Source organism: Roseibium sp. (assembly GCF_039982295.1).
Taxonomy (GTDB): domain Bacteria; phylum Pseudomonadota; class Alphaproteobacteria; order Rhizobiales; family Stappiaceae; genus Roseibium.
On record NZ_JBDWYP010000020.1, the window covers coordinates 54,845 to 109,545 of the forward strand.

Annotated in this window: 61 protein-coding genes and 1 tRNA gene (2 of these 62 running past the window's edge); 35 read left to right on the forward strand and 27 right to left on the reverse strand. The window is 58.0% G+C overall.

Going from position 1 to position 54,701, the window contains the following annotated elements:
• A protein-coding gene (locus ABJZ52_RS03615; RefSeq protein ID WP_153768528.1) for a DUF3126 family protein crosses the window boundary here: on the reverse strand, nt 1-208 show its 5' portion. It extends 11 nt beyond the left edge of the window; only the first 208 of its 219 coding nucleotides appear in the window; it begins with the start codon at nt 206-208; its stop codon lies beyond the left edge, outside the window.
• Between the two features lie 79 nt (nt 209-287).
• Nucleotides 288-1,154, reverse strand: a complete 867-nt coding sequence (gene cysE / locus ABJZ52_RS03620; protein WP_348189320.1) for a serine O-acetyltransferase — start codon at nt 1,152-1,154, stop codon at nt 288-290.
• Nucleotides 1,155-1,308: 154 nt separating this feature from the next.
• Here cysE and ABJZ52_RS03625 point away from each other — a divergent pair, with 154 nt between their 5' ends.
• Nucleotides 1,309-2,115 (forward strand): enoyl-CoA hydratase, encoded by an 807-nt coding sequence (locus ABJZ52_RS03625; RefSeq protein ID WP_348189322.1) that lies wholly within the window; start codon nt 1,309-1,311, stop codon nt 2,113-2,115.
• A 130-nt stretch (nt 2,116-2,245) separates the two neighbouring features.
• Here ABJZ52_RS03625 and ABJZ52_RS03630 read toward each other — a convergent pair whose 3' ends face one another.
• Together ABJZ52_RS03630 and ABJZ52_RS03635 are read right to left on the reverse strand one after the other, a co-directional pair.
• Nucleotides 2,246-3,127, reverse strand: a complete 882-nt coding sequence (locus ABJZ52_RS03630; protein WP_348189324.1) for an alpha/beta hydrolase — start codon at nt 3,125-3,127, stop codon at nt 2,246-2,248.
• Nucleotides 3,124-3,879, reverse strand: a complete 756-nt coding sequence (locus ABJZ52_RS03635) for an alpha/beta hydrolase (protein WP_348189326.1) — start codon at nt 3,877-3,879, stop codon at nt 3,124-3,126. Before ABJZ52_RS03635 ends, ABJZ52_RS03630 begins: the two co-directional genes overlap by 4 nt.
• A gap of 253 nt (nt 3,880-4,132) precedes the next feature.
• Between ABJZ52_RS03635 and ABJZ52_RS03640 the strand changes: the two genes are divergently transcribed.
• The 5 genes from ABJZ52_RS03640 to ABJZ52_RS03660 all read left to right on the forward strand — a co-directional run bounded on the left by ABJZ52_RS03640 (nt 4,133) and on the right by ABJZ52_RS03660 (nt 7,912).
• On the forward strand, nt 4,133-4,378 hold the full coding sequence (locus tag ABJZ52_RS03640; protein WP_192109014.1) for a zinc-finger domain-containing protein: 246 nt from the start codon (nt 4,133-4,135) through the stop codon (nt 4,376-4,378).
• A 61-nt stretch (nt 4,379-4,439) separates the two neighbouring features.
• Nucleotides 4,440-5,627 carry an FAD-dependent monooxygenase gene (locus ABJZ52_RS03645; RefSeq protein WP_348189328.1) on the forward strand — a complete coding sequence of 396 codons (1,188 nt, stop codon included), beginning with the start codon at nt 4,440-4,442 and terminating at the stop codon, nt 5,625-5,627.
• A gap of 104 nt (nt 5,628-5,731) precedes the next feature.
• A complete protein-coding gene (locus tag ABJZ52_RS03650; RefSeq protein ID WP_348189330.1) occupies nt 5,732-6,475 on the forward strand; it encodes a competence/damage-inducible protein A in 744 nt (247 codons plus the stop codon).
• A gap of 36 nt (nt 6,476-6,511) precedes the next feature.
• Entirely contained in the window at nt 6,512-7,021 is a 510-nt protein-coding gene (gpt, locus tag ABJZ52_RS03655) for a xanthine phosphoribosyltransferase (protein WP_153768520.1), read from the forward strand.
• A gap of 219 nt (nt 7,022-7,240) precedes the next feature.
• Nucleotides 7,241-7,912, forward strand: a complete 672-nt coding sequence (locus ABJZ52_RS03660; RefSeq protein ID WP_348189332.1) for a L,D-transpeptidase — start codon at nt 7,241-7,243, stop codon at nt 7,910-7,912.
• A 30-nt stretch (nt 7,913-7,942) separates the two neighbouring features.
• On the opposite strand, the gene sfsA is transcribed toward ABJZ52_RS03660, so the two are convergent.
• The 3 genes from sfsA to ABJZ52_RS03675 form a co-directional block, all read right to left on the reverse strand.
• A complete protein-coding gene (sfsA, locus tag ABJZ52_RS03665) occupies nt 7,943-8,647 on the reverse strand; it encodes a DNA/RNA nuclease SfsA (RefSeq protein WP_348189334.1) in 705 nt (234 codons plus the stop codon).
• Nucleotides 8,648-8,692: 45 nt separating this feature from the next.
• Nucleotides 8,693-10,138: a TrkH family potassium uptake protein gene (locus ABJZ52_RS03670; RefSeq protein WP_348189336.1), complete on the reverse strand. Its 1,446-nt coding sequence runs from the start codon at nt 10,136-10,138 to the stop codon at nt 8,693-8,695.
• Between the two features lie 154 nt (nt 10,139-10,292).
• Nucleotides 10,293-10,378, reverse strand: a tRNA-Leu gene (locus ABJZ52_RS03675).
• A 214-nt stretch (nt 10,379-10,592) separates the two neighbouring features.
• Here ABJZ52_RS03675 and map point away from each other — a divergent pair.
• From map to ABJZ52_RS03690, 3 genes are all read left to right on the forward strand, one after another.
• Entirely contained in the window at nt 10,593-11,423 is an 831-nt protein-coding gene (map, locus tag ABJZ52_RS03680; RefSeq protein WP_348189338.1) for a type I methionyl aminopeptidase, read from the forward strand.
• Between the two features lie 42 nt (nt 11,424-11,465).
• On the forward strand, nt 11,466-12,194 hold the full coding sequence (gene radC, locus ABJZ52_RS03685; protein WP_348189340.1) for a DNA repair protein RadC: 729 nt from the start codon (nt 11,466-11,468) through the stop codon (nt 12,192-12,194).
• 164 nt (nt 12,195-12,358) lie between these two features.
• Nucleotides 12,359-14,650 carry a bifunctional diguanylate cyclase/phosphodiesterase gene (locus tag ABJZ52_RS03690; protein WP_348189342.1) on the forward strand — a complete coding sequence of 764 codons (2,292 nt, stop codon included), beginning with the start codon at nt 12,359-12,361 and terminating at the stop codon, nt 14,648-14,650.
• Between the two features lie 15 nt (nt 14,651-14,665).
• Here ABJZ52_RS03690 and meaB read toward each other — a convergent pair whose 3' ends face one another.
• Together meaB and ppdK are read right to left on the reverse strand one after the other, a co-directional pair.
• Entirely contained in the window at nt 14,666-15,631 is a 966-nt protein-coding gene (gene meaB, locus ABJZ52_RS03695; protein WP_348189344.1) for a methylmalonyl Co-A mutase-associated GTPase MeaB, read from the reverse strand.
• A 49-nt stretch (nt 15,632-15,680) separates the two neighbouring features.
• Nucleotides 15,681-18,347, reverse strand: coding sequence for a pyruvate, phosphate dikinase (gene ppdK / locus ABJZ52_RS03700; RefSeq protein WP_348189346.1), 2,667 nt, complete (start codon nt 18,345-18,347; stop codon nt 15,681-15,683).
• A 292-nt stretch (nt 18,348-18,639) separates the two neighbouring features.
• On the opposite strand from ppdK, the gene ABJZ52_RS03705 reads away from it, so the two are divergent.
• Together ABJZ52_RS03705 and ABJZ52_RS03710 are read left to right on the forward strand one after the other, a co-directional pair.
• Nucleotides 18,640-20,457 carry a tetratricopeptide repeat protein gene (locus ABJZ52_RS03705; protein ID WP_348189348.1) on the forward strand — a complete coding sequence of 606 codons (1,818 nt, stop codon included), beginning with the start codon at nt 18,640-18,642 and terminating at the stop codon, nt 20,455-20,457.
• Nucleotides 20,458-20,481: 24 nt separating this feature from the next.
• Nucleotides 20,482-21,348, forward strand: a complete 867-nt coding sequence (locus ABJZ52_RS03710) for a 4-(cytidine 5'-diphospho)-2-C-methyl-D-erythritol kinase (protein ID WP_348189350.1) — start codon at nt 20,482-20,484, stop codon at nt 21,346-21,348.
• Nucleotides 21,349-21,358: 10 nt separating this feature from the next.
• Here the strand turns inward: ABJZ52_RS03710 and ABJZ52_RS03715 are convergent, their stop codons facing one another.
• Nucleotides 21,359-22,294 carry a polyprenyl synthetase family protein gene (locus ABJZ52_RS03715; protein WP_348189356.1) on the reverse strand — a complete coding sequence of 312 codons (936 nt, stop codon included), beginning with the start codon at nt 22,292-22,294 and terminating at the stop codon, nt 21,359-21,361.
• 244 nt (nt 22,295-22,538) lie between these two features.
• On the opposite strand from ABJZ52_RS03715, the gene ABJZ52_RS03720 reads away from it, so the two are divergent.
• Both ABJZ52_RS03720 and ABJZ52_RS03725 read left to right on the forward strand, forming a co-directional pair.
• A complete protein-coding gene (locus tag ABJZ52_RS03720; protein ID WP_348187737.1) occupies nt 22,539-22,778 on the forward strand; it encodes a DUF2007 domain-containing protein in 240 nt (79 codons plus the stop codon).
• Complete coding sequence (locus ABJZ52_RS03725; protein WP_348187739.1) at nt 22,778-23,599, forward strand: methyltransferase; 822 nt, start codon at nt 22,778-22,780, stop codon at nt 23,597-23,599. The genes ABJZ52_RS03720 and ABJZ52_RS03725 overlap by 1 nt, the downstream gene beginning before the upstream one ends.
• A gap of 15 nt (nt 23,600-23,614) precedes the next feature.
• Here ABJZ52_RS03725 and ABJZ52_RS03730 read toward each other — a convergent pair whose 3' ends face one another.
• The 3 genes from ABJZ52_RS03730 to ABJZ52_RS03740 all read right to left on the reverse strand — a co-directional run bounded on the left by ABJZ52_RS03730 (nt 23,615) and on the right by ABJZ52_RS03740 (nt 24,881).
• Nucleotides 23,615-23,887 carry a Usg family protein gene (locus tag ABJZ52_RS03730; protein WP_348186236.1) on the reverse strand — a complete coding sequence of 91 codons (273 nt, stop codon included), beginning with the start codon at nt 23,885-23,887 and terminating at the stop codon, nt 23,615-23,617.
• 126 nt (nt 23,888-24,013) lie between these two features.
• Entirely contained in the window at nt 24,014-24,268 is a 255-nt protein-coding gene (locus ABJZ52_RS03735; protein ID WP_348186238.1) for a cytochrome c, read from the reverse strand.
• 199 nt (nt 24,269-24,467) lie between these two features.
• Nucleotides 24,468-24,881, reverse strand: coding sequence for a rhodanese-like domain-containing protein (locus tag ABJZ52_RS03740; protein ID WP_348186240.1), 414 nt, complete (start codon nt 24,879-24,881; stop codon nt 24,468-24,470).
• Between the two features lie 75 nt (nt 24,882-24,956).
• Between ABJZ52_RS03740 and ftrA the strand changes: the two genes are divergently transcribed.
• The 3 genes from ftrA to ABJZ52_RS03755 all read left to right on the forward strand — a co-directional run bounded on the left by ftrA (nt 24,957) and on the right by ABJZ52_RS03755 (nt 28,346).
• Entirely contained in the window at nt 24,957-25,961 is a 1,005-nt protein-coding gene (gene ftrA / locus ABJZ52_RS03745) for a transcriptional regulator FtrA (protein ID WP_348186242.1), read from the forward strand.
• A gap of 116 nt (nt 25,962-26,077) precedes the next feature.
• Nucleotides 26,078-27,034: a MoxR family ATPase gene (locus ABJZ52_RS03750; RefSeq protein WP_348186244.1), complete on the forward strand. Its 957-nt coding sequence runs from the start codon at nt 26,078-26,080 to the stop codon at nt 27,032-27,034.
• An 82-nt stretch (nt 27,035-27,116) separates the two neighbouring features.
• Nucleotides 27,117-28,346, forward strand: a complete 1,230-nt coding sequence (locus tag ABJZ52_RS03755) for a VWA domain-containing protein (RefSeq protein WP_348186246.1) — start codon at nt 27,117-27,119, stop codon at nt 28,344-28,346.
• Here the strand turns inward: ABJZ52_RS03755 and ABJZ52_RS03760 are convergent.
• From ABJZ52_RS03760 to ABJZ52_RS03785, 6 genes are all read right to left on the reverse strand, one after another.
• Nucleotides 28,343-29,062, reverse strand: a complete 720-nt coding sequence (locus ABJZ52_RS03760) for an LrgB family protein (RefSeq protein ID WP_348186565.1) — start codon at nt 29,060-29,062, stop codon at nt 28,343-28,345. The genes ABJZ52_RS03755 and ABJZ52_RS03760 overlap by 4 nt on opposite strands.
• The gene (locus tag ABJZ52_RS03765) at nt 29,055-29,423 is read right to left on the reverse strand and encodes a CidA/LrgA family protein (protein ID WP_348186248.1); all 369 of its coding nucleotides are present in this window, start codon (nt 29,421-29,423) and stop codon (nt 29,055-29,057) included. Before ABJZ52_RS03765 ends, ABJZ52_RS03760 begins: the two co-directional genes overlap by 8 nt.
• A 197-nt stretch (nt 29,424-29,620) precedes the next feature.
• On the reverse strand, nt 29,621-30,244 hold the full coding sequence (locus ABJZ52_RS03770) for a YeeE/YedE thiosulfate transporter family protein (RefSeq protein WP_348186250.1): 624 nt from the start codon (nt 30,242-30,244) through the stop codon (nt 29,621-29,623).
• A gap of 12 nt (nt 30,245-30,256) precedes the next feature.
• Nucleotides 30,257-30,772, reverse strand: a complete 516-nt coding sequence (locus ABJZ52_RS03775; RefSeq protein ID WP_348186252.1) for a YeeE/YedE thiosulfate transporter family protein — start codon at nt 30,770-30,772, stop codon at nt 30,257-30,259.
• 154 nt (nt 30,773-30,926) lie between these two features.
• Nucleotides 30,927-31,433, reverse strand: a complete 507-nt coding sequence (locus ABJZ52_RS03780) for a L,D-transpeptidase (RefSeq protein ID WP_348186254.1) — start codon at nt 31,431-31,433, stop codon at nt 30,927-30,929.
• Between the two features lie 148 nt (nt 31,434-31,581).
• Entirely contained in the window at nt 31,582-32,697 is a 1,116-nt protein-coding gene (locus tag ABJZ52_RS03785; protein WP_348186256.1) for a branched-chain amino acid ABC transporter substrate-binding protein, read from the reverse strand.
• 251 nt (nt 32,698-32,948) lie between these two features.
• Here ABJZ52_RS03785 and ABJZ52_RS03790 point away from each other — a divergent pair, with 251 nt between their 5' ends.
• Together ABJZ52_RS03790 and ABJZ52_RS03795 are read left to right on the forward strand one after the other, a co-directional pair.
• Nucleotides 32,949-33,485, forward strand: coding sequence for a flavin reductase family protein (locus ABJZ52_RS03790; RefSeq protein ID WP_348186258.1), 537 nt, complete (start codon nt 32,949-32,951; stop codon nt 33,483-33,485).
• A gap of 110 nt (nt 33,486-33,595) precedes the next feature.
• Nucleotides 33,596-34,600 (forward strand): P1 family peptidase, encoded by a 1,005-nt coding sequence (locus ABJZ52_RS03795; RefSeq protein ID WP_348186260.1) that lies wholly within the window; start codon nt 33,596-33,598, stop codon nt 34,598-34,600.
• A gap of 65 nt (nt 34,601-34,665) precedes the next feature.
• Here ABJZ52_RS03795 and ABJZ52_RS03800 read toward each other — a convergent pair whose 3' ends face one another.
• Nucleotides 34,666-38,172: an indolepyruvate ferredoxin oxidoreductase family protein gene (locus tag ABJZ52_RS03800; RefSeq protein ID WP_348186262.1), complete on the reverse strand. Its 3,507-nt coding sequence runs from the start codon at nt 38,170-38,172 to the stop codon at nt 34,666-34,668.
• Between the two features lie 146 nt (nt 38,173-38,318).
• Between ABJZ52_RS03800 and ABJZ52_RS03805 the strand changes: the two genes are divergently transcribed.
• Complete coding sequence (locus ABJZ52_RS03805; protein WP_348186264.1) at nt 38,319-38,798, forward strand: Lrp/AsnC family transcriptional regulator; 480 nt, start codon at nt 38,319-38,321, stop codon at nt 38,796-38,798.
• A gap of 30 nt (nt 38,799-38,828) precedes the next feature.
• Here the strand turns inward: ABJZ52_RS03805 and ABJZ52_RS03810 are convergent, their stop codons facing one another.
• The gene (locus ABJZ52_RS03810; RefSeq protein WP_348186266.1) at nt 38,829-40,076 is read right to left on the reverse strand and encodes an FAD-binding oxidoreductase; all 1,248 of its coding nucleotides are present in this window, start codon (nt 40,074-40,076) and stop codon (nt 38,829-38,831) included.
• Between the two features lie 128 nt (nt 40,077-40,204).
• Here ABJZ52_RS03810 and ABJZ52_RS03815 point away from each other — a divergent pair, with 128 nt between their 5' ends.
• The 4 genes from ABJZ52_RS03815 (at nt 40,205) to ABJZ52_RS03830 (ending at nt 43,488) form a co-directional block, all read left to right on the forward strand.
• Entirely contained in the window at nt 40,205-41,179 is a 975-nt protein-coding gene (locus tag ABJZ52_RS03815) for a sodium:proton symporter (RefSeq protein WP_348186268.1), read from the forward strand.
• An 86-nt stretch (nt 41,180-41,265) separates the two neighbouring features.
• Nucleotides 41,266-42,009, forward strand: a complete 744-nt coding sequence (locus tag ABJZ52_RS03820; protein WP_348186270.1) for a DUF2259 domain-containing protein — start codon at nt 41,266-41,268, stop codon at nt 42,007-42,009.
• A gap of 90 nt (nt 42,010-42,099) precedes the next feature.
• Nucleotides 42,100-42,771, forward strand: coding sequence for a ribulose-phosphate 3-epimerase (gene rpe, locus ABJZ52_RS03825; RefSeq protein WP_348186272.1), 672 nt, complete (start codon nt 42,100-42,102; stop codon nt 42,769-42,771).
• A gap of 93 nt (nt 42,772-42,864) precedes the next feature.
• Complete coding sequence (locus ABJZ52_RS03830) at nt 42,865-43,488, forward strand: YitT family protein (protein WP_348186274.1); 624 nt, start codon at nt 42,865-42,867, stop codon at nt 43,486-43,488.
• 8 nt (nt 43,489-43,496) lie between these two features.
• On the opposite strand, the gene ABJZ52_RS03835 is transcribed toward ABJZ52_RS03830, so the two are convergent.
• Nucleotides 43,497-43,835, reverse strand: coding sequence for a hypothetical protein (locus ABJZ52_RS03835; protein ID WP_348186276.1), 339 nt, complete (start codon nt 43,833-43,835; stop codon nt 43,497-43,499).
• 97 nt (nt 43,836-43,932) lie between these two features.
• Between ABJZ52_RS03835 and ABJZ52_RS03840 the strand changes: the two genes are divergently transcribed.
• Nucleotides 43,933-44,523, forward strand: coding sequence for a hypothetical protein (locus tag ABJZ52_RS03840; protein WP_348186278.1), 591 nt, complete (start codon nt 43,933-43,935; stop codon nt 44,521-44,523).
• Here ABJZ52_RS03840 and ABJZ52_RS03845 read toward each other — a convergent pair.
• Complete coding sequence (locus ABJZ52_RS03845; RefSeq protein WP_348186567.1) at nt 44,507-44,959, reverse strand: NUDIX domain-containing protein; 453 nt, start codon at nt 44,957-44,959, stop codon at nt 44,507-44,509. The two genes, ABJZ52_RS03840 and ABJZ52_RS03845, sit on opposite strands and share 17 nt — an antisense overlap.
• Before the next feature lie 229 nt (nt 44,960-45,188).
• Between ABJZ52_RS03845 and purB the strand changes: the two genes are divergently transcribed.
• The 5 genes from purB (at nt 45,189) to ABJZ52_RS03870 (ending at nt 49,505) form a co-directional block, all read left to right on the forward strand.
• Entirely contained in the window at nt 45,189-46,496 is a 1,308-nt protein-coding gene (gene purB / locus ABJZ52_RS03850) for an adenylosuccinate lyase (protein WP_348186280.1), read from the forward strand.
• Nucleotides 46,497-46,640: 144 nt separating this feature from the next.
• Nucleotides 46,641-47,384, forward strand: a complete 744-nt coding sequence (locus ABJZ52_RS03855; RefSeq protein WP_348186282.1) for a metallophosphoesterase family protein — start codon at nt 46,641-46,643, stop codon at nt 47,382-47,384.
• Between the two features lie 539 nt (nt 47,385-47,923).
• The gene (locus ABJZ52_RS03860; RefSeq protein WP_348186569.1) at nt 47,924-48,043 is read left to right on the forward strand and encodes a BA14K family protein; all 120 of its coding nucleotides are present in this window, start codon (nt 47,924-47,926) and stop codon (nt 48,041-48,043) included.
• 285 nt (nt 48,044-48,328) lie between these two features.
• Entirely contained in the window at nt 48,329-48,799 is a 471-nt protein-coding gene (locus ABJZ52_RS03865; RefSeq protein WP_348186284.1) for a BA14K family protein, read from the forward strand.
• A gap of 148 nt (nt 48,800-48,947) precedes the next feature.
• Nucleotides 48,948-49,505, forward strand: coding sequence for an alpha/beta hydrolase (locus ABJZ52_RS03870; RefSeq protein ID WP_348186286.1), 558 nt, complete (start codon nt 48,948-48,950; stop codon nt 49,503-49,505).
• Nucleotides 49,506-49,586: 81 nt separating this feature from the next.
• On the opposite strand, the gene ABJZ52_RS03875 is transcribed toward ABJZ52_RS03870, so the two are convergent.
• Entirely contained in the window at nt 49,587-49,907 is a 321-nt protein-coding gene (locus ABJZ52_RS03875) for a DUF1476 domain-containing protein (protein ID WP_348186288.1), read from the reverse strand.
• Nucleotides 49,908-50,206: 299 nt separating this feature from the next.
• Here ABJZ52_RS03875 and purC point away from each other — a divergent pair, with 299 nt between their 5' ends.
• From purC to ABJZ52_RS03900, 5 genes are all read left to right on the forward strand, one after another.
• Entirely contained in the window at nt 50,207-51,004 is a 798-nt protein-coding gene (gene purC / locus ABJZ52_RS03880; protein WP_192108969.1) for a phosphoribosylaminoimidazolesuccinocarboxamide synthase, read from the forward strand.
• A 161-nt stretch (nt 51,005-51,165) separates the two neighbouring features.
• Entirely contained in the window at nt 51,166-51,405 is a 240-nt protein-coding gene (gene purS, locus ABJZ52_RS03885) for a phosphoribosylformylglycinamidine synthase subunit PurS (RefSeq protein WP_348186290.1), read from the forward strand.
• Between the two features lie 25 nt (nt 51,406-51,430).
• The gene (locus ABJZ52_RS03890; protein WP_192108967.1) at nt 51,431-51,538 is read left to right on the forward strand and encodes a phosphoribosylformylglycinamidine synthase-associated small membrane protein; all 108 of its coding nucleotides are present in this window, start codon (nt 51,431-51,433) and stop codon (nt 51,536-51,538) included.
• A 20-nt stretch (nt 51,539-51,558) separates the two neighbouring features.
• Entirely contained in the window at nt 51,559-52,227 is a 669-nt protein-coding gene (gene purQ, locus ABJZ52_RS03895; protein ID WP_348186293.1) for a phosphoribosylformylglycinamidine synthase subunit PurQ, read from the forward strand.
• Nucleotides 52,228-52,266: 39 nt separating this feature from the next.
• The gene (locus tag ABJZ52_RS03900) at nt 52,267-52,521 is read left to right on the forward strand and encodes a DUF2164 domain-containing protein (RefSeq protein WP_348186295.1); all 255 of its coding nucleotides are present in this window, start codon (nt 52,267-52,269) and stop codon (nt 52,519-52,521) included.
• Between the two features lie 21 nt (nt 52,522-52,542).
• Here the strand turns inward: ABJZ52_RS03900 and ABJZ52_RS03905 are convergent, their stop codons facing one another.
• The gene (locus ABJZ52_RS03905; RefSeq protein WP_348186297.1) at nt 52,543-53,346 is read right to left on the reverse strand and encodes a helix-turn-helix domain-containing protein; all 804 of its coding nucleotides are present in this window, start codon (nt 53,344-53,346) and stop codon (nt 52,543-52,545) included.
• Nucleotides 53,347-53,445: 99 nt separating this feature from the next.
• Here ABJZ52_RS03905 and ABJZ52_RS03910 point away from each other — a divergent pair, with 99 nt between their 5' ends.
• A complete protein-coding gene (locus ABJZ52_RS03910; RefSeq protein ID WP_289035845.1) occupies nt 53,446-53,982 on the forward strand; it encodes a peroxiredoxin-like family protein in 537 nt (178 codons plus the stop codon).
• Between the two features lie 153 nt (nt 53,983-54,135).
• On the opposite strand, the gene ABJZ52_RS03915 is transcribed toward ABJZ52_RS03910, so the two are convergent.
• Nucleotides 54,136-54,531 carry a hypothetical protein gene (locus ABJZ52_RS03915; RefSeq protein WP_348186299.1) on the reverse strand — a complete coding sequence of 132 codons (396 nt, stop codon included), beginning with the start codon at nt 54,529-54,531 and terminating at the stop codon, nt 54,136-54,138.
• Between the two features lie 165 nt (nt 54,532-54,696).
• A protein-coding gene (locus tag ABJZ52_RS03920; protein WP_348186301.1) for a DUF1127 domain-containing protein crosses the window boundary here: on the reverse strand, nt 54,697-54,701 show its final stretch. Its footprint extends 226 nt past the window's final position; the window shows 5 of its 231 coding nt (coding positions 227-231); its start codon lies beyond the right edge, outside the window — the gene reads right to left on this strand; its stop codon occupies nt 54,697-54,699.

Genomic DNA, 54,701 nt, shown 5'->3' on the forward strand with positions numbered 1-54,701 from the left:
CGAGGTCAAACTCGAGAATGGCCATCTGAAAGTTCCAGCTCAGGTCGTCGTCATCCTCATCGTCGCGATAGATAACGCCGATGAATTCGTCGCCGATGTAGACCTCCGCACTGTCGTCCTTGCGGGGACGCGCCTTCACCTGAATGTTCTCCAATTCGAACTTCTTGCGAAGGTAGGCTTCGAGCTTGCGGATTTCATCTGGTTTCACGTTTTCACTCCTGTTCGGCCGTGAAGAAATTATCGAGCGCGGACCCTACAGCAATGCCGGAGCATGCCAACAGCCCAATTCAGCTATCCCCGTGTTCCTCACCCTCGTGATCGACACGCATGACATTGTCAGCCGCCAGGAGCTGGTTCATCGTTCGTGCAGGCTCTGAGCAGCCTGCCTTGCCAACGTTTCTTGCAGGAACACCAGCGACGGTGGTGTTTGGCGGGACTTCATTGAGAACCACCGAACCGGCTGCGATCCGTGAGCAGTGGCCGATCTGAAGGTTGCCAAGGATCTTGGCTCCCGCACCGATAAGCACACCATTTCCGATCTTTGGATGCCGATCACCGCATTCCTTGCCGGTCCCGCCCAGGGTGACGCCCTGCAGGATGGAAACGTCATCGCCGATGGAGGCGGTTCCGCCAACAACAAGACCAGTTCCATGATCGATGAAGATGCCGCGACCGACCGGTACAGCGGGATGAATATCCACCTGAAAAACCTCAGAAGCTCGGCTTTGCAGATAAAGCGCAAAGTCCTTGCGTCCCTGCCGCCAGAGCCAATTGGCCAGCCGGTGCGTTTGCAGGGCATGAAATCCCTTGAAGTAGAGCACAGGCTCAAGCAAACGGTCGCAGACGGGATCACGGTCGTAGACAGCCACGATGTCAACGCGGAAGATCTCCGCCAGCTCGGGCTCGGAAGACAAGGCTTCCAGATAAGTCTGCCGGATCAGGGAGGCTGAGACCACATCTCGGCCAAGACGGTCACCGAGGCGATGAACAACCGCCTCCTCAAGGGTTTGATGGTTCAGGACTGTCTCGTAGACAAACGAAGACAAGGCCGGCTCAGCCGTAACCATCGCTTCCGCCTCATCCCTGAGCTGACGCCAAACCGGGTCATGCAAAGCCAGATGCGCAGCATTCTGCCGAGGTGTCAGGTTCGTCATGGCTTGTCTCCTTTTCAAGCCGTCCGTTCTTTCCCCTAAGATAGGGGTGTTCAGTCTAATTCCAAAGTCAAACTTGCCCGAGCATGTCCAAGCTGGTTTGTTTTGCCTTAAGACCCCGCCCTGGCCAATCAGCCAAATTCTGGAGAACACAATCGTGAACACGCCCCTTGCGAGCGATCAAGGCACCATTTCCACCCGGCGTGACGGGTCTGTTGGCTGGCTGGTAGTCGACAATACCGCCAAACGCAACGCCCTGTCGCTCGCCATGTGGAAACAAGTCCCGTCGGCTATCGACAGACTTGTGGCTGATCCAAACGTTCGCGTGATCGTCATCAGAGGCGCAGGTGAAACAAGCTTCGTCTCTGGCGCGGATATCTCGGAATTTGCACAAACGCGCTCGACCGCGGTTGCGGCAAAGGCTTATGACGCCATCAATGTTGCAGCTTTCAAGGCGCTGAAGCACGCGGCAAAACCGACCATCGCAATGATCAGAGGCCACTGCCTCGGTGGAGGCCTTGGCCTTGCACTGGCCTGCGATCTCAGGATTGCGTCGACTGGAAGCGTGTTCGGCATCCCGGCTGCACGCCTTGGCATCGCTTATCCGCTTGACGCAATGAGCGACATTGTCCAGGCCATCGGACCGTCAGCCGCCAAACGTCTCTTGTTCACTGCCGAGAGAATTGGCACAGAAGAAGCTCTGCGCATTCAGCTAATCGGCGAAGCCGTACCTGAACCAGATCTCGACGCTCGAATTGCCGCACTCTGCGCAGGTCTGGCAAACAACGCGCCCCTCACCCAATCTGCAGCAAAGCTGGCGATCAACGCCATAGCCGCAGGTTGCCAGAATGAAGCAATGACCCTTGCGGCGAAAGCTGCCGAAATCTGTTTTGCAAGCCAGGACTTCGAGGAAGGCAGAGACGCTTTCCTCGAGAAACGTCAGCCAAACTTTTCCGGCAATTGAATCAGGCTCAGAACATAACCACACAAGCCATTGGCGCGACTCACGTTTAACCAGCAAGGCAAATGAAACACAAGAAAGGCGACAGTTTGCAGGAACGACCGTAGGATACTGAAATATAATAGAAAATCAGTCAGATGCTAACTGTCTCTGACAAGCGGAGCAAAAACGCCTCAACCGCGTCTGCGAAGACATCGTTCTTGTCTCCTGCAACCATATGGCCTGCGCCCTGAATATCCACAAACTCAGAGTGAGGCACCATCTCCTTGAACTCGGCGGCATGAGCTTCCGAGACAAGCTCGGAATTGCGCCCTCGCACCAACAGAACAGGCGAAGTGAGCTTTTCCGCAGCCGCAACGAGATCAGCTTCGACCAGAGCAGACTTCGCTCCACCGGATGCATCCTTGGCGGCAATGAACCTCGGATCCCAATGCCAGCGGTAACGGCCATCCTCGTGAAGGCGAAGGTTCTTGGACAGGCCGGAAAGGTCGCTCGGCCGCGACCGGTTTGGCAGATAGGCTTCTATGGCGTCAGCGGCGTCTTCAACGCTCGAAAATCCGTCTTCGAGACGTTCGCCCATGAAACCCAGGATCTTTGAAACGCCATTTAGATCAAGCCGCGGCGTGACATCAACGAGAACAAGGGCGGAGAGAGATCCAGGTGCAATCGCTCCTTCCACCAGAATGCCGGCCAGACCACCAAGGGAAGCCCCGACCAGAACAGGTCGCTCGCCGGTCTGAGCAGTGACCTCATTGCAGACGGCACCAAGATCGCGCGCAAAGTCAACAAAGGCATAGTTCCCGGAGGACACCCAGACGCTTTCACCATGACCGCGCTGGTCGATGCAATAGACCACGTGCCCGAGGCTGGAAATCCGCTGGGCCGCGGCATCCCAGGAGTGGCGGGTCTGCCCGCCCCCATGGAGCATGACCACGGGGCGCCCGTGGTCACCGTAGCGGTCACCAACCAGCGCATTCCTCTCAGCGCCGGTGAAGGTGACGCGCTGCGAAATCATTCCATTTCACCATGAAGAAATTCGAGCACGCCCTTCTTGTAGACCTTGTCACCGACCGCAACCATGTGGTCCCGCCCCGGGATATCAAGCACCCTTGCATCCAGCATCAGGTCTGCAAGACGTTGAGGCGACCCGGCAATGTCGTCATTGGTTCCAACCGCGACGAGCACAGGACGCGTGATCCGAGAGATATCGTCCTCGGAAATCTTCTGACGTGATGAACGCATACAGGCGGCCAGAGACAATCGATCTGACTTTGTCTGCTCGGCAAAGGCCCTGAAGGCACGCCCGGTGCGGTCGGTCACATCTTGCAGCCGCTCGGCTTCGAGCGCCGAAGCGATCGGCTCGGGATCCCCAACGCCGCTAATCATTCCATAGCCAAGTCCGCCAAAGATCACCCTGTTCACCCGATCAGCATGATTGAGTGTGAGGAAAGCGGAAATGCGCGCACCCATGGAATATCCCATGACGTCGACTGACTGCAGATCCAGATGGTTCAACAGACGAAAAGCGTCTTCTGCCATCACCGGCGCCCCATAGGCCTCGGGATCATAGAACTTCGAGCTTTCTCCATGCCCCCGGTTGTCCAGAGCAATCACGCGGCGGCCGTCCTTGACCAGCAGATCCACCCAGCCGGGATATTCCCAGTTGATGGACTTGTTGGACGCAAATCCATGTATGAGCAGGATCGGGTCGCCTTCCCCCTCATCCAGAAATGAGATTTCGACCCCGTCTTTTTCAAATTTCGGCATTCCCAAACCTTACTCTTACGTAAAGGGCAATAATATTTCCATCAACATTAGGTCGAATTGAGCGCCGGGGAAACCCGCTTTGATTGGCCGGGAGAGATTTCACCTGATCCATACCGCCCCCCTCAATGGAAGGCTGGCGGCTCTCTTGCTGCCCTATCAGCGATGGGGACCGCGGCGTCTTGCCTCTACACAAGTGCCGCGCAAATGAGTATGGTCACACGCAAGACAAACCTTGATGGAATGGAATGGACTCATGGCGGACCACATCGTCCCGCATTTCCAGAACGCAAGCGGCCACGACTCCGTCGCGATCGGCGCTCGTGAATTCATGTGCATTGGCGCAAATCCGCCGTTCGACCATCCCCATGTTTTCCTCGATCTGGGAGAGGAAAACGAGATCGTCTGCCCTTATTGCTCGACGCTCTACAAGTTCGACGCGACCTTGAAGCCGACAGAATCGTCGCCCGCCGACTGCGTCTGGACACCCAAAGCGGCCTGACGTCAGACATCACCAGTATCCTTGGCGTTGAGATTGGCTTGCCGATGAGCATGCGAAACAGATGAACGCACCGCTCGTGATCGCTGGCGCCGGCATCGGAGGCCTGGCCGCCGCCGTGGCGCTCGCGCAGGCTGGCCATCGAGTTGTCGTGTTTGAACGCGCAAACGCCCTGTCGGAAGTCGGCGCAGGGCTTCAGCTTTCACCAAACGCCTGCAAGTGCCTGGACCAGCTCGGCGTTCTGGAAGCGATACGCAAGACCGCTTCAGCACCAGAGTCGATCCGCATCCGATCCGCCCGAAGCGGCAAGGCACTTGCGCGCATCCCATTGGGATCGGCGGCATCAGCCCGGTATGGCGCACCTTACCTGCTGTCCCACCGCGCTGATCTGCAAAGAGCGCTTTACGACAAAGCCTGCTCGTTGCCATCGGTTGAAGTTCGCTTTGGACACAGCTTCATCGGCAGTCATGTCGACGACGCTGGCAATCTTCGCGTGACCTTCCAGGCAGACTATGGCCGCAACCTCACTCTGCAGGCCAAAGCCCTTGTCGGCGCCGACGGCGTCTGGTCGAGAGTGCGCGAAACCTTGCATGGGCATGCAACAGCCCAATTCAGTGGCCGCACGGCCTATCGCGCCACATTGCGCGCCGATCAGGTCGATCCGAGTCTTCTTCGAGACACGGGCCTTTGGCTCGGCAAGAACGCCCACCTCGTCCACTATCCCATCCGCCAGAAAAACGCATTCAACATCGTTGCGCTCGTTGCCGAAGACTGGAATGAACAAGATTGGTCCGCACCAGCAGATCGAATTTCGCTTCTCAATCGCTTTGCGCAGTGGGCGCCAGATGCACGACGACTTCTGGAAACGCCGGACAGCTGGTTGAAATGGGCTCTTTGCGGCGTGTCAGCAACATACCCTTGGACACAAGGCAAGACAGTTCTGATTGGTGATGCCGCCCACGCCATGCTGCCCTTTGCCGCGCAAGGCGCAGCAATGGCCATTGAGGACGCACTGGTGCTGGCAAACGTGCTCACGCCTGAAAACACAGAAACTGCAGATGCGCTGCGTGAATTTGAACGGCAACGACGCGAACGGGTGCTCAAAGTCCAAAAGACAGCCGAGGAAAACGGACGCATCTATCACATGAGTGGGCTGCTGGCTTTGGGGCGCGACACAGTCCTGCGCATGTACTCTCCAGAAAGTCTCTCAGCCCGCATGGACTGGATCTATGGCTGGACGCCGCCGTCCTGAACGGCTGCCATTTTGCCCTTTCGCCGTGAAACAACGCCTCAAACCTTGAGCCTGCGCCGCGCTTGGGCTAAAGGCATCGTCCAATCACTCCCGGGAGACAGGCCATGACGACAGCTGAGGCAGATCAAGAGGTAAGCGCAGCGTTCCTCGTCATTGGCGACGAGATTCTCTCAGGCCGCACCAAAGACAAGAACATCGGCTTTCTCGCCGATTATCTGACCACGATCGGTATTGACCTGCGCGAAGTTCGCATTGTCCCTGACGTCACCGAAAAAATCGTCGATGCGGTCAATGAGCTGCGCGCCCGGTACACCTATGTTTTCACATCCGGCGGCATTGGCCCGACACACGACGACATCACGGCTGACAGCATTGCAGCGGCCTTCGGCGTCCCGATTGATGTTGATCCCCGCGCCAGGGCGATCCTTGAGGCCCACTATCCTCCAGGCCAGCTGACACCCGCCCGTCTGCGTATGGCCCGAATCCCTGAAGGCGCCGATCTGATCGACAACCCGGTTTCCAAGGCACCCGGCTTCCGGATCGAGAACGTCCATGTCATGGCCGGCGTCCCGTCGATCATGCAGGCCATGGTCGATGCAATTGCGCCGACGCTGAAAACCGGGCGGAAGATGCTGTCACGCTATGTCGACGCAGATGTTCCGGAAAGCCGGCTTGCGGATCAGGTCGGCGAGATTCAGACCCGTTTCCCCGAGACGCTGATCGGTTCCTATCCACGGACGAACGATGGCCGTTTCACTACTCAGATCGTCATCCGCTCAAGGGATGAAGACACACTCGAAGAGGCCACAGCCGCTGTGCGCGAAGCCGTTGCAGGCGCACTGGCGTAAGACGCCTCAAAAGGGAAGAATACAAAAGGACCCCACATGGAAAACCCAGCACAGAACAAAGCTTTTCCCGTTTCCTGGGACATGTTTCACCGGGACTCGCGCGCACTGGCTTGGCGGCTTTCGAGCGAAGGTGAATGGAAAGCGATTGTCTGCGTGACCCGCGGCGGCCTGGTGCCTGCCGGGATCGTTGCCCGCGAACTCGGGATTCGCACGATCGAGACCGTTTGCATCGCCTCCTATCACGACTATGAGAATCAGGGACAATTGAAAGTCATCAAGCCCGTGGATCCCAAGGTGATTGATCTTGAAGACGGTCAGGGCAGTGGCGTACTGGTGATTGACGATCTTGTAGACACAGGCAAGACGCTAAAGGTTGTTCGTGAAATGCTGCCCAAGGCACATTATGCGACGGTCTATGCAAAGCCGGTTGGCGTGCCGATGGTCGACACTTTCATCACCGAGGTCTCCCAGGACACATGGATCTATTTCCCATGGGATATGGGCTGGCAGTTCCAGCCACCGCTTTCAAAAGACACGGCTGGCTGACTTTTCTGCGGCACCGAAAATCAAAACAAATCAAAAAAGGCTTCAATCCTGCGTGAGCATGCAAGGGATTGAGGCCTTTGCCACCTTCTTGGCTTATTTTTCCTGATACGCAACGCATCAAACGCATGGAACAGCTTCGCTCCAGCCGCGTTACCCATCTTGAGAGTGTGCTAAATCGCGCACCCGCCACCACGCCCGTCGTATCACCAAGGCCACCGAATGTCCCTGACACGCAGAACCTTTTGTCTGACCGCCTCCGCTGCCGCCCTCGCAGGCTGTTCCAGTTACACCCGCCAGTCGCCACGCCTGCCGGAAGCGCAGCCACCTGCACGCCGTCGGATCGCACCCGAATATCTGCAAATGTACAGGGCCATGCCGGAAGAGCGCTTCCCGATACCCGCTGTTGATCTGACGAAGGTCGATCCGCTCTATTACCGTCAATACGTCGACTACCGCTCCGAGTACCCCGCCGGCACGATCATCGTCGATACGCCAAACCGCTTTCTTTATCTCACCATGGAGAACAACAAGGCGATGCGTTATGGCGTCGGCATTGGCCGGGCCGGATTTGCCTGGGGCGGCAAGGCCCGTATCGCCTACAAGCGCGAGTGGCCAACCTGGACACCTCCGGCGGAAATGATCGAACGCGAGCCGGAGCTGGAGAAATACCGCAAAGGCATGGCTCCGGCGCTGGACAATCCTCTGGGCGCACGCGCGCTTTACATCTTTGAGGGCAATCGCGACACGCTGTACCGGCTGCACGGCACGTCCGAGGCCTATTCGATCGGCAAGGCCGTATCTTCAGGCTGTGTTCGCCTCATGCATCAGGATGTGATCGATCTCTACAATCGCGTCCCGAACGGCACCAACATCGTGGTCCTGCAGGGCTGAGTTCAACCAGCAGACGATGACGGTACCCATTCAAGCCGTGAGTTCGACGACCTTGTCGACCTCGATGCCGTCGAGCCTGACATCACAGCCGACGGCATAGGCTTCGACCCCGGCAGACCGCGCAGCTGCAAAAGCAGCCGCGTAGTTGGGGTCAATATCCCCTGCCAGAGACAGTCTGGCGCAGTCGGGCCGCTGCACGAGAAAAACCATTGCGGCCCGATGGCCCTCGGCGACCATGTCAGACATCTCGGCGAGATGCTTGGCCCCACGCGCGGTGACCGAATCGGGAAATTCCGCCAGTCCGGCCTCACGCATCAGATGCACGTTCTTGACCTCCACATAGGTCTTCGCGCCATCCTGCCCTTCCAGAAGAATGTCGATCCTGGAATTCTTGCCGTATTTCACTTCGCGTCTAAGGCTGGAAAAGCCCGACAGTTCGGACACCTTGCCCGCCCGGAGCGCTTCTTCGACAAGACCATTGGGGTGGGCGGTGTTGATACCAACAAGAGCACCGTCTGCCTCCATCACCTCCCATGAGTATTTCAACTTGCGCTTGGGATTGTCCGATATCGACAGCCAAACTCGTGAGCCCGGCTCCTTCAGGCCAAGCATCGAACCTGGATTGGCGCAGTGAGCCGTCACCTCGGAACCATCCCCGTCGAGGATGACGTCAGCCAGAAAACGCTTGTACCGCTTGATGAGGCGGCCACTGATAAGGGGAGTTGGAAATTTCATGGCCCTTGTCTAGCTTGAGAACAAAAGAGAAACAAGAACCTTCAATCAGCGCGACCAGAAATCCGGGTCGAGCAACACCAACACCGTGAAGAGCTCGAGACGCCCCATGAGCATTGCAAAGGACAGAAGCCATTTTGCCCCATCCGGCAACGGTGCGAAATTCCCCGCCGGACCGATGATCGGACCAAGTCCTGGACCAACGTTGCCGACCGACGTGGCCGCAGCAGACACAGCGGTTACAAGATCGAGATCAAAAAAGGACAGCGCCAGCGTGATCACGCCAACAGAGCCGAGATAGACCACGAGGAACGCCAGAACCGAGAAGGACAATTCCTGCGTCAGGCGTGTACCGCCATATTCTTCCGACATAACCCGGTTCGGACGCACCATGCGCCGCAAATGCGCGCGCACCGTACCGAAAAACACCAGAAATCGGAAAACCTTGATGCCGCCGGTTGTTGAGCCGGTGCAGCCACCAACGAATTTCAGTAGCAGCGCCAACCCAATAACCGGCGGGCCCCACTCGGTGTAGTCGCCAAGCGCATACCCTGTCCCCGTAACGATGGAGATCACGTTGAAGGTCGCGCGCAGCAACGCCTCATCGAAGGGAAAGCGCATCTTTACCCCGAGGTACACGGTCAGCAGCAGCGAGACGATGGCGAGAAACCCGACCAGGGACCGAACCTGCGGGTCACGCCAGAGCACCAACGGCTGACCACGCAGCGCCTGGATCAGAAGCACGAACGGCATCGCGCCGATCAACATGAAGGCAACCGCAACCCAACCAGACGCCGGATTTTTAAAATAGCCAAAGGACTGGTCGTGCGTGGAATAGCCACCCGTCGAGATCGTGGTCAGCGCATGGTTGAACGCGTCGAACAGATCAAAGCCTGTGGCCAGATAGGCGACAATGCAAAGCACCGTCAGGAAAAGATAGGCCAGTCCAAGCAGCCGGATCAATTCGACCGATCGGCTGACGATCTTCTCGGAACGATCGGAGTTTTCACTTTGAAACAGCTGCATTCCGCCAATCCGAAGGAACGGCAGCAGAACAATCGCCATAACGATGATCCCGACGCCGCCCATCCACTGCATGATCGACCGCCAGACAAGCAAACCCGGAGGTAAGTTATCGAGGCCGCTCAAGACAGTGGAGCCGGTGGTCGTGAATCCGGAAACAGCCTCAAACACCGCATCCGCATAACCGATGCCAAGCCATAGAAACGGCAATGCCCCAAAAGCAGGAAGGCTCGCCCAGGCAAGCGTCGTCAAAATGAAGGTCTGGCGCGTATCGAGCCCCTTCGACAGCGATCCCCCGACCGCAATCGACAGAAGCATGCCCACGAGCCCCGTCAGAAGCGACGAAAATACGAAGGCCTGCCAATCCGCATTCTTGGCGGCGACATCGACGATCGCAGGAATCAGCATGGCGGTGGCAAGCCCGACATACAGAAATCCCAGGACATTGAGGACTGGACGGAGTGAAATCAAAAAGATGCTTCCCGGCGGCTGCGCTGTTCCGGCGGGGCGTCTTGGGCCCCGCATCTTGAAATTTACAAATCGTCAGCGTTGCCGTTTGCGGAACGCTCGAGGCTCTTCCCTACACTGAAGAGCTGCATTTGCCAATCTCCGGCTCTCGAAAGCCTGGTGCGGGCGACGGGACTCGAACCCGTACAGCCTAAGGCCGAGGGATTTTAAGTCCCTTGCGTCTACCAATTTCGCCACGCCCGCATTCAACATCTGGGTACCCTTTGGCCCAGAAAACCGCAAGTCGCCTCACCACGTTTTTAAAAGCCTTTTACCGCACCTCTAGCATTCCGCATCACAAGGCGATATTTGGGAAGGTAACAATCTTGCAAAGGCCCATTTCAAGGCCGGACGCTTTGACGGCGGATTATCTATCCTGTCGCGTCCTCAGGCCCACGACAAAGAGCAACGAAAGTTCATGGTCACCTATATCGACGCCGCTGAAGCCCCATTGAAAAACACCGGTCAGGTCCGCATTTACGATCAGGACGATTTTGTCGGAATGAAAAAGGCCGGCCAGTTGACCGCCACCTGCCTTGATGAACTTGCACAGATGGTGAAACCCGGCGTGACCACCCAGGAGATCGACGACTTCGTCTTCGCCTATGGAGAATCACACGGTGCTCTTCCAGCGACGCTGAACTACCGCGGCTACACCAAGTCCTCCTGCACATCGATCAACCATGTCGTCTGTCACGGCATCCCGAATGAAAAGCCGTTGCGCGAGGGCGACATCGTCAACATCGACGTCACATTCATTCTTGATGGATGGCATGGCGATTCCAGCCGCATGTATCCGGTTGGCCAGATCAACCGTAAAGCTGAACGGCTGCTCGAGGTTACGTATGAATCGCTGATGCTGGGGATCGAAGCGGCCAAGCCAGGCAACACCACCGGCGACATTGGCGCAGCGATCCAGACCTTTGTAGAAAGCCACCGCTACTCTGTCGTACGTGACTTTTGCGGCCATGGCGTTGGCAAGCTTTTCCACGACACACCGAACATCCTTCACTACGGACGTCCGGGCGAAGGCGTTGAACTGAAGCCTGGCATGATTTTCACCATTGAGCCGATGGTCAACACCGGACGTCCTCAGGTCAAAGTCCTTGGCGATGGATGGACCGCAGTCACACGGGATCGTTCTCTTTCAGCACAATACGAACATTCCATCGGCATTACCCAAGATGGCTGCGAGATCTTCACCCTCTCCCCTTCCGGCCTCCACACGCCTGGTCTTTCGAAAGAATAAGGCCAGGCCGCTGGAGTACTAAAACGCAGGAGACCAATGCCGATGGCGGCAACGCCGGACGGTTTTGAAGAAAAGGCCATAAAGCCCGACAAATCGAAGAAGTCGGACGACGAGGGCCATAGAGAAAGATTACGCCAGCGCTTCCGCGATCATGGCCCGAACGGCTTTGCCGATTATGAATTACTCGAGCTTCTCCTGTTCTCAGCCATCCCACGCCGGGACACCAAACCCATTGCCAAGGCGCTCATTGGCAAGTTCGGGTCCTTCTCCGGCGTTCTGGCGGCTCCGCGCAAGAGACTGAAGGAAGTCGAGGGTGTCGGGGAAAAAGTCATTGATACCCTCAAGCTCGCGCAAGCCACGGCACTGCGCTTTGCACGTGGTGAAGTCGACACCCGTGCACCGCTTTCATCCTGGTCCAAGGTGATTGACTATATTCGCACTGCAATGGCGTTTTCTGAGGTCGAGGAATTTCGAATACTCTTCCTCGACAAACGCAATGGCCTCCTGGCAGACGAGGTGCAGCAGACTGGAACGGTGGACCATACGCCTGTCTATCCACGCGAAGTCATTCGCCGCGCCCTCGAACTCTCTGCCACCGCCATCATTCTCGTTCACAATCATCCATCGGGCGACCCAACGCCCTCACGCGCCGATATCCAGATGACAAAGCAGATCATCGAGATCGCAAAACCTCTTGGCGTCGAAGTTCACGATCACATTATCGTGGGCAGAGAAGGCCAGGTGAGCTTTCGCGGGCTGCAATTGATCTAGAACCACAAAGACTTGAACATAACTCAACGAAAACGCGAGATATCAAGCGCTGACAACCTTTTTTCTGGATAAATTTCTCTCTGTCATTCTCTGTTAACCAGACTTCTCCGGCATTCATTAACAGCTCTTGTGGATACTGCCGCAAAGTGAGCTGGGAGCGTTGAATGAAAGTGGTGGCGGAAGGGTCCGGTGGCAAAATTGCGAATGCGATCATCATTCCGATGATCGCGGTCGTTGTTCTCGCCGTTGCCTGTGTCTGCGGACTGATGATCTGGTCCTCGCAGATTTCCGATGAAAGTGCCGAGAACAGTCAGCGAAAGCTGCTCAACGGTGCATTGAAGCTCAAGTTCGACCAGATGGCACGGCAACAGGTTGGCACCGTGGTCTGGGACCAAGCCTACTTCAACACCGTGGGTGATGAACTCGACCACGCCTGGCTATATAGCAACATCGGACACTGGCTAAAATCCACCTACGGTTTTTCCCGTGCATTGATCGTCGATAGGGCCCTCGAACCGGTTTTCACCTATGACGAGAAACTGAACCGCGACTGGATGACGCCAGGGATCCTGAATCAGATTTCGACCGCAATCGCCAGAACGCGTGCCCACTACATTACATCGTTTCAACGCACGCCGTCCGGCCTTTATCGCTTCACGCAGGACCAGACCAATGACGGCCGTGTCCTTGCGGAAACGGGTCTGGTGCGCATGGGCGCTCACGTTTACTTTTTCAGTGCAGCCGCGATCACACAGGAAGTGCATACGATCACAGCGGTGCGCAGACCTCCGGCCGTGCTTGTCAGCTTCGACAGGCTCGATAGCGAGGCCCTTGCCAAGATCGCGAAGATTTCCGGTCTTGCCGACTTGAGATTTACGGAACACGCTGGACTGCTCCCGCGACTCGCCACTGCCGAGCTGCGCTCGCCCAAAGGCGTTGTCATCGGCAATCTGCAATGGCGGCCAAACAAGCCAGGAACAGACATGCTTGGCCGTGTCGCTCCGGTGCTGCTGATCCTCGCTCTGGCCATCGTCGGGCTGACGATCGGCGTCATCGACTTTACCCGGCAGACGACGCGCCGGCTGGCAAGCAGTCAGGCCCAAGCCGTGCATACTGCCAGCCACGATTCCCTCTCGGGCCTGCCGAACCGCGAGCAGTTTTCGGCGTTGCTCAGCGAGGCTCTCAGGAAAACGCAAGACGAAGCGATCGGTTCCGCCGTCGTCTATATCGACCTTGATCGCTTCAAGGACATCAATGATACGCTCGGTCACGCCGCCGGAGACGAAGTCATTTGTGCCGTCGCCGGCCGATTGAAGGCCATTGCCCCCAAAAGTGGAGTGATCGCACGCATCAGCGGCGACGAATTTGCCATGCTATTGGCCGATTGCGACAATCAGCAGTCAGTCGAACAAATCCTGGCGCGCATTCAGGATCAGATGGTCCGACCGATACGCATAGACAACAACGAATTGTTCGTAAGCCTTTCCATGGGGGCAGCGCTTGCGCCCCGTGATGGCACCGATCCCGGTGAGCTGCTGCGCAAGGCCGACATCGCACTTTATGACGCCAAGGAGAACGGCCGCGGCCGTTGGTCATTCTTTGACAACTCCATGCAGGAGAGCGTTCAGACCAAGGACAAGATGTCCAGGGAACTGCGCAGGGCCATTGACAATGACTCTCTGGACATCGCCTACCAGCCCCAATGCGATGCCGACGCGAACGAAGTGATTGCTGTCGAGGCACTCGCAAGATGGACACACTCTGAGATGGGAACGATTTCTCCCTCCAGTTTCATTCCGCTCGCCGAGGAAACCGGCCTGATAAACGATCTTGGCCAATGGATCTTGCGCCGGGCTTGCCGAGATGCTCATCGGTGGCCTGACCTTCTGGTGTCGGTGAACGTGTCTCCCACCCAGTTCAAGCATCCACGGTTCGTCGAGATGATTCTGGAAACGCTGGATGATTTCAACCTCGCGCCGAACAGGTTGGAAATCGAGGTCACTGAAAGTGTCTTTGCCGGCCAACACATGACCATTCTAAACTCCATGAAGCGCCTGCAGGATCGCGGAGTTAAGATTGCGCTCGACGATTTCGGATCTGGCTACTCAAGCCTCAGCTATCTGCGGAAATTCCCGTTCGACACCCTGAAAATTGATCGCGACTTCATCTCGGACATGGATGACAGCCTCGAGGCCGAAGCCATTTTGACATCGATCATCCAGCTGGGTCAGGCTCTTGGAATGACCATTGTCGCCGAGGGCATTGAGGCCGGGCATCAGATCGGCTTCCTTGCGGACAACGGCTGCCACAGGATGCAGGGCTATTACATCTCACGGCCTCTCGCCGACGAGGCCCTGGCCGAATTCCTGGACGACCGTGCAATGAAGCGGGCCATGGCTGCGGCGGCAAACGAAGAGCAGCAGCCAAATTTGCCGCTGAAGCTCGCCAAGGCTTAGGACAATCTGGGTGCACTATCTTGAAGGCTCATCAACCAACCGCTGTTCGATCGACCTTGCAAATCCACAATAGCTCGAGAACGGCGCGCCGGAGGCGTCCGCCAGAAATCGACTGCTGGGATCTGAATTCACAATTTCAAGCCCGGCAGTACCATAGCGGGTTCGAACCATATCCTTGAACCAATGCTCATGCTGAACCGTCCGTCTCCGCAAGAGTCTGCCGCTCTGGTTCAAAAAAAGCTTGTGTTGCTCGATCGCCCGTATGAGATCGTCAATTCCCGTTCCGGATCGTGCTGAAATTTCACACACCGGAACATTCCATTGATCGCTCTCGGGCTGCGCCAGTGACAAAGCGCCAACGACATCCGAAGCCGCTCTCCGTGCAGCTGGCCCCATATCGGCTTTGGTTACTGTCACCACGTCCGGAAGTTCCATGATCCCGGCCTTCATGAACTGAAGACTGTCGCCGGACCCTGGCTGAATGCAAAGGACCAACGTGTCACAGGCATGGACAAGATCACCCTCGGACTGACCAATTCCGACTGATTCCACGATCACCAGATCAAAGGCAGATCGCAGCATTGCGATTGCGGCGATCGCGTGATCTGAAAGGCCGCCCAAGCGATCACGAGCCGCCATCGAGCGCACAAAGACCTCTTGGTCGTCTGGATCGGTTTGAAGGCGCGTCCGGTCCCCCAGCAGCGCTCCTCCAGTCCGTTGAGAGGACGGATCGACCGCCAAAACGGCAACCCGCTTCCCCGCTTCGCGAGACTGGCGGACAAGCGCATCCGTCAATGTGGATTTGCCAACGCCGGGAGGGCCGGTAAGGCCAAGGACCATTCCGGCCTCACAGCGGCAGGCCTCATCCAGGAAGGCCGCAACCTCAGGATCGGACGACGAGGTTTCGATACGTGTCAGAAGCCGTGACAGCGCTCGTTTTCCAGCTTGCCTGAGTTCAACCAGACTGGGGAGAGGCAGCATTTCACCGCCTCCCCGTATCCATCCGTCTCAGGTCACCGGTCTGCAAGGCTCACCCCTTGGCGTTCAAGGCGGACTGAGCCGCTGCAAGGCGCGCAATTGGAACACGGAACGGTGAGCAGGACACGTAGTCCAAACCAACGCTCTCACAGAACTGGATAGACGCCGGATCGCCGCCATGTTCACCACAGATCCCGAGCTTGATATCGCTGCGCGTCGAGCGGCCTCGTTCTGCGCCGATCTTCACCAGCTCGCCAACACCGTCCTGATCGAGAGACACAAAGGGATCCTGCTCGATCAATCCTTTAGCCTGATAAGTTCCCAGGAAAGACGCCGCATCATCTCTCGAGATGCCGAAAGTGGTCTGTGTCAGATCATTGGTGCCGAAAGAGAAGAACTCTGCTGACTTGGCGATTTCCGCGCCCTGGAGCGCCGCTCGCGGCAGCTCAACCATTGTGCCGATCTGATAGGTCAGTTCGACGCCGGCTTCCTTCTGAACTGCTTCGGCGGTCTGCTCAATGCTTGCACGCACAAGGTCGAGCTCTCCCTTGAGGCCGACCAGCGGCACCATGATTTCCGGAACCACGTGGTCACCGGTCACCTTGCCGGCTTCCACCGCAGCCTCAAAAATCGCACGGGCCTGCATTTCTGCAATCTCAGGATAGGAGACGAGAAGGCGGCAGCCCCGATGCCCCAGCATCGGATTGAATTCGTGAAGAGACAGCGCTCTCTCACGCAGCTTGGTCGGGTCGACGCCCATTGCCTTCGCCACGTCAGCAAGATCGGAATCGTTATGGGGCAGGAACTCGTGAAGCGGCGGATCGAGCAGACGAATGGTGACAGGCAAGCCCTTCATGATTTCGAACAGCTTTGTAAAGTCCTGTCTCTGCATCGGCAGAAGTTTGGCCAGCGCAGCACGGCGCCCCTCTTCCGTCTCGGAGAGGATCATTTCACGCACGGCAACAATACGCTCGCCTTCGAAGAACATGTGCTCGGTCCGGCAAAGGCCGATCCCCTCCGCGCCAAACTCGCGCGCAACCTTTGCATCCGCCGGTGTTTCGGCGTTCGTGCGAACCTTCATGCGGCGAACCTTGTCGGCCCAGCCCATCAAGGTCCCGAAGTCCCCCGAGAGCGCAGGCTGAAGCATGTCGACTTCACCAAAGAGCACCTGACCGGTCGCGCCATCGACCGTGATCACATCGCCTTTGTTCAAGATACGACTACCTGCCGCGATAGTGCCGGTACGATAGTCGATCCGGAGCATTCCTGCTCCCGACACACAGGGCTTGCCCATGCCACGCGCCACGACGGCCGCGTGAGAGGTCATGCCGCCACGGCTTGTCAAAATGCCCTCAGCCGCATGCATGCCGTGAATGTCTTCCGGGCTGGTCTCCACGCGAACGAGGATTACCTTGCGCCCAGCGGTCTTTGCTTCTTCCGCTTCATCGGACGTGAAAACAATGGCACCGCAGGCAGCACCAGGCGAAGCGGGTAGACCTGTCGCAACAATATCGCGCTTTGCCTTCGGATCGATCGTTGGATGCAGCAATTGGTCAAGCGCCGCCGGTTCAACGCGCAGAACCGCTTCCTCTTCTGTGAGAAGATCCTCTGCAGCCATGTCGACCGCAATTTTCAGAGCCGCTTTCGCCGTCCGTTTGCCGGCACGGGTCTGCAGCATCCAGAGCTTGCCCTTCTCGATGGTAAATTCGAGATCCTGCATGTCGCGGTAGTGACCTTCCAAGCGATCACAGATCGCCTGAAACTCGTTAAAGCACTCCGGCATGAGGTTTTCGAGAGACGGTTTGGTTGACCCGGCCTCAAGACGCGCCTTCTCGGTGATATCCTGTGGCGTCCGGATCCCGGCGACCACATCCTCACCCTGCGCATTCACCAGAAACTCGCCATAAAGCGCCTTCTCTCCGGTAGAGGGATTGCGCGTGAAGGCGACCCCGGTTGCAGAGGTCTCACCCATATTGCCAAAGACCATCGCCTGCACGTTGACGGCAGTGCCCCAGGTTGCGGGGATGTCGTGCAAACGGCGATAGGTCTTCGCCCGCGGCACCATCCAGGAGGAAAACACAGCGCCGATCGCGCCCCAAAGCTGAACCTGAGGATCCTGCGGGAACGGCGTCTCAAGTTCTGTTTCAACGAGCGTCTTGAACTTCTCGATGATACCAACCCAGTCGTCTGCAGTGATCTCGGTGTCGAGCATCAGGTCGTTGAGGGATTTGTGTTCTTCGAGGATCTCTTCGAACTCGTGGTGATCAACACCTAGGACCACGTCGGAGTACATCTGAATGAACCGCCGGTAGCTGTCGTAGGCAAAGCGCATGTCGCCCGCCTCTTCACCAATGGCTTTCACCGTCACGTCGTTGAGACCGAGATTGAGAACCGTGTCCATCATGCCGGGCATCGACACCCTGGCGCCCGAGCGCACCGAAAGAAGAAGGGGAGCCTTCTCATCGCCAAAGCGGCGGCCCGTAATGCTTCCGACCTGTTCCAGCGCTGCCTCGACCTGGGCACGAAGATCGTCCGGATAGGAATTGTCGTGATCGTAATACCAGGTGCAGACTTCGGTAGTGATCGTAAATCCAGGAGGAACCGGCAAGCCGAGGTTGCTCATCTCCGCAAGGTTTGCCCCCTTGCCGCCAAGCAAGTTTCGTTTGTCGGCTGCGCCATCTGCTTTGCCATCACCGAAATTAAAGACCCATTTGGTCATCTGGTCGTCTCCACCTGTATTCAGTTTTGCTGCGCCCAGCCGCTGCACCTAGCCTTGTGCGCTGCACATACCTGCTATGGCAGTTCAAAGGACTCAAGTTATTTTTTAGGCGGAGACCCTAGGGGAAGCTGGGCAAAATTGATGGAATCAAGGAACAGCAGCAATCAAATGGATTTAAATGAGCCAACAGATCTTTGATCCCCTTTCACTTGCCGCACGGCCTTAAAGACGCCATTGTCGAACGCAAACAATAACCGCGTCGTTATAGAGCGACGGACGGATGCGAGGTGCCATGACCAAACTGACCAGCGCAAGCAACAAGGCTGCCCTGAGGGCAAAGCCGGACCAGTCCCGGTTAAAGCGCCTAGCGCTGACGACAGCTATTGCGCTTTTCACGGCGCAACTCCCGCTTTCACTGAACGCACTGGCCGACACTCACGGCGACCAAACGCCGCATTACGGCACACCACTGGATCTGCCGATCACACTCTCTGGCAGCTACCTGGCGGGACGGCTCGCTGGGCTTGAGAACGATTTCTCCTTCGCAGCGGCATTTTTCCAGGAAACTCTTGTCGCCGACCCCGACAATGAAATGCTTCTGGAACGGACCTTTATCCTGAAGCTCGCCAATGGCGACATTGTCGAAGCGGTCAATTATGCAACCGAGCTGGAACGGCTCGGCGTTCAGAACTTTCTCGCCAGGCTCGCTCGCGGCGCAGACGCTGTCGCACGCGCCCAATATGGCGAAGCGATCACACTCCTCGCCCCAACCCGCGCAGGCCCCCTTGCACAGCTTTCCATGGATATTTCAAGAGCCTGGGCGCTCCAGGGCGCGGGACAAACCGACGATGCTCTTAAGGCCATCGATGCGTTGAAGGGCCCCGAATGGTTCGAGGTCTTCAAGGCCACCCATCAGGCCCTGATTTCCTATGCCGCCGGTCGTAACGAACAGGCACTCGAGCAGATTGAGGAAGCCTACAAGCAGGACCGCGGCGCGATCCGCGTGATTGATGCCTATGCGCGCATTCTCGTTGCCAACGACCGCAAGGACGATGCGCTTGAAATCCTTGCGGAATACGACCGACTTCTGCGCGGGCATCCCCTGCTTGACCATACCAAGGCTGAAATTGAAGCCGATAGGCCGCTTGAGCCGCTCGTCGCGACACCTGCAGCTGGTATGTCGGAAATTCTTTATGGTCTCGGATCTGCAATTGGTCGCGATGGCGCGGAGGAGCTCTCCACCGCGTATCTGCAGATGGCGTTGCATCTTGATCCGAACGCCGAATTTGCAGCCGTCGCCCTTGGCGGTCTTTTCGAGCGCATGGGCCAACCGGAACGCGCGATTGCCGTTCTCAAGCAGGTACCGGTTGACTCGCCTCTCAAGCGTGACGCGGAAATCCAGATTGGACTGAATTACAACGCCCTTGAACAGATTGACGAGGCCCGGGACCATCTTGGCGCCCTTATCGCTGCAGACCCTTCCGAGCTGGAAGCCATCATTTCGCTCGGCAATGTCCTGCGAACACACAAGATGTTCGAGGAAGCCGAGGAAATTTACACCAAAGGCCTCGCCACGATTCCCGAGGTTGGTCAGGAGCATTGGCTGCTGTTTTATTTCCGCGGCATCTGTCGGGAACGGCTCGACAAGTGGGAAAGCTCGGAAGCCGACTTCCGCAAAGCGCTCGAACTGTCTGAAGACCAGCCGCTGGTGCTGAACTATCTCGGATATTCTTTGGTCGATCAGGGCCTGAAGCTCGACGAAGCTCTGGACATGATCGAGAAGGCCGTCGAGCTGCGTCCGACCGATGGCTATATCGTCGACAGCCTCGGCTGGGTTTTCTATCGCCTCGGCCGGTATGAAGATGCAGTGGTTCAGCTGGAGCGCGCGATCGAACTCCGCCCGTCGGACCCCGTCATCAACGATCATCTCGGCGATGCCTACTGGAAGGTCGGACGTCGCAACGAGGCCAGATTCCAGTGGAACCACGCACGTGATCTGGACCCTGAAGAAGACGAGCTGCCAAAGATCCTCGAGAAGATCGCAAATGGCCTCTCCGACACGCCAGCGACCGACGAAGCCAAGGCGTCAGAAACCAAAAACGGCGGCTGATCAACGGCGATGACGGCCCCCTCCATGTCAGGCAGCACGGGCGAGATTGCCCGTGCAAAGGTCAATCTTGCGCTTCACATCACCGGCCGGCGAGACGACGGTTATCACCTGCTGGATTCCCTTGTGGTCTTTCCCGCCATCGGCGACAGGCTTTACGCGGAAACAGCAGAGACGCCCAGTCTGACAATCACCGGCCCTTTCTCCGTCGGCCTCGCCCCGAACAGCGACAACCTTGTTCTCAAGGCCATACGCAGTCTGGCCGCCGCTTGCAGCCAACCTGAACCTCGACTCGCCCTGACCCTCGAGAAGAACCTGCCTGTTGCATCAGGCATTGGTGGTGGTTCGGCTGACGCAGCAGCAGCGCTGAGGCTCGCGAGAGAGATCTCGGGATTGTCACTGCCACGACCAGAGCTTGAAAAACTTGCCCTTCAACTGGGCGCAGACGTGCCTGTCTGCCTGGACCAGACAGCAGTTCGCATGAAGGGGATCGGTGAAAGCCTGTCGCCTCTGCCCGAACTACCCGATTTTGGCATTGTCCTTGTGAACCCGAGCATCGCGGTCTCCACACCCGCGATTTTCAAAGGTTTGGAAAGTCGTGACAACGCTGGCCTTCCGGACCTTCTAGAAGGCTTTGAGACGCTGACATCATTGATCAGCTATCTGGAAGAGACCCGGAATGACATGCAGTCGACGGCAGAGCGTCTATGCCCTGTAATCAGCAAAGTGATCGCGGCCTTGTCAGGCGAACCTGAAACACTCTTGAGCCGAATGTCCGGCTCAGGCGCCACCTGCTTTGCTCTATGCCGAAGTGGCGAAGAGGAAATTCTGGCGGCACGCATACAAAAAAGCCACCCAGCCTGGTGGGTGGCTTCTTCGAACTCTGTGACCTGAACGCTGATTGTCAGCTGACCCGTGAGATACAGAAGGCAACCGCCTCTGCCAGGGCATCCGCATGCGCACCCTGAGGAAGCTTGTCCAGAGCCTTCAAAGCGCCGTCGCCATAGTCTTTTGCACGCTGGACCGTGTCTGAAATAGCATCATACTTGCGCAGCAGCTCAATCGCATGCTCCAGATCGCCATCCTCGATTCCGTCGCTTTCCAGACAACGACGCCAGAACACTCGGTCTTCGTCTGAACCACGCGCAACCGCGAAGACGATCGGCAGTGTGATCTTGCCTTCGCGGAAATCGTCGCCGATGTCCTTGCCAAGGTCGGCACTCGACCCGCCATAGTCCAGAGCATCATCGACAAGCTGGAACGCGAGGCCAAGTTCCATTCCGTAGCTGCGCGCTGCGGCTTTCATATCGGCGCTCTCGCCTGCGATCACCGGCCCCACCTCGGCAGCAGCCGCAAACAGCGCAGCGGTCTTAGCTTCGATAACACGCAGATAGTCGGCTTCGGTGGTCCCAATATTCTTGGCAGCACCGAGCTGCAGCACTTCACCTTCCGCAATGATTGCAGAAGCCTCTGAAAGAATGCGAAGCGCCTCCAGCGACCCGACATCGACCATCATTTTGAAGGCTTGTCCGAGCAGATAATCGCCGACCAGAACGCTGGCCTGATTGCCCCACACCTTGCGCGCAGCCAGTTTGCCGCGGCGCATGTCGCTCTCATCGACAACATCGTCATGCAGAAGTGTCGCCGTGTGCATGAACTCCACGCTGGCGGCAAGTGTGACATGACCCTCGCCGCGGTAGCCGAACATGTCGGCACAGGCGAGTGTCAGCATCGGGCGCAACCGCTTGCCCCCTGATGAAATCAGGTGCTTGGCGATTTCCGGGATCAAATCGACATTCGACCCGGCCTTCGACAAGATGATCTGGTTGACTTGCTCCATACCGCCCGAGACCAGATCGACCAGCGACTGGACTGAGGGCTGAAGGGTCTTGTTTTCGGACAAGGATGCGACCACGGCCACCAAAGGCACTCCTGTGTTTAGTTGAGCGGACAATATGGCGCGAATGCACTTCCGGCAAGGGAGCAATCAGTTGACAAACTGTTGAAATGCTTTCAGGAGCGCATTTTATTAGGTCTGCTTGTATGATTTGTCCGGTCAGCCCCTGAAGAGAGTGCGAGCGTCAATGGAAGAACTGGTAAGAACCAACGATCCTGTGCTGATTTCCTTTCTGGAATCACTACTCAACGAGGCCGGCATCAAGCATTTTGTCGCAGATGGCAACATGAGCGTTCTGGAAGGGTCTTTGGGAATGCTGCCACGGCGTGTTCTGGTCGATGCCGATCAGATGACCATGGCACGACGTCTCATTGTCGACGCAGGCCTTACGCATGAGTTGCGCCCGGAAAACAATGCCTCGTCCTGATGACTGACACACCAGCCGAACCCGACCTCGATAGTCTTCAAGCCTTGGATACAACGCACGACGCCTTCCTGGGTGGGAAAGTCCATGTCTACCAACCGCGCAAGGGCCGCCACAGGGCTGGCCTCGATGCAGTCTACCTAGCCGCCGCCTTGCCGGACGGCACGAAGGGGCATGTGGTGGATCTGGGCTCCGGGGTCGGAACGGCTGGCCTGTGCGCAGCCGCGAGACTCCCGAACGTCAATGTCACCCTGGTCGATGTGGATCCGGTTGCGCTTGCCCTCGCCCGGCGGAACATCGACGAGCCGTCAAACAAGGCATTCGCGGATCGGATCAAGGTGATGGACGCCGATATTACGGCCAAGGGCAAGATACGCCATGAAACCGGACTGACCTCCGACATGGCGGACCACGTGATCGTCAATCCGCCCTATTACGAAGCGGATCGCTTTCGCGCATCACCCGATGAAGCCCGCGCAGACGCCCATATGCTGGATGAGCGCGGGGTCGAACCATGGATCCGCACAGCGGCCGATGTTCTAAAAGTCGGCGGCAGCCTGACCGTCGTCTTTCGCGCTGACGGCCTGCCTGAACTTCTGGACGTGGTTCAAAGCCGGTTTGGCGCAGTCGACATTATTCCGCTGCATCCGCGGCAAGGTCTCGCCGCCACACGCATTCTCTTGCGTGGGGTGCGCGGCAGCAAGGCGCCGCTTCAATTGCTGCCCGGGTTTATCATCCACGAGGACAACGGGACGAGCTTCACCGACCAGGCCAGCACGGTCATGCGCGACGGCGCGGGTCTGGGCCTGATCGGCCGCAGATAGCAATCAGCTGACGCATCAGTGAACGCAGATCTGGTCCTTCGCATATCGATAGTCGACGGGCTCAAGAAGACCCTGATGCGCGACACGAACCGTATGGATCCGCGCCTCGATTTCCTTTTCCCAAAACACCAGAAATTTGTTCAGCTCAGGGAAATGCGGCGCAAGATCCTCGGTCTGCCATAGAAAACTCTGCAAGACCTTGGGATGATCGGGAATCCTGTAGAGGATTTCGGCCGTCATCAGACCATATCCGAGGATGCGTTTTTGAAAATCGGAACCAACCAACATGTTCGCCTCGCTTTCTCTCTGACAAGAAAATGATCGCGCTCAATTGGTTACCAGATTCTAAATTCCAATATATTTAATGTTCTAGAACAATATTTTAGCAGCAATTCCAGATGAGTGCCACCAGCATCACCTGGCTTGCAACGACGTCAGATAGCCCAGGAATTCGTCTATATCATCCGGCGCAAAGGCAAATTCCGGCATACCATCATGCCCCGTCACGATGCCCTCGGCGAGGCTCTCTTCAAGGCTCGACACGGGATAACGCTGGCCAAGATCACGGAACGCAGGCGCTCCAGGCTGTGCACTGACATCTTCCCGGCCAACCGCATGACAGGCGGCGCAGTGGATTTCCGCCAACTCCTGGCCGCTGGCAATGCTCATTGGATCACTTGGATAATTTTCCGCAGCGTGGCCAGGTTGAAATGCTCCGAATAACAAGCTGACCGCCACGGCGCGCAGCGCCGAGCTCCAAATGCGTCTCATGTGCCAAGTCCCTCTCCACTGGTCTCCAGAGCACTTTAGAAGATCCAGGCACATGAGACCATACGGAGCAATACGGCCAAGAAGATGGAAGGCCCTCCTAGAGGTGCCCGGGCAGATCGCCGTCTGCGAATGGAAGACCTTCATCTTCCCAGCCTGTAACACCACCGATCATCAGCTTTACGGGCCGACCCAGGCCAGACAATTTGAAGGCCGCCTTGTCCGCACCGTTACAATGGGGGCCGGCGCAATAGACCACAAACAGAGACCCCTCAGGCCACTCGGTCATACGCTCCTCCGTGATCTCACGATGAGGCAGGTGGATGGCCCCGGGAATATGCCGTTTGGCATAGGCTTCCGGCGTGCCTACAACGTGAAGCAACACGAAATCCGGCTGCCCATCCCGCAGCACCGTTGCCACGTCATCGCAATCGGTTTCAAAGGCCAACTTGTCGCCGAAGTGGCGGTTGGCGGCATTGGAGGTTGCTACTGGAAAATCACTCACAAGGCTCATCGTTCTGCTCCTAAAATCGAAATGGCTGACGGAGCTCACCCTAGCTTCGCAAATTCTCTTTGACGTCTGACTATATTGCCACCTATCGTAAAAATCATGACAAACTCAAATTGCCCGCCTTCCTCACTTGTGGTTGCCCTGACTTATGACGGCCTGTGCATGTTCGAGTTCGGACTTGCAGTAGAGGTCTTTGGCCTGCCCCGCCCGGAAATGGGGCCCGACTGGTACCGGTTTGCGATCGCTTCCGTGGACCGGAAGGAGATACGCTCGACAGCTGGACTGAGACTTGAGGTCGACGGCGGGCTCGAACTGCTACAGGACGCAGGCACCATCATTGTGCCCGGCTGGCGCGGCGCAGATGAACCGGTGCCTGAAGAGCTGACCGACGCATTGCGTGCGGCCCATGCCCGGGGCGCGAGGCTTCTGTCGATCTGCTCGGGTGTTTTCGTCCTTGCCGCGACCGGACTGCTGCGGGATGCCAGAGTGACAACCCACTGGCGCTACACGGACAAACTCGCCTCCCGCTATCCCGAACTCACTATCGAGCCCGATGTGCTCTATGTTGACAACGGCCAGATCCTGACGTCGGCAGGAAGTGCTGCCGGCATTGATCTCTGCCTTCATCTGGTTCGCCGGGACAAGGGACCGGAGGCTGCTAATTCCGTCGCCAGGCGACTTGTCGTTCCAGCGCACCGGGACGGCGGTCAGGCACAATTCATGGCAACGCCTGTCCCCTCAGCCCACGAAGGTTCCCGCCTCAGCCCCCTGTTTGATCACATGCGCCAACACCTTTACCGTGCTGTTCCCCTGCGCGAGCTGGCCCAGCTTGCTGGCATGAGCGACCGCACGCTTTTGCGACGTTTCGAGGCCGCGACGGGAACCACGCCCGCGCGATGGCTCCAAGCAGAACGCCTTACCCAGGCCCGCCGCCTTCTGGAAGAAAGCACCGGGTCGGTCGACCGCATTGCCGAAATGTGCGGTTTTGGTTCAGCCACCAACCTGAGGCATCACTTCCGCCGTGAGCTCGGTACGACACCCACCGCTTATCGCGGAAATTTTGCAACCCTGCCCCAGGATTGAGACAATCTGGCCGAACCAAATTACTTCCCTGCCCTTGCCCCGTGTTGCAAATGCCAAAGACCCTATATGCTTGTGACAAACAGCCAACCGACCAGTAGCCAGAACGAGCCGACCCTATGACAGAGACCACCTCGCCTGCTTCAATGCCCGCATCCATTGCCGACACACTGGATCTTCTTCAAAGCGCAGGATATGTGGCTGACCGCTCGCTGGCGACCGTCCTGCATCTGGCCTTGCGCATGAAACGCCCGCTATTTCTGGAGGGCGAGGCTGGGGTCGGAAAAACCGAGATTGCCAAGGTTCTGTCCAGAACTCTAGGGCGCGATCTGATCCGCCTGCAGTGCTATGAGGGGCTCGACATCGCCTCTGCGGTTTACGAGTGGAACTACCCGGCCCAGATGGTCGAGATCCGCGTTTCGGAAGCTGCCGGAGACACAGACCATTCGGACCTGTCCAAATCCATTTTCGACGAACGGTTCCTGATCAAGCGCCCGGTTCTGCAGGCGCTGGAACCATCCCTTTCCGGCCCGCCGGTCTTTTTGATCGACGAGCTGGACCGCGCAGATGAAGCCTTCGAGGCCTTTCTTCTGGAAGTCCTTTCCGACAACCAGGTCACGATACCCGAGCTCGGCACAGTGAAAGCCGATGAGCCGCCGATTGTCATCATCACCACCAACCGCACACGTGAGATCCACGACGCTCTCAAGCGCCGCTGCCTCTACCATTGGGTCGATTATCCCGATGCGGAACGCGAGCTAGAGATAGTGAGGGCCAAGGTGCCAGGTGCCGCTGAGCGGCTCAGCGCAGAAATCGTCGCCTTCGTGCAGATGCTGCGCGCCGAGGAAGACCTTTTCAAACAGCCAGGCGTTGCCGAAACGCTCGATTGGGCCACCGCCCTCAGCGAACTCAACGAGATTGCCCTCGACCCGGACATGGCCTCCGATACGCTTGGTGTTCTGCTCAAATATCAGGACGACATCGAGCGTGTCCGCGGTTCCAAGGTGCGTCAGATGATCGACGACATCCGCAAGGATACTCCGATAGCAGCGGCCGCTGCCATGCCAAACGTGTGAGTGGGCCGATGCAGTACGGGCCCTTCGTTCAGCCGGGGCTTTCCCCCCTCAATACTGAGGCTGCTCATTCAAAGGCTCGCCCATGACCGCCGCCGACCAGCTCTCCACATCTCACGGCAAGATCGTCGACAACATCGTTCACTTTGCTCGCACGCTGCGCAAGGCCGGGATGCCTGCAGAGCCCTCTTCGGTCGTTGACGCCGTGCAGGCCGTGGAAGTTGCCGGCATCACCAACCGCGAGGACCTATACTGGACTCTCCATGCGGTTTTTGTCCGCAAACGCGAGCACCGTGTTCTTTTCGACGAAGCTTTCCGGATCTATTGGCAAAGCCGTGGCCTGATCGAAAAGATGCTGGCCATTCTGTCTCCGGTCGCCCCGCCGCGAGCCAATCCGGAAAAACCCAAGGCCGGTCAGACACGGGTTTCCCAGGCGTTTCAGTCCGCCAAGGACCGTGTGAGCGAGCACACACGGCCGGAGGTCGAGGTCGACGCCAAATTCACGGTGTCCGGCAAGGAGCTGCTTCAGGCAAAAGACTTCGCCCAGATGACCGTGGAAGAGCTGGAAACAGCCAAACAGGCGCTGCGTTCTCTCAGCCTGACCATGGACACGGTGCGTCAGCGCCGCCTGACACCCTCCCCGCGCGGCCGGATCGATCCGCGCCGAACGCTCAAGGCGTCCATGCGCGCGGGCGGTGACATCATCGACCTCAAGTTTCGCAAGCCTCAAGAGAAGCGCCCGCCGCTCATCGCGCTTTGCGACATTTCCGGTTCCATGAGCCAGTATTCCCGCCTTCTGCTGCATTTCCTCCATGGCATCACGGAACAGCGGCGCGACGTGCACACCTTCCTGTTCGGCACCCGCCTGACCAATGTCACGCGGCAATTGCGGATGAAGGATCCGGATGAGGCGTTGGAGGCCTGCGGCGCAGGCGTCGAGGACTGGTCCGGCGGCACGCGCATCGCCACCGCCCTGCACGAGTTCAACCGTGTCTGGTCTCGCCGTGTCCTGTCGGGAGGTCCGACCGTCCTCCTGATCACCGACGGATTGGAACGGGACACGGACGAAGATCTTGAGCGGGAAATGGACAGGCTGCACCGGTCTTGCCGCAGGCTGATCTGGCTGAACCCGCTGTTGCGGTTTGAGGGTTTCCAGGCCAAGGCAAAGGGCATCCGCGCCATGCTGCCCCATGTCGACGAATTCCGGGCGGCCCATTCCCTCAATGCGGTCGAGGATCTTGTGAGTGTCCTGTCAAAAGACGGCGCCACCTCTTTCCGCAGCGACCCCAACTGGTGGCTGAAACGGGCTGACTAAAACACCCACCTCCACAAAAGCGGAAGCAGGATCGCGGTTACCAGGGCATTGAGGCCCATGGCGAGGCCCGCGAAAGCACCTGCCACTTCACTCACCTGAAAGGCGCGCGCGGTGCCAATGCCGTGGGAGGCGGTTCCGATGGCAAGGCCACGTGCAGCCATGTCCTTCACCCCCATGACGTTGAGCAAAAGCGGTCCAAGCGCAGCACCGATAATGCCGGTGAGAATGACCAGCACGGCTGTCAGGGATGGAAGCCCACCCAGCTGCTCGGCAATGCCCATCGCAACCGGCGCAGTAACCGACTTTGGCGCAAGCGAGATCAGAATCTCCTGACTGCTGCCAAAGGCCCAGGCAATGCCGACAGCCGTCGCAGTTGCCGTCAAGGACCCAGCAAGAAGACTGACTGATATGGCCAAAGCAGATTTTCTGACCCGCTCGATCTGGCGGTAGAGCGGCAGGGCGAGAGCGACAGTTGCCGGGCCAAGCAGGAAATGAACGAATTGCGCTCCTTCGAAGTAAGCCGCGTAATCCGTGCCAGTCACAAGCAGGGTCGCAACCAGCGCTACGACCGCAATAAAGACGGGATTAAGCAAAGGGTTTTTCCCGGCTTTTTGATAGACCCAATTGCCCAACTGATAGGCGGCCAACGTCAACGTCAGCGCCAACAAAGGGCTGGCGGAGAGATAAACCCAGATTTCGCTGAAGTCCTTATTCATCGGAGGCATTTCTCGCTTCAGCGTCCTCGGCGCGGCTCATGGCCCGCATGACAAGGGCCGTAACCGCGATTGTTGCAAGGGTGCTGCCGACCAGCGCGAGAGTGATGGGCAGCGCCTGCTCCCCGATCAGTGCGATATGCAGCATGACGCCGACACCAGCTGGCACGAAAAGCAGCGAGAGGTTGGACAGGAACGTGTCACCGACCTTGGCCAGGTCTTCCGGAATTCCCCGTTTGACCATCAGCCCGGCGAAGAGCAGCACCATGCCGATCACGGGTCCAGGCACAGGCAACTCAAGCGCTACTTTGAGAAGTTCGCCGACCAGCTGACAGGCGAAGATCAAAGTCAGGTAAAAAATCATGGAGGCCACCCCGAATCCGCTGCCCTTGTTGCAGCAAGAGTGCTGCCGGTACAGAAAGAACGCAAGCTGGCCGCAGTGTCACCGCCTTTGTATTTAGGCAAAAAAGATGGCCCGCTTCTGCAGGGCTTGGGGCTGCCATTGCAAAAGCGGGCCTTCAAACCGGGCGGGCCCGGTTGTTCCAAAGCGTCGATCAGTGCCTATTCGGCAGGCTGGCCGTGCACCTGATGGCCAAGACGATCTTCGTCGGGGCCCTCCATGGGAACGTCACACCTGCCGTTTTCGATCGCACTTGGAGACAATCGCTCCAACACGACCATCAGAGCAATGAGACCAGCTGCCGCAAGCAGGGCCAAAGCCCAGAATGGCAACGGGATCAGGTCCGCAAAGGTGATCTTGCCGGCGTCGCCGAAATCGAGAACCGACTTGAACCAGTCGATGTTGTAGCCATAGACTATCGCGCCCAAGATGCCACCGGCCACGACGGCCCAGGCATCCTTGTAGCCTGCCCCGATCTGGGCCAGCGCAGTACCCGGGCAGGCGCCCGCCAAGGCAATCCCGATCCCCAAAATCAGACCTCCGATGACGACCGGTCCCCAAGCGGCTGCCTTGGGGTGCAGCGGCACATCAAAGACACCGTTCAAGACCGCCAGAACGACGAGACCTGTGGCGGTCGCTGACAGAAACATTTTCAGCATGATGAAATTGCGGAACTGGAACTGGCCGACGAGCACACCCGGCTCCATGACGCGGCTCTTTTCAAGGGCGACACCAAACACCAGCCCCATGACCAGGCCGAGGACAATCATGAAAAACAAAGACATATCGGGCCCTCCTCAGATCTTCTTGTAAGCAAGCGACATGAGAATGCCGCCGGCGAACATGGTGGCAACGGCAACGGTCGATCCGACCGCAAGCTGAGCCATGCCGGAAATTCCGTGGCCGGACGTACAGCCACCGGCAATCCGGGCACCGATCAGCAGGACGAACCCGCCTGCGAACCCCATCACCATGCGCACTGTCAGGGAGCGAATACCGGTCATTTTCGTCCAGCTAGGCGCAAAACTGGCCCGTTCCGTCCCGGAGGCTTTGGCCGAGAGGAAAGCGCCCAGCGCAATCCCGATGACAAGCGCGGACTGCCAATAGTATTTCGAGCTGGTCATGTATTTCGCGAAATAGTCGATCTGCGCTGCCGCCGGATCAAAGAGCCCGGCGACCCAGGCAGCAGCCGTCACAAAGGACGAGGATGCGCCCAGAGCGGTATCGACCAGAAGAAAGGCCGGGATTTGCAAGAGGCCAATCACGACACCAGCCGCGTATGGCGACCAGGATTTCTTGGTTAGGATGTCCATTTTGCCCTCCTTGAACACTTCAGGATATGCATATGGACTTATATATTCATATTCATGAATATATAATCAGGAAGAACACGGATACCTGCGCAAAATTGCAAGTCTCAGGGCACTTTGGCCTAAATGCTGGACGAAAATCTGGCGCTTAGGAAAGTCAGTCGACGGCGATTACCCGCGTGCGAACGCCCACTCGCTGGAACAAGTCGGCAATATCGCTATTGGCCATGCGGATGCAGCCGTAGGAGACGGCCCGGCCGATGGATCCCGGCCGGTTGGTCCCATGGATTGCGTAATTGCCGTTTGAAAGCGTCATCGCGGCAACGCCCATGGGATTGTTTGGCGCTCCGCCCTTGATCAGCCTCGGCAGGTTCGGATGGTCCCGGCGCACCTCGGCAGACGGAGACCAGTCGGGCCGAACGTATTTTGCGGTGATATAGGCAGACCCTGTCCAGGACTTCTGCCGCTTTCCAACGGCCACCTTATAGCGGATCGCCTGCCCCCGCCCGAGCACCAGATAGAGTTTCCGCTCGGAGTTCCGGATCACGACGGTTCCTGGCCGATAGCCTCGTTCATGAAAACCGACGAGCTCCGCGGCGTGTGAAACGCCGGAAAAAAGACCAAGAACGGCTGCGATGACGCAAAGAGCAAGACCGGAACGCATGACAGATCGACCGTTTAGACGGGAACAGGATCTGCATAAACTAGGTCACGAACTGCGACCGTGAAATGCTCAGGCCAGGAAACCTCTCGTTAACCTTAAGCTTGCAACGCGAGGTGGCAGGCCTTCATGACAAGATCAGCAGAATGTCTCACCTGGGGTCATATTTGCCATCGCGCCACTCGTACCAGACGAAACCCGGCAAAGTGGCATCGCCATTCTCGTCAAAGGAGACCTCACCCAGAACAGTCGGGAAAGTACCGGCATCAAGGGCCTCGACCAGCGCTGCAGGCTCACTGGTCCCGACTTCGCGCGCAGCCTGAGCGAACGCCTGAACAGCAGCATATGTGAACAGCGTGTAGCCATCTGCTGGTTTACCTGCGGCCTCCAGGGCCTCTACGACAGGCGCGGCTTGAGGCTTGTCGTGGAGATCAGGCGCAAGCGTCATCAACGTATCCGCACCGGCTTCGCCTGCAATCGACCAGAACTCCTCGGTCGCGACGGCATCTCCAGTGACCAGAACCGCGTTGAGGTCCTGCTCGCTCATCTGGCGTTTTATGAGCCCGGCCTCATTGTGATAGCCACCCAGATAGACGGCATCAACGCCTTCCGATTTCAAACGTGAAACCAAACCGCTGTAGTCCTTGGCTCCAGCGTCGAAGGCCTCGTAGAGTGTCTCGACCTTGCCCGCGTCATTCATCACCGCTTTGACCGCATCAGCAAGACCTTTGCCGTAGGCGGTCTTGTCGTGAAGAATTGCGATATCCTGATCAACAAAGGCGTCTGCGAGATAGGTCCCGGCGATCTCTGCCTGCTGATCATCCCGCCGTCCGATCCGGTAGATGCCCGAACCCGGCCGCTCATCGGTGAACTTCGGATCGGTGGTCGCGGGCGAAATCTGAACAATGCCGGCATCGGCATAGACGGCGCTGGCAGCAATCGATGGATTCGCACAAAAATGCCCCGCCACAAAAACCACACCCTTGCCAACCATCTGATTGGCAATTGCGACGGCTTGCTCGGCTTTGCAGCTGTCATCCCCCACCTCGAGAACCAGCGTCTCGCCATTGATCCCCCCGGCAGCGTTGATATCAGCGACCGCCTGCTCGGCACCGGCGCGCATTTGCGTTCCAAACGACGCATATTGGCCACTCATCGGCCCCGCTGTTCCGATCAAGACGTCAGCGAAAGACGCACCAGTCGCAGCACCAAAGATCACCGCTGCCGCGAGGGTTCTTGCACCAAGGCGAAGTGAGGTCCTGATCATTCAACTGTCCCGACTTTGAGCAACTTTATCAACGCGCTACCCTATCGGTCTTTCCAGCTCGGCTGCAAGCGCCCTTGGCTGTTGGCAAACGTCCATTGCTTCCCCCTTTTCGCAAAGGAACACCTCACATTTCCAACAAGAGTTCCTTAAGCGCAGCTTGTTAGGCTTGAACGGGTCGCCGCGTTGAAAACTTCGCCTATATGAAGGTGGATGCAAGGCAGACCGCACAGCGAACACAGGGACAGTATCTCTTGAACAGCAATCTCGCAGACACGTCGGCTTGTGAGCAGACGGAAGCCCATCCGCTGGATCAGGCCACCTTTCGCGAGGCCATGAGCCGGATTGCTGCCGCTGTTCATGTGGTGACCACGGATGGTCCAGCTGGACGTTGGGGTGCGACGGTCTCTGCCGTTTGTTCGGTTTCCGACGACCCGGCAAGCGTCCTTGTCTGCGTCAACCGCTCCAGTCGCGTCCATGCAGCAATCCTTGAAAACAAGGTCTTTTGCATCAACACGCTTGCCAGCGCCCATGAAGACATCTCCGATGTGTTTGCAGGCCGCGGCAATCTGGATATGGACGAACGGTTTCAAAACACGGCATGGACACCGCTCGCGACGGGCTGTCCGGCACTCGAAGATGCACTGCTCAGCATCGACTGCGAGGTTCATTCGGTCACGGAAATGGGCAGCCATTCAGTGATCATCGGAACCGTGGCGGATCTGCGCATGAACGAGCCAGGAGGTTCCCTCCTCTACGTTCGCCGTGGCTATCACGCCCTGCACGGATAACCAAAGTCTCGTAATTTTTCCCAAGTGCCTCGACCCGCACCGTCAATTCGGTCTAGGCTTGGGCGAAGCGCGCCAGACGGGTCTGCGCAAGAGGTCCAAGCGGGTACGCCATGCCAGGTCCACGCAATTTGATCACCGATGTTCCGGGGCTGAAAGTCGGCCACGCGTGCAATCCTGAGCTCAAGTCAGGCGCAACGGTGCTGTTTCCGGACGAGCCGGCGGTGACATCCGTTGCCATCCACGGCGGCGCGCCCGGCACTCGCGAGATTGCCTTGCTGGAACCGGAGCAGACCGTCAATGCCGTCGATGCTGTCGTCCTTGCCGGCGGCTCTGCCTTCGGTCTTGACGCCGGTGCAGGTGTTCAGGGACGCCTTGCAGAGCTCGGCTATGGCTTCGCGGTAGGACCCGTGCGCGTACCCATCGTCCCGACGGCCATTTTGTTTGACCTCCTGAATGGCGGCGACAAGGGCTGGGGCTCAGCGGCACCCTACAGGGACCTTGGCCGCGCTGCACTCGACAATGCCGGACTTGATTTCGCCCTTGGCACCATCGGCGCCGGCACAGGTGCAACCACAGCCAATCTGAAGGGCGGCCTCGGGTCTGCCTCCATCGTTCTGGACAATGGCATCACGGTCGGAGCACTCGTCGCGGTCAATGCACTTGGTCGTGCAACGATTGGAGAGACAGGGCACTTCTGGGCAGCTCCCTTCGAACAGGGGCTTGAGTTCGGCGGCCTGGGACTTCCCTCTCCCCTGCCCGCAAACGCTGTCGACGTCAAAACCAAGCTCGACGGTCTCAAGGCGGGAGCCAACACCACCATTGCCGCGGTCGCAACTGATGCAGTCCTGACCAAGTCTGAAGCAAAACGCCTTGCTGTCATGGCGCATGATGGACTGGCGCGTGCACTTTGGCCTGCGCATACCCCGCTTGACGGAGACCTCGTTTTTGCCATGTCAACGGGCAGGCAACCAATGGAGCGGGCCCTGGAGGACATGGTGCAGATTGGTGCAGCAGCAGCCTCGTGTCTCGCACGCGCGATTGCCCGCGGCATCTATTACGCAGAGGCGGCTGAGGGCGACCCGGTTCCCACGTGGCGCGACACATTCGGTCGGTAAAACGGCGACAACAAGCGAATAAGGGCAGCCGAAGCTGCCCTCAAACACCGAAGTCCCTGGCTCAATTATTCCGCAGCTTCGAGATAGCCCTTCTCGCTGCCATCGTCGTCATTGCCAGAACGGCGGGTCAGCTGCTGCAGAAGCTCCGAACGTTTCTCTGCTGCCTTTGCAAGGTTGGCCTCCTTGACCGGACCAAAGCCGCGGACGAGGTCGGGAACCCTCGCCAGTTCGACCAGCAGACCGTAGCTGCCGCCGTCAATGCGCCGCAGGACTTCCTCCAGGTCCGACCGGTAGGTCTCGATGAGCTTGCGCTCGGCCTTCCGCTCGTCTGTCTGGCCGAAAGGATCGAACCATTTGCCACGAAGACTTTTCAAGCCTGCAAGCACCTTGAAGGCCGTGAAGATCCAGGGCCCAAAGGCAACTTTCTCAGGGCGGCCGGTCTTCGGATCCTTGTTGCGCGCAATCAGGGGCGGCGCGAGATGCACCTTCAGTTTCTTCGGATCGGCGAACCGCTCGAGAAGCCTGGCCTTGAACGCAGGATTGGAATAAAGCCGCGCGACTTCATATTCGTCCTTGTAGGCCATCACCTTGTAAAGCTGATGGGTGACGGTCTCGGTCAGACGTAATGTTCCCGGACCATGGGATTCATCCGCAGCTTTCACTCGCGAGACCAGGTCGCGGTAGCTCTGGGCATAGGCCGCGCTCTGATAAGCGGCGAGTTCACTACAGAAATCCTCGATCTGCGCTTCGAGCGACTTTTTCTCAGCCGCTGGCGCCTTCGGCAGATGAGAGAGAATGGCTTCAGGATCAGCTGCAAGCACGCGGCCTGCCCTGAAAGCCTGAATATTTGCGGCAGCGGCCGTGCCGTTCAGCTTGATCGCTGCCTCGATGGCCGCACCTGACACCGGCAAGGCACCGGACTGATAGGCCATGCCCACCAGCGTCATGTTCGCAAAGATCGCATCGCCCAGGAGTTTTTCGGCAATCCCTGCAGCATCCATTGCAAGATATGCCTTGGAGCCCTCTTTCAACGCGGCATCCATGCGGATCTCGTCGAAGGAAAGCGTCTGTTTCATCACGAATTCGGCTGTCGGCGCGACGCGCGTGTTGGCAAAGGTGCTCGTCGTCTCGCGACTGGCCAGCGCGAGCTGATCCGCATTGGTCGCAACGATCATGTCGCTCGCCAGCAGGACATCAAGACTTGCGGTCGGCACCTTCGGGCCTTCGATCGTCCGGTTCCCGGCGGCAAAGCGCACATGAGAGGTCACCGGACCACCCTTTTGCGCCAGACCTGTCATGTCGAGCGTCGATGCCTGATTGCCGTCAATATGCGCGGCCATGGCGAGGATCGCACTAAGCGTCGTCACGCCCATGCCACCAATGCCCGCGACGAGCATGTTGCGGGTGCGCTCGAGATCCGGAAGCTGCGGCTCGGGGATCGCCGCAACCAGCGCATCGATGTCGACCTCTGCCTTGTCTGCCTTGCGCAGGGCTGCGCCCTCGATCTCGACGAAGGATGGGCAGAACCCTTTCACGCAGGAAAAGTCCTTGTTGCAGCTCGACTGGTTGATCTGGCGCTTTTCGCCGAAGGGCGTTGCCAAGGGCTCGACGGACAAGCAGTTCGACTGGACCGAACAATCTCCGCAGCCCTCGCAGACCCGGTCGTTAATGAAGAGCCGCTTGTCCGGATCTGCCATCAGGCCGCGCTTGCGCCGCCGGCGCTTTTCGGTGGCACAGGTCTGATCGTAAACGATGACCGAGACACCCGGGAAATCCTGCAGCTCTTTCTGGACGGTCATGAGTTCGTCCCGATGGCTGATCCGCGCGCCCGACGCCATATCGCTCCACGCACCATAAAGGTCAGGCGTTTCGCTCAGGACTTCGATCCGTTCAACACCTTCCGCTTCCAGCTGCCGGGTAATTTGCGGCACGGTCAGCTGCCCATCAACGGGCTGACCACCTGTCATGGCCACCGCATCATTGAACAGGATCTTGTAGGTGATCGGGACCTTCGCAGCGACGGCCTGACGGATGGCAAGAATACCCGAATGGAAATAGGTGCCATCACCCAGGTTCGCAAAGACATGTTCGTCCTTGGAGAATGGCTTTTGTCCCACCCAGAGCACGCCCTCACCGCCCATCTGGATCTGGCCATCAGTGCTCCGTCCGGCAAGCTCGGTCATCGCGTGGCAACCGATTCCTGGCATGGAACGCGCGCCCTCGGGAACCAGGGTCGAGGTCGAATGAGGGCAACCGGAGCAGAAATAGGGAATACGGGCGGCCCGTTCTGCATGGCCCTGGGCCCACATGACCTGCTTGTTCATGCGCTCGGCAACAGCGCGCATGTCGGCGGTCACCGCTTCCTCTGGAAGCCAGCCCAGCAGTCCCTGCACGATCTCGGCAATCGAAAGCTCGAGAACATCCGAGATGAATGGAGCACCGTTCGGACGTTTCTTGCCCCAGATCTCCGGGCGGCTCGCCTCTGGAACATGGTAGAATGCTTCCTTGATCTGCGGCTCGAGAAATGCCCGCTTGTGCTCCACCACCAGCATGCGTTCCGCGCCGCGACCAAAATCAATGATTCCTTCAGGGTCCAACGGCCAGGCCATGCCGACCTTGTAGACCGCAAGTCCAAACGCCTTGGCTCGCGTCTCGTCAATCCCCAGAAGATCCAGCGCCTGCATCAGGTCTCGGTAGGCCTTGCCCGTCGCGACCAGGGCGAGCCGCACGCGCCGATCCGCGCCGAAACCGACCCGGTCGATGCCATTGGCCCGAACGTAGGCTTGCGCTGCAGGAAGGCGCAGATCGCGCAGCAGGCGTTCCGTCTCCAGCCGATTGCCAAGAAGAAGGTCTCGGTTGATGGAGAACTCCTTGCGCGGGTTTCCCATGGGCGGACGAATGAAATTGAGCCGTGCATCATCAATGCTGATCGTGGCCGATGCATCCATCGTGTCTGCAACGCAGATCAAGGCACTCCAAAGGCCGGCAAAGCGCGACATTTCGAGACCATGCAGGCCGAAGTCGAGCACATCCTGGATATCGGAAGGGTTGAGCACAGGCATTTCTGCGTGCTGGAAGAAAAACTCGCTTTGCCCCGGCAAAACGGAGGACTTGGCAAGATGATCGTCGCCAGCCAGCGCGAGGACGCCGCCATGGCGATCAGTGCCGGATGCATTGGCCTGCTTCAGCGCGTCCCCCGCCCGGTCAACACCCGGCGCCTTGCCATACCAGATGCCAAACACACCGTCGTAGTCGCTGCCCTTGCCGTGGCCCTTGAGCTTTTGCGAGCCCCAGACCGCCGTGGCCCCGAGTTCCTCATTGACGCCCGGCTGAAAGTGAATGTCGTTCGCGCTCATGAAGCGCTTCGCGCGCGTCAGTTCGGTGTCATATCCACCCAGTGGCGAGCCCCGGTACCCGGAAATGAAGCCGCCCGTTTTCAAGCCGGCTTCCCGATCAAGCCGAGCCCGGTCGAAGGCCAGACGAACCAACGCCTGAATGCCAGTCAGATAGACCTGCCCCTGTGTCGCGACATATTTGTCATCCAGCGTGACATTGGGCACATGGACATTCATTCGACGTTCCTCCTCTCCACTCAAAAACAGCGGACTACAGCGCAGCCCTTTTCCTCTCGATCAATATCATCCTTCTACGTCGCGAATTCTGTGCTATCGTCACCACTTAGAACCAAAATAACGCAGTTTTATTTCCAGTTGGACCAATGGCCGAAAAAAATCTTCTCGATCCATCCGATATTCGGGTTTTGCGCGTCCTGCAGAGGGACGCATCGCTCTCCATTGCCGAAGTCGCCAAGGAAGCGGGCATGAGCCAAACACCCTGTTGGCGTCGAATCAAGAAGCTCAAGGAACAAGGTATTATTCGCCAAATCACCGCAATAATCGACCGGGAATCGGTCGGCCTTGGCTTCGTGGCTTACTCCTTCGTAAAATTGACGGTTCCAAGCCGCGAAAACATGGAGACCTTCGACAAGCTGGTCCACCATTGGCCTGAGGTCGTCACTTGCGAGAGAATCACCGGCGCGGTCGACTATCTGATCAAGGTCGTGACCGATGACATTAAGACCTACGACAATTTCCTGCGCCTGAAACTGCTCGACAACACGCTGGTCTCGGATGTTCAGTCACGCATCGTGGTGAACACGGTCAAGGACACCGTCGCCCTTCCCCTGCGCGAGAGCTAAAGCGCGAAAGGTGCTCGACTCAAGCTCACGTCACGCCAGAAAGCGAAGCGGCGAAAGAGGCAATATGTCGAGACCTGGATCCCGCTCGGTAATCAAATCGGCAAGGAGCCGGCCGCTGAGCGGACCAAGGCCGAACCCCGAGTCGCCGTGGCCAAAATTGTACCACAGACCTGGCCGGGAGAGAGAGGCGCCGATAACCGGCAGGGAATCTGGCAGATGGGGACGGCTGCCCATCCACAGTCCTCCCGGCACCGGCTGACCAAGCGGAAAGATATCCTCTGCCCGTTTGCCGGAACGCAGAAGCTGAACAGGATTGGCCGGCGCATCGCGTTCGGCAATCTCCATGCCCGTCGTCAGACGAATGCCCTGCTCCATCGGCGTCAGGATGTAGCCGTGATCCACATCCATGACGGGACGCGAAAGCGAAGCCCCTGATCTCGGACGATAGTGCTGAAGATAGCCCCGCGTTACAGCAAGCGGAAACCGGTCACCAAGCCCGGAGGCGAGGTCTGCGGACCAGGGGCCCAGCGCAACAACAGCCTGCTTCGCCGTCAATTCCTTGCGCGGCGTTGAAATCCGCCATCCAGACCGGCGCTGTTCAAGCGCCGATGCCTCGCCACTGAAATAGAGCCCGCCTTCCTGAATGAAATAGCGCCACAAGGCCTCGACCACGCCGGACGGGTTTGTGACCGATTCGCTCTCCGGCCAGAACACTCCCAAGAGCGTATCCGCCTTCAGACCCGGCTCGACCGTATTCACATCGCCGCCAGACAGTTCACGATAATCGACCCCGAAAATGCGGGCATAATGTCTTTCTCGCTCGTCCGCGCGAAAGCTCGCTTCCGATCGATAGACCTGAAGCCAGCCGCTTTTGCGATAAAATCGTTCGCCATTGGACACTGCGGACAAGGCCCGGTGTTCTTTCACCGCCAGTGCGCGAAGCGGAGCCATGGTACGGGCGTAGCGCTGTATCCCTTGCGCGCCGCTGTGCTGCGCGAAACGCCGGAACCAAGGGATCATTCGAAAGACCGCCCCCAGATCGTAGTGAACTGCTGTCGACTGCTTGATCGCAATATCGGCCAGATCGGCGGCCCGGTTCGAAAAACGCGCGGGACAAAAGCCATTCCTTGCAATAAGGCCCGCATTGCCATGCGAAGTCTCCTCGCCCGGATGGCGTCGGTCGATCAGCGCAACCTGCAGCCCTCGCTGACGAAGATGGACAGCGGTCGAAACACCGACAATTCCGGCACCCAGAACAATGACGTCGACCTGTTGCAAATCTGCCCCTTGGAAAAGCCCCCTCTTTGCTCTTAACCTACAATGGCTTAATTCAACAATCTGATAAAGCGGTTTGGCCGCCAAATCAGACCATCCTTGCCTGCCCCGCCTTCAGGAGCACACCTGTTATGATCAGATCTGCGATGTCAGCCCTCGGCTGGATCGGTCAGCGCGGCACGCTCGCCCTGACGGCCAGCATTTTGATCGGTATGACGTTGCCGTTCCTGTCGGCCTATGCCCGGCCATTCATCACCGAGGCGGTTTTCGCCTTGCTGGTGTTGGCGTTTCTCAGGGTCGATCCAGACGCTGTCCGGCAGAGATCAAAGCGTCCGCTCATTTTCATTCTGGCCAGCTGCTGGATCATGATTGCGGTTCCCCTGTTCGCTGCCGCGGCGCTTGCATTTTTCAGCGGCGAAACACTCGATCCGCAGGTAATCCTGACGATCTTCATCGTCAGCGCAGCGCCGCCAGTCATGTCAGCGCCAGCCTTCATCTATCTCATGGGGTTGAACGGCGCCCTCAGCCTGACCGTACTGATCGCCTCCACAGTACTCACTCCCTTGACGGCTCCTTTCATGGCCGAGCTCATGATCGGGAATGCTCTAGACCTTGATAGCCTCGGCCTTGCGCTCAGCCTTGGCACCTTGCTCGGCGGCTCTCTCCTGGTGGCAACGGTCATCCGCAAGGTCGTCGGTTCAGCGCGCATCGTCGCGGGCAAATCCAATATCGATGGTTTGAATGTGCTGGTACTGCTGTTTTTTGCCGTCGCGGCCATGGATGGCGTTGCCGCGAGTTTCGCTACGCGTCCCGGCCTGACATTTGTTATCGCAGCTTTGACCTTTGTCGTCGCCTTCCTCCAGATTGGCATCGCCATGCTGGTCTTCTACAGGGTTGACAGGGCCGACGCCTTTGCCATCGCCCATTCGGCAGGAAACAGGAACATGGGCCTTATGGTTGCAGCGCTCGGCGGGTCTTTGCCGGAACTCACCTGGCTCTGGTTCGCCCTTGGACAACTGCCGATCTACATGCTCCCGATGATCTTGAAGCCTCTTGTCCGTCGACTCATCGTCAAGCCTGAGAAAAATCGGCTCGAAACCTCCTGACGTCAGCTCCGCAATAGGCTTAGATACCCTAGGGTAATTTGGCCCGAGACCGTTTGATCTGACGTCACTTCGATGGAGTTTCAGCAATGGCTTTTCTCACCCATCTTCGCAGTCTGGCCTGCCAGGCCGTCTTGCTGCTCACCGCCACGCCCTTCGCAGTTGCCGGCGACTACGCCGATGTGGAAATCCTGGGTTTTTCCGACGAAGGCTTTCGTTTTGCCTTTGAACAATATGGCGTACAGGCAGGCTCGGGCGTTCCCTATTCAGACATTTTCATCATAGACGTGCCAACCGACAGCTGGTTCAAGCCGTCGCCGTTCCGGCTCAAGGAGGAGATCGACGACGGCTTCGAGGTTCCTGACGAAAAGCTCGACGCCACCCGCGAGAAAAACCTGAGCCGCGCGGCGGAGACACTCGCCAACAGCCGCATTTCCGGCAGGGGCCGAACAGTTGGCCACAATCCGGTCACCGAGATCGGCAGCGATCCGCACCAGCTCAGCGTAAATCCACGGCTGATCGTACCGCCCGCCGACAACCCCATGCATTTCTCGCTTGAAGAATATCCTCTGCCTTCCGGCGACTGCGCGAGCTATGGTGCTGATACGAAGGGCTTCAAACTTTCCCTGAGCTTTGAGGGCACCGAGCGCACCTTGAACGAGGACATCTCCCTGCCCTCAAGCCGTGGATGCCCCCTGCGCTACCGCATCGAGCGGGCGATCACCTACTATCCTGCAGCCCGCCCGTCAGTCTTCGCTGTCCTTGTGCTCATGGAAACTCACGGCTTTGAAGGTCCAGACGGACGTTATCTCGCCATAACTGGCCAGTTTTGACCGTTAAACCGATTCAAGCGCTGCGTCAGGCTTGCTCACCTTCCCGGCCCGTGATAGCGCCCGGCAGACCACTACAACCTGGAGCCGACCATGAGCCGCGACATCCTGATTGCACCTTCGATCCTTGCCTCTGACTTCTCCAAACTTGGCCAGGAAGTAAGAGACGTGGCTGACGCTGGCGCGGACTGGATCCACCTGGATGTCATGGACGGTCACTTCGTGCCCAACATCACCTTTGGTCCGGACATCATCAAGTCTCTGCGCCCGCACAGCGACAAGATCTTCGACACCCACCTGATGATCGAGCCTTGCGATCCCTATCTGGAAGCCTTCGCCAAGGCCGGCTCCGACATCATCACTGTTCATGCAGAAGCGACAAAACACCTGGACCGCTCGCTGCAAGCCATCAGAAATCTTGGCAAGAAAGCTGGTGTCTCGCTCAATCCACACACACCGGAAAGCGTCCTGGAGTATGTGCTCGACCGGCTCGACTTGATCCTGATCATGACGGTGAACCCGGGCTTCGGCGGTCAGAAGTTCATCCATGCGATGGTCGAGAAGACACGCCGGGTCAAGGATATGATCGGAGATCGCCCGATCGATATCGAGATCGATGGTGGCGTCACCCCTGAAACCGCGCCCCTCGTCGCCGCGGCTGGCGCCAACGTGCTGGTCGCCGGTTCGGCGGTCTTCAAAGGTGGCACGATCGACAGCTACGGCGCGAACATCGCCGCGATTCGAAAGGCGGCTCAGGAAGCATAGCGCGCCTGGCGTTGCGGCGCAGCATACCATAAGCTATTGCGGATTAAGATGTTAGGCGAATGCCTCGTCGATTCATTTCGCAAGTGAGAACACATGTCCGCCAGTGCCGAACAAGATGAAAAGACAATGCGCCATTCCGTCTGGGAGGACGCTCAAGGCCTTTCCATAGGCGTCTTTGCCTGCGCTCTTGGTGTAGTATTTCTCGCCCAACTTGGATTTCTGACGGGTCAGACAGCCGGTCTTGCCTTGCTGTTGTCCTATACACTGGACATCAGCTTCGGTGTTGCCTTTTTCGCGGTGAACCTGCCGTTTTACTGGTTCGCCTACAAGCGTCTGGGCCTGGAGTTCACAATCAAGTCGGTGGTCTGCGTCACTGCACTGTCTGTCGTTGTTGAACTGATCAAGCCAGCGATTCAGTTTGACCACCTCGATCCGCTTCTCGGCGTCCTGGCTTTTGGCACCCTGGCTGGCTTTGGTATCCTGGCGATCATTCGCCATCAGGGGAGCCTTGGTGGTCTCGGCGCAGTGTCGCTGATAATTCAGGACGCAACCGGTTTCCGGGCCGGCTACGTCCAACAAATCACGGATGCGCTGATATTTGCGGCAGCGCTGTTCTTCTTCCCATGGCAGGTGGTCGCCTGGTCAGTCGCCGGTTCGATTTTCCTGAACGGCATCATCGCCTTCAATCATCGCCGAGACCGCTATATCGCAAAGTAAGCGGTCAATCAGGGCAGATAATTGAGGCTGTCGAGCACCGGATCCCCATCCCAGAACATGAATCTGGCCGTGACGCTCTTGTCATAGAACTCTTCATCGTCCGGATCCTTGTATTGGCAGGCGACCAGAAGATGGTCCGGGTTCACTTTGCCCAGGTTCTCATCATGCGCGTATTCCCAGGACAGTGGTGTGTCGCAGTGGCCAAGCCCGGCAACAGCTGCAGCGACACCTGCCGCACCTGAAGAACTGGCCAGAAAGCGCGTAAAGTCGACATCTGCAGCTTTCGCAGCTCCGCTCAAAATGAAAACAGCACTACAAATGCCGATTCCTACCCAATTCGACGTCATCTGAATCTCCAATCAAAATCGATAAAGGTTCTGTCTGCCGATCGTCGCCCCCTGCGGAAAAAGGCTTCTTCAATCATTTTGCCCTACCTCAGGAGATATGAACGCCACTCGACCAGCTCCGGACATTAGTCCCCCCTTGCCAGACAGCACAACACTGCTGGCCGGCGAAGCGAGGGGCGTAACGCGCATAAAAGCAGCGCGAGAAAAGTCTGATGGCACGTCGGCAGGGACTGTTCTCGGGTTCGCCTTCACCTGGAGTTTGATGATCACCGGACTGGCCGGGCTTCAACTCTTCCTGAAAGACCAGACGCTGAGCGGTCGTACTCTTGCCGTTGTTCTCATGTTCCTCGCCGGGAGCTTTTTGGGGGCAGTCTTTGCACGCTGTTTCGCCGGTTTCGTTGCCCGTTGGCGCACGGCACCCAGCGCGCGTTTCTCAAGCCTTTTCATTGGCCTTTCGGTTGGAACAGTCGGCTTGACGGCATTTATCCATTATCTGCACTTTTCCGCTTATTACGCGCAATGGCACGACGAATTCGGCAGCCTGCACAGGCTTGTCCAGATCATCATGACCGGAGCCAGTTCCGCTTACATCTTCACTGTTCAGGGCATGCAGCTTCTTTTGCCCTGGGGGCTTGCCTTGCTCTTCGCCGCCGCGTGGGATTATGCGCGCTCTAGTCGGGCGACTTGAGCGACCGGGAACCTTCCTCGCGTTCCAGATGGTCTTTCAATCCTGTCGGATAAAGGTCAAGCCCGGCAGCATCGAGATCTGCTAGGCTGAACCATCTCGCCGTAGCGGAGGTTTCGTCGCTTTCAAGGAATTCGAACACCACCTGATCGTAAAGCGCCTCGTCTTCAAATCTGGCCTCCGAGAGAAAAACAATTTCATGCCCGCGGTCACCGTGATGAGCATAGATATTCTCAAGGACCACAGGGGCGCCGGAAACATGGATCTCCGCGCCCAGTTCCTCCATGAACTCCCGTGACAACGCATCTTGCCACAGCTCGCCAAACTCGACACCACCGCCAAGCGGACGCACACCCTTCACCGTGCCATCGTCATTGGTGATTTCAGCCGCCAGAATCGCATCTCCACGTCGGATCAGGGCAAGCGCCTTCACCACGATTTTCTGGGCTGGTCGTCAGCTTGTCATCATGATCACCTTGGTCTGAAGAAAAGAAATGTGCAGGAAGCAGGTCGCAGAGGCAATTGCCCCTCAGCCTAGCACCGCCAGCGGGGAAAAACAGCGCCAAACGGTTCTCGCTCTGGTTCCGGAAACACATGCCCCCTCCATTGAGAACAACGCGACTTCCTGCTAGACCGCGCACAACAGCTCCCCAAAGTGAGGCCCCGCGATGATCCCGCGTTATTCCCGCCCCGATATGGTCGCCATCTGGTCGCCGGAAACCAAGTTCCGCATCTGGTACGAGATCGAGGCCCATGCCTGCGACGCCATGGCCGATCTCGGCGTCATTCCGCGCGAGAACGCCGACGCGGTCTGGAAAGCCAAGGACGTGGAATTCGACGTCGCCCGCATCGACGAAATCGAAGCCGTCACAAAGCATGACGTCATCGCCTTCCTGACCCATCTGGCCGAGCACGTCGGCAGCGACGAAGCCCGCTTTGTTCATCAGGGCATGACCTCCTCGGATGTGCTGGACACGTGTCTGAACGTTCAGCTGGTGCGTGCAGCAGACATCCTGCTGAAGGACATGGACAACCTGCTTGCCGCGTTGAAAAAGCGCGCCATGGAACACAAGAACACCGTCCGCGTTGGTCGCAGCCACGGCATCCACGCGGAGCCCACCACCATGGGCCTGACGTTCGCACGCTTCTACGCTGAAATGGATCGCAACAAGGCGCGTCTTCTTCAGGCGCGTGAAGAAATCGCAACTGGTGCAATCTCCGGCGCTGTCGGCACCTTCGCCAACATCGACCCCAGGGTCGAAGAACACGTATGCGAAAAGCTGGGTCTGCGGCCGGAACCGATCTCGACCCAGGTTATACCGCGCGATCGTCACGCCATGTTCTTTGCCGTGCTTGGTGTCATAGCATCCTCCATCGAGAATGTTGCCGTCGAGATTCGCCATATGCAGCGCACCGAAGTTCTGGAAGGCGCCGAGTTCTTCTCCATGGGCCAGAAGGGCTCTTCGGCGATGCCGCACAAGAAGAACCCGGTTCTCACGGAAAACCTGACCGGGCTTGCGCGTCTTGTTCGCATGGCGGTGGTCCCGGCCATGGAAAATGTAGCGCTCTGGCATGAACGCGACATTTCCCATTCCTCGGTCGAGCGCAGCATTGGCCCTGACGCCACTGTAACGCTGGATTTTGCGCTCAACCGCCTGACCGGCGTCATCGACAAGATGCTGATTTTCCCGGACAACATGCTGGAGAACATGAACAAGTTCCCCGGCTTGGTGATGTCGCAACGGGTCCTCCTGGCTCTGACCCAGGCCGGCGTGTCGCGTGAAGATGCCTACTCCATGGTCCAGCGCAATGCCCTGAAGGTCTGGGAAGAGCGTCTCGATTTCCAGGAGCTGCTGCTTGCCGACAAGGACGTGGTCGCAGCGCTTGGCGAAGACGCCATCAAGGAAAAATTCGACATGGGCTATCACACCAAACACGTGGACACGATCTTCAAGCGTGTCTTCGGGACAAGCTGATACCGCCACACCGTAAGCTCTCACGGCTATTCGACGCCCCGCCCCAACCTGCCACCGCGCAGTGCTTGAGGCGGGGCGTTGTCATGTCTAGGCTTGGGTCACGCATCTGACTTTCCGCAGCACCAGCGACCAGGACCCGCGCTCATGAAAATCGCCGTCGTCGCCGACATTCATGGCAACCTTCCTGCGCTTGAAGCAGTCATCGCCGATATAGCTGGGGAAAGCCCGGACATGGTCGTGAATCTGGGGGACTGCGTCTCCGGTCCGCTTTGGCCAGATGAAACCGGCCACCTGCTCATGAACGAAGCATGGATCACGGTGCGCGGCAATCATGACCGGATTGCCTTTGGTCCTCCGGTCCAGCGTGACAACAAAACCGACTATTTCACCCAGTTAGCCCTTTCTTCAGCTGTCGTCGACTGGTTGGCGGAACTGCCGTTCGCCCGCCACCTCGACGAGGAGACCTCGCTCTTCCACGCGACCCCGCACGAAGATGATCGTTATCTGACGGAAACCGTGATCGGCGAGAATGCACGGCTCTCGTCCACCACCGAAATTCTGGGGCGCCTCGCAGACGGCGCGACGTCTAAATTACTCTTGTGCGGTCACACGCACATTCAACGGCTGATCATGCTTCCGACCGGGCAGGTCATCTTCAACCCGGGCAGTGTTGGCTGCCCCGCCTACAGCGATGAAACGCCGAACCATCATGTGATGGAAGCCGGCAGTCCCCATGCCCGTTACGGCCTGTTGGAAAAGACCGGACAGCTCTGGACCTACCGGCATAAGGCCATCGACTATGACTGGGCAGCGGCCTCGAAACAGGCGCGGAACAACGGCCGGGAGGGCTGGGCGCACGCCTTGTCGACGGGCTTTTATCCCCGCTGACAATGATCCGAGATCAAGCGACGGTCAGCTCTCCGAAAACACGCCTGAGAAATCCAGGAAACAAAATCATCACTTCAGAAATATCAGGAAATATATTCGACATATTTTAGACACCAATATTTTTGAGTGTGACCTAACGTAAACGATTGATATCCGGCGAAATTTCCTCGCCGGAAATCCCATCGGTCGAGACGTATTGCAGTTAATTGATCAATGAATTCCTTTTCAACTTAGCCCAGGACAGTGCAATGTCTTTCAAGCGCGCCATATTGGCGCTTTTCACCCTAGCCGGCGTGACAATGGCGTTTAGCGCCAGTGTTTCTGCAGCTCCTGCCACCTCGTCTCTCGCCGCGACGGCGCCAGGCGTATCATCTCAATTCGAACGGGCCCTGCTGCTCGCCCAATACCGTCGCCCGCCACCGCCTCCAGGAGGTTACCGCCGTCCGCCCCCTCCAGGTTATTATCGCCCACCGCCGCCGCCCCGCTATCGCCGCCCGCCGCCACCTCCAGGATATTAACGTCCACCGGCTGTACGCGGTCTGCCCCGGGCCCATTACGATTGGTGTGTGCGCAAATATCGGTCCTATCGACCAGCCGACAACACCTTCCAGCCATACCAAGGACCTCGTCGGCCTTGCAGATCCCCCTTCTGGGGCTGATGAAAACCAGGACTTCCGACATTTGAGAGGCCAGCACCACGCTGGCCTTTTCCTTTGTATGGCAACCGGGGATGATGCAGACAGCATCGACGGACTGGCGATCGGAAGATTAAAAAATCCTGTTAAATCATTGCCTTGAGATAAGATCAGAAACACCATCGCCTCATTTCAGGCGCTGTGGATGCCTATTCCTCCCACGTTGAATCTCCCAGCGGAAACGCCTCTTCTCCGCCCGCGAGCGGCAGCGCTGAAAAGGCGGTCAGATTTGAAGAAATGAGGACGAGCATGCCCCTGAAACGAACAGCCATGGCAGCCTTGGCAGCAACAGCGATCACTTTGGCCACTGCCGCCCCCTCCTACGCCTTGCCGGTCGGCACAAGCTTGTCCAATGCGGCACAGATCACGGACGGGATGCTGCTGAAAGTTCAAAACCGCAACGGCTTTTACACCCACAACGGCAAGACCTATTACAACGGCCGGCAGGGCTACAAGGCGGCGCGCCCTGGCTACAAACAATACAATGGCTGGTGGTTTCCCTTGGCTGCCTTTGCAGCCGGCGCGACGCTCAATCAAGCCCTGACGGCGAAACCAACGCCTTCAAAAGCGCGCGCTCCGAGCCGGGCTTCGAGCCGGTTTACACCAGAGCACTACACTTGGTGTGCTCGCAAATATCGCTCCTACCGGGCAAGCGACAACACCTTCCAGCCTTACAACGGTCCACGCCGTCAGTGCGTATCGCCCTTCGCGGGTCGCTGATCGCAAGATCACAAAACATGGCAGGTTTCAGGGCAGGTTCCAAACGTCAGGCCCTGAAACCATGACGAACAGGATTTGACAAAAGGCCCAGCGCGCCCCAAGAGACGGATCAGCTCCCAACTCTCGCTCAGACCAGAAGTTCCAGCCCATGAAAATCTCCGAAGCCGATATTCTTCTCGTGCCAGGCTATGGCGACACGCCAGATGGGCACTGGATGAAGCGCTGGCAGGCCAAAATGGCCAATGCCTGGGTGGTCGAGCAGAAGAACTGGTCCAAACCCGACCGGAAGATCTGGCAGGACACCCTGCTTGCACGTCTCGAGAAAACGACGAAGCCGGTGGTCCTCGTAGGCCATTCCCTTGGCTGTACGCTTATAGCCCATTCGGTCCATGATCTGCCGAAGGATAAGGTTCGCGGAACGTTTTTGGTGGCGCCGACGGATCTGGAGCGCAAGAAGCCCAAGCCGAAGTTTGATGTAGGGGCCTTTGTCCCCTTGCCTCAGTCCCCGCTGCCTTTCCATGCCCATGTGGTTGCCAGCCGTTCGGATGAAAACTGCACCTATGAGCGCGCCGAGACCTTCGCCAAATCGTGGGGCGCAACCATTCAGGACGCCGGCGAAGCCGGCCATATCAACATGGCCAGCGGCCACGGTCCCTGGCCCGAAGGCATGATGTCCTTCGCTCATTTCATGAAGCGCCTGGGCTAACCCATTTCCGCAGCAAACAAAGAAAAAGGCCCCCGCTGTCACGGAGGCCTTTTGGAATGCGTTCAATCCGATCGACTGTGATCAGTCGTTCTGGATCTGCTCGACCGCAGTATGCATCAGCTCGTCCATGGTGCGGCGAATCTGATGGTCGGACTGTTCGACTTTCTTGGCGTCGAAATCACCGCGAATCTTGCGGAAGACGTCTTCGTCGCCCGGCTCTTCAAAATCGGAGCGAACAACTTCCTTGGCATAGCCTTCAGCGGCCTCGCCTTCCAGGCCAAGTTTTTCCGCAGCCCACAAGCCAAGAAGCTTGTTGCGTCGTGCGGTTGCCTTGAACCTTAGCTCCTCGTCATGCGCGAACTTTCCTTCAAATCCATCTTCGCGCTTGTCGAATGTGCTCATCCTGGTGTCTCCTGAACTGCGGATAGCCTCTACGTCCCGGATATAGGAACGATCTTGCCTCTTCCATATCCCCCAAGCGCCGCCAAATCAACGCGGGAAAGCCCATATGCTCCAAAAGCATGAGCATTGCCTGATTTGCCACGGTTCAGCCGATTGTACTTTTCCAGGCATTCAGGTAAGTTCCGCGCCGCTGACGCTGGGCGCAAGCTGACGATTCACTCCGAATACGGGAAGGTCTCGACGGTGCCCTGCAGAAAGCGAACGGGGGGACAAATGACCAACTGGAAGAACCCCGTTCGATGGATTTTCTCAAACATTCACGGTACGTGCCAATGAATCGCCGCCGTCGCATATATGAAGGCAAAGCCAAGATCCTCTATGAAGGCCCCGAACCTGGAACGCTGATTCAGCATTTCAAGGACGATGCTACGGCCTTCAACAACAAGAAACACGAGATTGTCGACGGCAAAGGCGTGTTGAACAACCGGATCTCCGAGTACGTCTTCAACAACCTCAACGCCATTGGCATTCCGACCCACTTCATCCGCCGCATGAATATGCGCGAGCAGCTGATCCGCGAAGTCGAGATCATTCCGCTGGAAGTGGTCGTACGCAATGTGGCCGCCGGGTCCATCGCCAAACGCCTCGGCATTGAAGAAGGCACCCAGCTGCCGCGGTCCATCATCGAGTTCTATTACAAGAACGATGAGCTGGACGATCCGATCGTGGCCGAAGAACACGTGACGGCTTTTGGCTGGGCAACGCCTCAGGAACTCGATGACATCATGGCACTGGCCATCCGCGTCAACGACTTCCTCTCTGGCTTGTTCCTCGGCGTCGGCATCCGTCTCGTCGACTTCAAGATCGAGTGCGGCCGTCTGTTTGAAGGCGACATGATGCGCATCGTGGTTGCTGACGAGATCTCCCCGGACAGCTGCCGCCTTTGGGACATCAAGACCAACGAGAAGATGGACAAGGACCGCTTCCGCCGTGAAATGGGCGGGATGCTGGAAGCCTACCAGGAAGTTGCCAAGCGCCTGGGCATTCTCAACGAGAATGACCGTCCGGCAGGCTCCGGCCCGACACTGGTTCAGTAACTCAAAAGATCCTCACCCCCGACCTGCCAAGGCCGGGGGTTTTGCTTTCAGCCCCGTTCCAATTGCCGGCAAGCTGGTGTAAGCAGCAGCCAAACAGGCTCTTTAGATCAATTTGAAACGCTGGCCTGACCGGTCGGGCGTTTCAGCGGAGAAGACAGACCATGAAGGCACGTGTCATCGTCACCTTGAAGAACGGTGTTCTCGATCCTCAGGGAAAGGCCATTGAAGGCGCGCTCGGCGGCCTCGGCTTTGGCGACATCGACTCGGTCCGCCAGGGCAAGGTCTTCGACCTGGAACTGAGCGCTACCGACAAGGCCGCCGCCGAAGCGGAAATTGCGCAGATGTGCGAAAAGCTTCTGGCAAACACGGTCATCGAGAATTACGCCATCGAAATCGACTGACGACGACCGGGCAAGGACCCCGTTGATGGATAGCGACGCGAAGAAAGCACTCCGCTTCATGGCCCTCAAGGCCGCCATATTCATCGTGTTCCCTGCCCTCGTCGCTGTCGTTACCGTCCTGGTCATGCTCTGACCGAAGCTGGAGATCACTCCATGAAAACCGCTGTTATCGTCTTTCCGGGCTCCAACCGCGACCGCGACATGTTCCACGCGCTGGAACTCATCACCGGCACGCGGCCCGCAAGTGTCTGGCACACCGAAACCGAGCTTCCAGATGCTGACCTTGTCATCGTACCCGGCGGCTTTTCATACGGCGACTATCTTCGCGCTGGTGCCATCGCGGCCCGCTCCCCGATCCTCAAGGATCTGGTGAAGAAGGCAGACTCGGGCGTCACCGTTCTGGGCGTGTGCAATGGCTTCCAGATCCTGACCGAGGCAGGTCTTCTGCCAGGTGCTCTGATGCGCAACGCGGGCCTCAACTTTGTCTGCAAGGAAGTGAAGCTCGAGACCGTCAATGACGCGACCCGTTTCTCATGCAGCTTCAAAAAGGGCCAGGTCTGGCGCTGCCCTGTTGCCCATCACGATGGCAACTATTTCGCCGACGCCGATACCCTGAAAGCGATCGAGGACAACGGTCAGGTCGTTTTCCGCTATGGCGAAGGCACCAATCCCAACGGTTCCATCAATGACATCGCAGGCGTGATGAACGCCAAGGGCAATGTTCTGGGCATGATGCCCCACCCGGAAAACCTGATCGAAGATCTCAACGGCGGAACCGAGGGACGGCTGTTGTTTGAAAGCCTGCTCGCTCAAGCTGCCTGACGACAAGCTAATTTCCCAGACATCGACCGGGAGACGCCGATGGCCGAGCTGGAATTGTCCAAGGAAGATCGTGAGCGGCTGACCCGTCTGGTTCAGGACTATGCGCGCGACGAACTCGACCAGGACATCGGCAACATGGAAGCAGGATTTCTGCTCGACCGTCTGATCGGACCTCTTGGCACGGTTTTCTACAATAAGGGCCTGCGCGACGCTGCTGCCCTCTTCGCCCGCCGGGCAGACGATATGGCCGACGAACTCTATGCCATGGAGCGCGTCGATCCGGTCAACCGGTAGACACCAGCTCGCCTTCAAGACCTAGAGGGCCTTGCGGCGCTCCAGTTTTGGCGCATGACCGTAGCGGCGCGCAAAGGCTCTGGAAAACGCCGCCGCCGAGGCAAACCCGCACATGCGCGCGACCGCCCTGACCTGAACGCCTGATTCGAGCTCTGCCCGCGCGATGTCCAGACGCCAGTTGGACATATAGGCGCCCGGTGTCATTCCAAGCACTTCCTTGAAAGTCACCGCGAATTGCGTGCGCGACATGCCTGCTTCCGCTGCCAGGCTTTCCAGGTTCCAGGCAACACCTGGACGTTCATGCATGGCCACCAGCGCGGCTGCCAACCTGGGATGAGAAAGACCGGCCAGGAGCCCGACATCGGCCGCGTCACTCTCCAGCGCATGGCGCAACAAGCGGATCACCACGACTTCGGCCAGCCGGTGGAACACGGCCTGCCCGCCACAACGGGGCTGGACCACTTCTTCGACCAATGGGGACACAACCGTCCTAAGATCAGGCGCATCAACGAGGGCCACCGAGATGCATCTCGGGAGCGCCAAAACAAGATGATGCCCCGCACCGGCAATCTCGATCTTCGCAGCAACCACCAGCGTTTCACTCTCTTCGACAGAGAAGTGATCGCAGGCCGCACAGTCGCCGGAGCCATTCGGCACAAACACAAGCCGCAACGCATCATCAGCGCCCCGAAGAACGACAAAGTTCGCGCCCCGCACTTCAGCCTCATCAGGAGCGACAAGATCTGCCTGAACCCTGAAACGCTCGATGAGAGACGACAGCCTGTCGAGGCGTCCGCCGAAGATATTGGTGGCGTGAACGTTCATAAACCGAACTCCAGATCATATATCTCGAACGAATAATTGCCCAAAGTTCTATAATCTAACCTGAGGTTTTGCAAAAGCACAAATCGAATGGAGACCTAGATGCTTATTCCAAGACAGCCTGTCCCGGGCCTTACGGCCGAGACAATTTCCCATGGCACTTTTGATTTGGCCAGCGACGGCGCCGAGTGGGGCACGCTCGTCGTGTTTTACCGCGGCCTGCATTGCCCGATCTGCGCGACCTATCTGAAGGAACTCGAGCGTCTGACACCTGAGTTCGAGAAGCGCGGCGTCAAGACTGTAGCCCTGTCCTCGGATGATGCGGACCGTGCGGCACAGATGGCGGAAAAAGTCGGTGCCGACAACCTGCGCTTTGGCCACTCCGTGCCGCTGACCGTTGCCAAGGAATGGGGTCTTTACATCTCCACAAGCCGCGGCACCACGTCCATCGGCATCGAAGAACCTGCCCTCTTCTCCGAGCCTGGCGTTTTCCTGGTTCGCTCCAATGGCGAACTCTATTTCGCATCCGTTCAGACGATGCCTTTCGTTCGTCCGCATTTCCAGGAAATGGTTGGAGCCCTCGACTTCGTGAAGGCCAACGACTACCCGGGCCGCGGCGAATACACCGGCGCCGTCTGATATTCCACGACCTGAACACTTACTCCGGCGGTCTGGCTTTCCTGCCCGCCGGAGCTTCCCGCAGATCTCGCTTTTTTGAAACGTACTGCCGGACGGGGTCTGTGGTGCTCCCATTATGGTCTAGGAAACTCTCTCCCTTGAGAGCTTAGAACGCTACTGGACGGTCACATTGACGAAGTCGCTGTAGATCTCGACAGTGATCCAGACATTGCTGTTCACGATGCGGCTGGCCGCTGACCGTTCGATGGTGCCATTGAGGATCATCTGTTCCATCCGGCCTCTGTTCTCGGCGGAGGCAAAATAGCGATCGCCATCATCTCCCGGATCACCGAGACCAAACTTGTGAAAATTGGCGCGATCCTGGCGGATGATTTGCCAGGGCTGCGTCAGGCGCACGCCCTTGGAATTGAAATGGTCCGCCGATCCCAGAAAGGCCGAATAGGCCTCCAGCAGCTGACTTTGTGCGGCTGCCTTGTCGGCAAGCAGCGTAGAAGCGACGACAAGCATAAGAGCAAAAGTCGCGGACCGGCTCCATTTGATACCCTGCATTTCCAGCCCTCCCATCAGTTGGCGCATTTCCCGCTTCGAAAGCTATGCGCAAACCGGTGACGGCTAAATGAGGAATATCACTACTGCAGACACTTCCCAAAGGCTGCGAGGAAAGCTTGAGCAGTTTATGGGGCCGGGCCGCATCAGAACCGCTTTGCGGCTATCCTAGG

Coding starts and splice junctions, on each gene's coding strand:
- cysE (WP_348189320.1), bottom strand. CDS start 1,154: ATGACGAACCTGACACCTCGGCAGAATGCTGCGCATCTGGCTTTGCAT.
- ABJZ52_RS03630 (WP_348189324.1), bottom strand. CDS start 3,127: ATGATTTCGCAGCGCGTCACCTTCACCGGCGCTGAGAGGAATGCGCTG.
- ABJZ52_RS03635 (WP_348189326.1), bottom strand. CDS start 3,879: ATGCCGAAATTTGAAAAAGACGGGGTCGAAATCTCATTTCTGGATGAG.
- ABJZ52_RS03640 (WP_192109014.1), top strand. CDS start 4,133: ATGGCGGACCACATCGTCCCGCATTTCCAGAACGCAAGCGGCCACGAC.
- ABJZ52_RS03645 (WP_348189328.1), top strand. CDS start 4,440: ATGAACGCACCGCTCGTGATCGCTGGCGCCGGCATCGGAGGCCTGGCC.
- ABJZ52_RS03650 (WP_348189330.1), top strand. CDS start 5,732: ATGACGACAGCTGAGGCAGATCAAGAGGTAAGCGCAGCGTTCCTCGTC.
- gpt (WP_153768520.1), top strand. CDS start 6,512: ATGGAAAACCCAGCACAGAACAAAGCTTTTCCCGTTTCCTGGGACATG.
- ABJZ52_RS03660 (WP_348189332.1), top strand. CDS start 7,241: ATGTCCCTGACACGCAGAACCTTTTGTCTGACCGCCTCCGCTGCCGCC.
- sfsA (WP_348189334.1), bottom strand. CDS start 8,647: ATGAAATTTCCAACTCCCCTTATCAGTGGCCGCCTCATCAAGCGGTAC.
- map (WP_348189338.1), top strand. CDS start 10,593: ATGGTCACCTATATCGACGCCGCTGAAGCCCCATTGAAAAACACCGGT.
- radC (WP_348189340.1), top strand. CDS start 11,466: ATGGCGGCAACGCCGGACGGTTTTGAAGAAAAGGCCATAAAGCCCGAC.
- ABJZ52_RS03690 (WP_348189342.1), top strand. CDS start 12,359: ATGAAAGTGGTGGCGGAAGGGTCCGGTGGCAAAATTGCGAATGCGATC.
- meaB (WP_348189344.1), bottom strand. CDS start 15,631: ATGCTGCCTCTCCCCAGTCTGGTTGAACTCAGGCAAGCTGGAAAACGA.
- ppdK (WP_348189346.1), bottom strand. CDS start 18,347: ATGACCAAATGGGTCTTTAATTTCGGTGATGGCAAAGCAGATGGCGCA.
- ABJZ52_RS03705 (WP_348189348.1), top strand. CDS start 18,640: ATGACCAAACTGACCAGCGCAAGCAACAAGGCTGCCCTGAGGGCAAAG.
- ABJZ52_RS03710 (WP_348189350.1), top strand. CDS start 20,482: ATGTCAGGCAGCACGGGCGAGATTGCCCGTGCAAAGGTCAATCTTGCG.
- ABJZ52_RS03715 (WP_348189356.1), bottom strand. CDS start 22,294: ATGGAGCAAGTCAACCAGATCATCTTGTCGAAGGCCGGGTCGAATGTC.
- ABJZ52_RS03720 (WP_348187737.1), top strand. CDS start 22,539: ATGGAAGAACTGGTAAGAACCAACGATCCTGTGCTGATTTCCTTTCTG.
- ABJZ52_RS03725 (WP_348187739.1), top strand. CDS start 22,778: ATGACTGACACACCAGCCGAACCCGACCTCGATAGTCTTCAAGCCTTG.
- ABJZ52_RS03730 (WP_348186236.1), bottom strand. CDS start 23,887: ATGTTGGTTGGTTCCGATTTTCAAAAACGCATCCTCGGATATGGTCTG.
- ABJZ52_RS03735 (WP_348186238.1), bottom strand. CDS start 24,268: ATGAGCATTGCCAGCGGCCAGGAGTTGGCGGAAATCCACTGCGCCGCC.
- ABJZ52_RS03740 (WP_348186240.1), bottom strand. CDS start 24,881: ATGAGCCTTGTGAGTGATTTTCCAGTAGCAACCTCCAATGCCGCCAAC.
- ABJZ52_RS03750 (WP_348186244.1), top strand. CDS start 26,078: ATGACAGAGACCACCTCGCCTGCTTCAATGCCCGCATCCATTGCCGAC.
- ABJZ52_RS03755 (WP_348186246.1), top strand. CDS start 27,117: ATGACCGCCGCCGACCAGCTCTCCACATCTCACGGCAAGATCGTCGAC.
- ABJZ52_RS03760 (WP_348186565.1), bottom strand. CDS start 29,062: ATGAATAAGGACTTCAGCGAAATCTGGGTTTATCTCTCCGCCAGCCCT.
- ABJZ52_RS03765 (WP_348186248.1), bottom strand. CDS start 29,423: ATGATTTTTTACCTGACTTTGATCTTCGCCTGTCAGCTGGTCGGCGAA.
- ABJZ52_RS03770 (WP_348186250.1), bottom strand. CDS start 30,244: ATGTCTTTGTTTTTCATGATTGTCCTCGGCCTGGTCATGGGGCTGGTG.
- ABJZ52_RS03775 (WP_348186252.1), bottom strand. CDS start 30,772: ATGGACATCCTAACCAAGAAATCCTGGTCGCCATACGCGGCTGGTGTC.
- ABJZ52_RS03780 (WP_348186254.1), bottom strand. CDS start 31,433: ATGCGTTCCGGTCTTGCTCTTTGCGTCATCGCAGCCGTTCTTGGTCTT.
- ABJZ52_RS03785 (WP_348186256.1), bottom strand. CDS start 32,697: ATGATCAGGACCTCACTTCGCCTTGGTGCAAGAACCCTCGCGGCAGCG.
- ABJZ52_RS03795 (WP_348186260.1), top strand. CDS start 33,596: ATGCCAGGTCCACGCAATTTGATCACCGATGTTCCGGGGCTGAAAGTC.
- ABJZ52_RS03800 (WP_348186262.1), bottom strand. CDS start 38,172: ATGAATGTCCATGTGCCCAATGTCACGCTGGATGACAAATATGTCGCG.
- ABJZ52_RS03805 (WP_348186264.1), top strand. CDS start 38,319: ATGGCCGAAAAAAATCTTCTCGATCCATCCGATATTCGGGTTTTGCGC.
- ABJZ52_RS03815 (WP_348186268.1), top strand. CDS start 40,205: ATGATCAGATCTGCGATGTCAGCCCTCGGCTGGATCGGTCAGCGCGGC.
- ABJZ52_RS03820 (WP_348186270.1), top strand. CDS start 41,266: ATGGCTTTTCTCACCCATCTTCGCAGTCTGGCCTGCCAGGCCGTCTTG.
- rpe (WP_348186272.1), top strand. CDS start 42,100: ATGAGCCGCGACATCCTGATTGCACCTTCGATCCTTGCCTCTGACTTC.
- ABJZ52_RS03830 (WP_348186274.1), top strand. CDS start 42,865: ATGTCCGCCAGTGCCGAACAAGATGAAAAGACAATGCGCCATTCCGTC.
- ABJZ52_RS03835 (WP_348186276.1), bottom strand. CDS start 43,835: ATGACGTCGAATTGGGTAGGAATCGGCATTTGTAGTGCTGTTTTCATT.
- ABJZ52_RS03840 (WP_348186278.1), top strand. CDS start 43,933: ATGAACGCCACTCGACCAGCTCCGGACATTAGTCCCCCCTTGCCAGAC.
- purB (WP_348186280.1), top strand. CDS start 45,189: ATGATCCCGCGTTATTCCCGCCCCGATATGGTCGCCATCTGGTCGCCG.
- ABJZ52_RS03855 (WP_348186282.1), top strand. CDS start 46,641: ATGAAAATCGCCGTCGTCGCCGACATTCATGGCAACCTTCCTGCGCTT.
- ABJZ52_RS03865 (WP_348186284.1), top strand. CDS start 48,329: ATGCCCCTGAAACGAACAGCCATGGCAGCCTTGGCAGCAACAGCGATC.
- ABJZ52_RS03870 (WP_348186286.1), top strand. CDS start 48,948: ATGAAAATCTCCGAAGCCGATATTCTTCTCGTGCCAGGCTATGGCGAC.
- ABJZ52_RS03875 (WP_348186288.1), bottom strand. CDS start 49,907: ATGAGCACATTCGACAAGCGCGAAGATGGATTTGAAGGAAAGTTCGCG.
- purC (WP_192108969.1), top strand. CDS start 50,207: ATGGATTTTCTCAAACATTCACGGTACGTGCCAATGAATCGCCGCCGT.
- purS (WP_348186290.1), top strand. CDS start 51,166: ATGAAGGCACGTGTCATCGTCACCTTGAAGAACGGTGTTCTCGATCCT.
- ABJZ52_RS03890 (WP_192108967.1), top strand. CDS start 51,431: ATGGATAGCGACGCGAAGAAAGCACTCCGCTTCATGGCCCTCAAGGCC.
- purQ (WP_348186293.1), top strand. CDS start 51,559: ATGAAAACCGCTGTTATCGTCTTTCCGGGCTCCAACCGCGACCGCGAC.
- ABJZ52_RS03900 (WP_348186295.1), top strand. CDS start 52,267: ATGGCCGAGCTGGAATTGTCCAAGGAAGATCGTGAGCGGCTGACCCGT.
- ABJZ52_RS03905 (WP_348186297.1), bottom strand. CDS start 53,346: ATGAACGTTCACGCCACCAATATCTTCGGCGGACGCCTCGACAGGCTG.
- ABJZ52_RS03910 (WP_289035845.1), top strand. CDS start 53,446: ATGCTTATTCCAAGACAGCCTGTCCCGGGCCTTACGGCCGAGACAATT.
- ABJZ52_RS03915 (WP_348186299.1), bottom strand. CDS start 54,531: ATGCAGGGTATCAAATGGAGCCGGTCCGCGACTTTTGCTCTTATGCTT.